This window comes from Streptosporangiales bacterium (assembly GCA_009379955.1).
GTDB lineage: Bacteria > Actinomycetota > Actinomycetes > Streptosporangiales > WHST01 > WHST01.
Window position 1 is genome coordinate 1 of record WHST01000035.1, and the last position, 53,286, is coordinate 53,286.

Genomic DNA, 53,286 nt, shown 5'->3' on the forward strand with positions numbered 1-53,286 from the left:
AGCCCGCCGAGCATCTCCGCAGCGAACGCCACCAGCCGCGGCCTGACCTGGTCCATCTCCTCCGGGGTCACGGATCAGAACACGACCACATCACGAGCCGGATCAGCGGTAGCGACACACGTAACAAAGTACTACTAGTGGCAGCGTCCTAATGGCGGCGTCGAGCGCCTTCGAACCCGGGGCGTCGCGATGGCTCGCCAACGTCGACAAGGTCCGTCAGGTCGTCCGGCAGGAGCTCGTCGCCAGGCAGCTGGCGTACCACCTCGGTGACGGGTCCGCCCGAGTGCTCGACGTCGGCTGCGGGCAGGGCACCCAGGCGATCCGCCTCGCCCGCGCGGGGCACCGGGTCACCGGGCTCGACACCAGTGACCGCATGCTCGACGCGTGCCGCACGGCGTTGGCCGAGGAGGAGGACGACGACACCCGCGCGCGGGTCGAGCTCGTCCAGGGCGACGGCGGCACCGCGCTCGACCTCTTCGGGCCGGCGTCGTTCGACGCGGTCCTGTGCCACGGCGTCCTGATGTACCTCCCCGACCCCACTCCCCTGCTGCGGAGCCTCGTGACCACCCTCGCCCCCGGTGGGGCGCTCTCGGTGCTCGCGAGGAACGGGGACGCGCTCGCGCTCCGCCCGGCGCTGCTGGGCAACTGGGAGCAGGCGCGCGACGCGTTCACGTCGCCGGCGATGTACGTCAACCGGCTCGGCATCGAGGCCAGGGCGGACCGGCTGGAGGACCTCGTCGCCATGGTGCGCTCGCTCGATCTCGAGGTCGAGGCCTGGTACGGCGTGCGCGCCCTCAGCGACGCCCTGGCCGACACCGCGGCGCCGCCGTCGAACATCGCCCTGGTCCTCGAGTGCGAGGAACAGGCGGGCCGCACCGACCCGTACCGCGGGATCGCCGCACTCCTCCACCTCATCGGACGCGTCCCGGAGCGCTCGTGACCGGTGACGCCGCCGGCCTGCGCGCGGCGCTCGTCAGGGAGCTGCCCGCGGCGGTCCGCACCGACACGACCACGCGGGGTGCGTACGCCGGTGACGCGTCGCTGTACCGCCACGTGCCCGCGGCCGTGCTGCTCCCGCGCAGCACCGACGACGTCGTCCACGCGCTCGCCCTCGCTCGCGAGCACGGCGTGCCCGTCACCTCTCGCGGCGGCGGCACGTCCATCGCCGGCAACTCCGTCGGTCCCGGGCTCGTCGTCGACTTCTCCCGGCACCTGGACCGCGTCGTCCGGGTCGACCCCGACACCGCGACCGCCGTCGCCGAGCCGGGCGCGATCTGCGACGCGGTGAGCGCGGCGGGCGCGCCGTACGGCCTCGTCTTCCCGCCTGACCCGTCCACCCACGCCCGCTGCACGATCGGCGGGATGGTCGGCAACAACTCCTGCGGCGCCCACTCCGCGGCGTGGGGCACGACCGCCGACCACGTGCGGGAGCTCGAGGTGCTGCTGCCCGACGGTCGCATCGTCACCCTGCGACGCGGTGGCACGGGCGACGCTGCACTCGACGAGGCACTGCGCGGGCTGCGCGACGCCCACCTGGAGACGTTGCGCACCGAGCTCGGCAGGTTCCGCCGACAGGTGTCCGGGTACGCGCTGCACCGACTGCTCCCGGAGAACGACTTCGACACGGCGAGGGCGTTCGTCGGCAGCGAGGGCACGTGCGGTGTCGTGCTGTCGGCGACCGTCGGCCTGGTGCCGACGCCTGCCGTGACGGCCCTGCTGGTGCTCGGCTTCCCCGACGTCATCGCGGCGGCGGAGGTGGCGCCCGACCTGCCGGCCCTCGGCGCGTTGACCGCTGAGGGCCTCGACGCCGAGCTCGTCGAGACGGTGCGCAGGAGCCCGGGACGAGGCAGGGTCGGCGACGGCCTGCCGGAGGGTCGCGGCTGGCTGATGTGCGAGGTCGGCGGCGCCACGCCGGCCGAGGCCAGGGCGACCGCGCAGCGGATCGCGTCCACGGTCCCCGGGGCCACCCACCTGATCACCGACGACCCCGCGACCACCAGGGCGCTGTGGCGGGTGCGCGAGGACGGTTCCGGGCTGGCGACCAGGGCGGCGAGCGGCACCGAGGCGTGGCCGGGCTGGGAGGACGCCGCCGTCCCGCCGCACAACCTTGCGGCGTACCTCACGGACTTCCGCGACCTCATGCACAAGCACGGCCGCACCGGGGTCCTCTACGGGCACTTCGGCGAGGGCTGCGCCCACGTACGGGTCGACTGGCCGTTGCACGAGCCCGGCGGCATCGCGGGCTACCGGAGCTTCGTCGAGGACGCCGCCGATCTCGTCGCCTCGCACGGCGGCAGCGTGTCGGGCGAGCACGGCGACGGGCGGGCGCGCTCGGAGCTGCTGTCCCGGATGTACTCGCGCGACGCAATGGCGGCGTTCGGCGCGTTCAAGCACGCGTTCGACCCGACCGGCATGCTCAACCCGGGCATCGTCGTCGACCCCGCACCGCTCGACGCCGACCTGCGGTTCGGACCGCCGAAGCGACCGGCGGCGTTCGTCCCCGTGCAGGCGCTGCACGCCGACGGCGGGTCGTTCACCGGCGCCGTGCGCCGCTGCGTCGGCGTGGGCAAGTGCCGGGTGCCGTCGGGCACCGCGATGTGCCCGTCGTACCAGGCCACGAGGGACGAGGTGCACTCCACGCGCGGCCGCGCCCGGTTGCTGGCGGAGATGCTCGAGGGCGACGTCATCCGCGACGGCTGGCGGTCGACCGAGGTGCGCGACGCGCTCGACCTGTGCCTGAGCTGCAAGGCGTGCAAGAGCGACTGCCCCGTCGACGTCGACATGGCCACGTACAAGGCCGAGTTCCTCTACCACCACCACGCCGGCCGGCTCCGTCCGCGCACCCATTACTCCCTGGGCTGGCTCCCGGTCTGGCTGCGGCTCGCCCAGGGCGCCCCCGGCGTGAGCGGCCTCGTCGGCCGCACGCCCGCACTCGCGACGCTCGCCCGCGCGGTCGCGGGCATCGACCAGCAGCGCGACATCCCGCGGCTGCCGGCGACGACCCTGCGCCGTGCCTTCCGCCGCCGCGGCTCACGGGGCAGCGGACGTGCGGGCACGATCGTGCTCTGGCCGGACAGCTTCACCAACCTGCTCGAGCCCCGCGTCGGCGCCGCCGCGGTCGAGGTGCTCGAGGCACTCGGCTACCGCGTCGTCCTGCCCCGCGGCCCGGTGTGCTGCGGCCTCACCTGGTACTCGACCGGCCAGCTCGACATCGCGCGCAGGATCGTCCGCCGGTCACTCGCCACGCTCACCCCGTATCTCGACGCCGGCTACCCGATCCTCGGGCTCGAACCGTCCTGCACGTCGACGCTGCGCGACGACGCCAGGGAGCTCCTCCCCGGCGACCCCCTGGCCGACCGTGTCGCCGCCTCGTTGACGACGCTCCCCGAACTGCTCGCCGACCGCGACGACCTTCCGTTCGCCGACCTCGACGTCGACGCCGTCGTCCAGGTGCACTGCCACCAGACCTCGACCCGCGGCGCGGCCGGCGACCTCTCGCTGCTCCGCAGCGTCGGCGTCCGTCCCGACCAGGCCGGCCCCGGCTGCTGCGGCCTCGCCGGCGACTTCGGCTTCGCCGACGGGCACTACGAGGTCTCGCAGGCCTGCGCCGAGCAGTCCCTGTACCCGAAGGTCCGCTCCGCCTCCACCGACACTCTCGTCGTCGCCGATGGCCTCTCGTGCCGCACCCAACTCGCCCAGGGCACCGGTCGCACCGCGCTGCACACGGCCGAGGTCCTCCGCCGCGCGCTGCACCGAGGCTGAACGTACGCCGCGACGATCACGAGCAACCCGAGGAGCACCGCCCACCCGGTGAAGGCCAGGACGCCGAGCACTGCGACGAACGCCACGGCCGCCGCGACCCGTACCGGCCCCCGGAGGATCCGTGCGGCAGCCGCGGTGCACCCGAGATAGACGACGAGGAACAACGTCGTCGGAAGAGCCACCAGCTGAGCGGTGGTGACGATGCCGGTCGCCACGCCGCCGAGCAGCAGCATCCCCGCTGCCGCCACACCGAGCTGCAGCCTGCGCGAGTCGACCGGGCCGGTGCGCTCCGGTCGCCTGGCCCGTAGCTCGGCGACGAGCGCGGCCGCCCCGGAGAGGTACGCGTTGGTGGCGGCGAGCGTCAGCACGACCGCCGCGACCGTGGCCACGTAGGGCCCGGCCGCACCGACGGCGACGCGCAGCAGGTCGGCGAGCGGCACGGCACTGCCTGCGTCCGGCCCGAGCACGCCGACGGTCGCCGCGGCAAGCGCGAGGTAGACGGTCAGGGTCACGGCGAAGGCCACGCCGATGATCCACGGCAGCTGCCGGCGCGGGTCCCGCAGGCGCGAGGTCAGAGGCGCGACGGCCTCCCACCCGACGAACGACAGCATCAATGCCGCGCTCGCGCTGCCCACCGACGTCCACCCGTGCGGTGCGAAAGGGAGCCAGTTCGCCGCCCGCGCCGACGACGCCGAGCCGGCGACGGCCACGACGACGAGCCCGACCAGCAGGGCGACGAGCACGACCTGGACGGCTGTGCCGGTGCGTGCCCCGCCGAGCGTGAGCACGACGACGACGGCGAGCAGGGCCGCCGCCGCGAGCACGCTCGTCGTCCTGCCGCCCCCGACGAGGGCGGCGACGTACGTACCGCCGATCAGGCAGACGACCGGGGCGCCGAGCACGACCCCGAGGAGGAAGGCCCAGCCGACCGCACGCCCCGCGCGCTCCCCGAGGCCGGCGGTCGCGTAGCCCGCGACCCCGTCGCGACCGTGGAGCCGCGTGCCGAGGCAGGCGAAGACCCAGGCGAGCAGGCCGGAGACCACGAGCATGCCGAGCCACGCGAGGATCGACGCCGGTCCCGCCAGGTCGGCGGCGAGGCCGGGCAGCAGCAACAGGCTCGGGCCGAGCAGGGCGCCGATGTACAGCGCCGCGCCGCGGCTGTTGGACAGGGCCGGAGGAGGAGTCGCGTTCATGCCTCGAGCGTGCCCGGGATCGGCCGGCACGCGCTGGCAAATGTGGCCCACCAGAGGCCGATCCGCGCAACATCGTGCGGCCGTCTCTCCCGTTACCATGGCTGACATGCCGGAGAAGATCCGAGACAAGACAGATCGCGCCATCCTGAGCCACCTTCAGCAGGACGGCCGCGTCGCCAACGTCGACCTCGCCGAGGCGGTGTCGCTCTCCCCGTCGTCCTGCCTGCGGCGTACCAAGGCGCTCGAAGCCGACGGGCTCATCGCCGGCTACCGCGCCGAGCTCGACCGCGGGCGACTCGGCCTGGGACTCACCGTCTTCATCTCGCTGCGGGTCGAGCAGCACTCCAGGGAGACCTCGCAACACATCGAGACGGCGCTGGCCGAGATCCCGGCCGTCGTGTCGTGCCACGTCGTCTCCGGGGAGGCCGACTTCCTCGTGGAGGCGGTCGTGCCGAGCCTCGTGGAGTACGAGCGGCTGCTGCTCGACCAGATCCTGGCCATCGAGTCCGTGCGGGACGCGCGTAGCACGTTCGCCATCCGTACCGTGCTCGACCGCGGACCGCTGCCCCTCGACCAGCTCACCGGCGACGCGCGCTGACCTGACAGGCCATCCACAGATCCCTCTCGACCCACCGTCGACGTCGGCGACATGCCCTAGAGTCGCACACATGTTCGAGCCGAGGGTCGATGCTGATCCGGCCGGCGCCGTGGAGGCGTCGGCCCGGATGCTCGCGGGCGTGCCGGCGCGGCGGTCGGTGCCGCCGGCCGAGCTGGTCACGCGCGCGCCGTCGCCCTCTGTAGTGAGCGCGCTGGTCGAGGCCTGCGGGGGCGACCTCGACCACGACGGTCTGCTCGATGCGGTCGCCGTGGCGCAGCGGTGCGTCGGCTGGTTGCTGGGGTTGCAGCACGACCTGGTGGCCCGGCTCCTCGAGTCGCCGTTGCCCGGCACTCCGGGAGACTCGCCCGAGTACACGCAGGAGGAGTTGCAGTGCGAGCTGCTGACCACGCCGCACCAGGCCGGCACCCTGGTGACGGTCGCCGGTGACCTCGCGACCCGGCTGACGGGCACCCGCGAGCTGCTCGCCGCCGGTCGGCTGAGCATCGAGCGGGTGCGGTTCCTGTCCCGGCACACCGTGCACCTCGACGACTCCCAGTGCGCAGCGGTCGAGGTGCTGATCCTGCCCGACGCACCGGAGCAGACCGAGCCGGAGTTCCGCCGCGCGGTGCGCAAGGCGGTGCTCGAAGTCGATCCCGCCGACGCCGAGCGGCGACACGCCCGCGCGGTCGACGCCCGCACCGTGACGAGGATCCCCCTGCCCGACGGCATGGTCGGGCTGTGGCTCGAGCTGCCGGCCGAGTCGGCGCAGCTGGTGTGGTCGGCGGCCGAGAAATGGTCCAGACCGGACGGCCTCTACGACCGCCGTACCGCCGACCAGCGCCGCGCCGACGCGCTCGTCGCGATCTGCACGGCCGCGCTGTCCGGTCACCTGCGCATCCGGACCGGCCTGCCGGTCGCAGACGTGCAGGTCACCGTCTCCCTCGACACCCTCCTCGGCGATATGGAGGCCCCGGGCGACCTCGCCGGCTACGGCCCCGTGACCCCGTCGGTCGCCCGGGCCATCGCGGAGCGGGCCGGCGCCCGCTTCACCCGCCTCGTCGTCCATCCCGACACCGGCGCGATGCTCTGCGTCGACCCGGTGACCTACGGCTCGCGCGACGAGCTCGTCACCCATGCCCACGATCCACCGCCGCCGATCGAGCACTCGCGCGCATGCGCGGGTGCCCGGTCCGTCGATGGCCGGCATCCCGATCCCTACCGGCCCACGGTGCGCCAGCAGCGGGCGGTCCGGGCGCGCGACCCCGTCTGCACGTTCCCCGGATGCTCCCGCCCCGCAGCGCGCTGCGAGATCGACCACGTCACGCCGTACGGTGACGGCGGTCCGACATGCCTGTGCAACCTGCGTCCCGGTTGCAAACGACACCATCAGGCCAAGACGGCAAAGGTCTGGCGACTGGAGCACGATCTCGACGGGTCCTGCACGTGGATCGGCCCGACCGGCCGCGGTTACCGTTCCGCGCCGTACGACCACCGCCCCGGCTGACGCGGCCGCGGGGCGCGGTTGCCTCGATCAGCTGGTCGTCGGCAGACTCGTCCGGTGACCGAGCCGAGGACGTTCGAGGACCTGTTGGCCGAGGGCGACGCCGTCCCCGTCGAGGGGTGGGACTTCTCCTGGTTCGAGGGACGGGCGAGCGAGGATCGGCCGTCGTGGGGGTACGCCCGACTGCTCGGCGAACGGATGGCCGAGGCGTCCGCCGGTCTGGACGTCCAGACCGGCGGTGGCGAAGTGCTCGCCGGCATCTCGACGGCACCGCCGGTCCTGCGGGCGACCGAGGCGTGGCCGCCCAACCTGGAGGTGGCCAGGCACAACCTGGCACCGCTCGGTGGGGAGGTAGTCGCCGCGCCGGAGAACGGCGAGCTGCCGTTCGACGACGAGACGTTCGACCTCGTCGTGAGCCGGCATCCCGTCGTCGCGGTCTGGCCGGAGATCGCGCGCGTCCTCGCCCCCGGCGGAACGTATCTCTCGCAACAGGTCGGACAGGGGTCGGTGCACGAGCTCACCGACTTCATGATGGGGCCGCAGCCGATCGGTGACGAACGCAGCCCGCGGCGCGCGGCCGCGGACGCCGAGGCGGCCGGGTTGGTGGTGGCGGACCTCAGGGACGAGACGCTGCGGATGGAGTTCCACGACATCGCCGCAGTCGTGGTCTTCCTGCGGAAGGTCATCTGGATCGTCCCCGACTTCACGGTCGACGGGTACCGCGACCGGCTCGCGGAGCTGCACGAGACCATCGGGCGTGACGGGCCGTTCGTCGCGCACTCCCGCCGCTTCCTTATCGAGGCGCGCAAGCCCGCCGCACGACGTTAGGGTCGTAGGCGGGCGACGATGGGCGCAGTCCAGACGGGCGACGTGGAGGGAGCCGCATGCAACCGTGGTCGGGGCAGTGGGCCGGCGAGATGCACGAGCACGTCCTCGACAGCACGTTGCTGCGCGACAACCCGCTGGGTGACCCGCACGAACGCCCATTGTGGGTCTACACGCCGCCCGGATACACCGAGGAGACCGACCGCAGGTACCCGACCGTGTACGTCATCCAGGGCTACACCGGGCATCTTGGCATGTGGCGCAACCGTTCCGCGTTCCGCCGCCCTTTCCCCGAGCTCGCCGACGAGGTCTTCGCCGACGGCGTCGCGCCGCCGGGAATCGTCGTCTATGTCGACGCGTGGACCGCGTACGGCGGCAGCCAGTTCGTCGACTCCCCTGGCACCGGGCGCTACCACAGCTACCTGTGCGACGAGGTCGTGCCGTACGTCGACGCGCGGTACCGCACGCTCCCGGCACCCGAGCATCGCGGCGTCCTGGGCAAGTCGTCCGGCGGGTTCGGCGCGATGATCACGCCGATGCTGCGACCCGACCTGTTCGGCGGTCTCGCGACCCACGCCGGCGACGCGCTGTACGAGTACCTCTACCTACCGGAGTTCAGCAAGTGCGTGCGCCTGCTGCGTGACCACGACGGCGACATCCAGCGCTGGTGGGACGACTTCCGCGGACGCACGGCCTTCACGAAGCAGGGCGACGACACGCTCCTCATGACCCTCGGCTGCACCGCCGCGTTCTCCGCTGCCGACGACGGCACGCCGCTGCTGCCGTTCGACACCCGCACCGGCGTGCTCGATCCCGACCTGTGGCAGCGCTGGCTCGACTGGGACCCGGTCCGCATGGTGCCGAGGCACGCCGACGCGCTCCGGTCGATGCGCGGGATCTGGATCGATGGCGGCACCCGCGACGAGTGGAACCTCGACATCGGCGCCGAAGCGTTCCGGCAGGCGCTGCTCGACAACGGTGTCGACGAGGGTCGCATCGCCTTCGAGCTGTACGACGCGGGGCACGGCGGGATCGAGTACCGCTATCCGCTGTCCCTCGGCTTCCTCACCACCGCACTCTCCCCGGAAGGCTCCCGATGAACGTCACCCGCACCAAGATCGCCGTCGCCCAGTTCGCCGCGGGACCCGACAAGGCGGAGAACCTCGCGACGATCAGGCGGCTCCTCGTCGACGAGCTCCGGTCGCTGGAGAGCGTGAGCGAGGAGTCACCGGTCGACCTCGTCGTGCTGCCCGAGGCGGCCATGCGGGAGTTCGGTCCGCCGGGCGACCCGCTGGCGCCGCACGCCGAGCCTCTCGACGGTCCCTTCGTCGCCGAGCTCGGCAAGCTCGCTCGCGGCGCCGACACCAACCTCGTCGCCGGCATCTTCGAGCGCGGCGACGACGAGCGCGTCTTCAACACCCTCGTCGTCCTCGGCCGCGACGGGGAGCTCACGGCCACCTACCGCAAGGTCCACCTGTACGACGCGTTCGCGTACCAGGAGTCCGACCGGCTCATCCCGGGCATCGCCGAGCCGCCGGTGCTCGACGACCTGATCCCCGGTCTCAATCTCGGCCTGATGACCTGCTACGACCTGCGCTTCCCCGAGCTGTCCCGCTCGCTGGTCGACCGGGGCGCCGACGTGCTGCTCGTCCCGGCGGCGTGGGTCCGCGGCCCGCTGAAGGAGATGCACTGGAGCACCCTCGTCCGCGCGCGTGCCATCGAGAACACGTCGTACGTCGTGGCGTCCGGGCAGTGCGGATCGGTGTGTGCAGGCAACAGCATGGTGGTCGACCCCCAGGGGATCACCGTCGGTTCGCTCGGCGAGCAGGAGGGCGTCTTCACCGCCGAGATCGACCACGCACGGATCCGCGACGTGCGCACGACGAACCCGTCGCTGGCCAACCGCCGCTATCCGCAACCGCGGCTGGCCGGCTGACCGATCGACCACCGATCGAGGCATGCCCTACCCCTCTTGAGTTGACCTTGCCCGCGGCGTAGCGTCGCGCACACAGGGGCCCGAGACGGCCGAGCCAACGGGATGCGCCCGCGGCCGGCATCGTCCACTCACGCCGCATGTGCGCACGCCCGCCTGCGCCTCGGCCGCCGACGACGCCCTGCCCGTACACCGGGATCCGGGGAAGGCCGCACGTTCCGTCGGAGAGAGGCGATCATGGCGAGCACCAACAAGGCCGTCGAGTACAGGGGTCCTGGCAAGGTCGAGGTCAGCGCAATCGACTACCCGAGCCTGACCTTGCGTGACGGCCCCGGCGTCAACCCCGCCAACATCGGGCGCGAGTGCCCGCACGGGGCGATCCTCAAGGTCGTCTCGACGAATATCTGCGGCTCCGACCAGCACATGGTGCGCGGGCGCACGACCGCTCCGGAGGGGCTCGTGCTCGGCCACGAGATCACCGGCGAGGTGGTCGAGGCGGGCCGCGACGTCGAGTTCGTCAAGAACGGTGACCTGTGCTCGGTGCCGTTCAACATCGCCTGCGGACGCTGCCGCAACTGCAAGGAGGGGCACACCGGCGTGTGCCTCAACGTGAACCCGGAGCGTCCGGGATCGGCGTACGGCTACGTCGACATGGGCGGCTGGGTCGGCGGTCAGGCCGAGTACGTGATGGTGCCGTACGCGGACTGGAACCTGTTGCCGTTCCCCGACAAGGACCAGGCGATGGAGAAGATCCTCGACCTGACGATGCTGTCGGACATCTTCCCCACCGGCTACCACGGCTGCCACACCGCAGGCGTCACGACGGGCTCGACCGTGTACGTGGCGGGCGCCGGGCCGGTCGGCCTCGCCGCCGCGCACTCCGCGCAGCTGCTCGGGGCCGCGGTCGTCGTCGTCGGTGACATGAACGCCGAACGCCTCGCCCAGGCGCGCAGCTTCGGCTGCGAGACGGTCGACCTGACCCGGGACGCGTCGCTGCCCGACCAGCTCGAGCAGGTCCTCGGCATCCCGGTGGTCGACGCCGCCGTCGACGCCGTCGGCTTCGAGGCGCGTGGACACGGCAGCGACGCCGACCACGAGGCGCCGGCCACCGTCCTCAACTCGATCATGGAGGTCACGAAGGCGGCCGGGCGGCTCGGCATCCCCGGCCTCTACGTCACCGGCGACCCTGGCGCCGTCGACGAGGACGCGAAGGTCGGCAGCCTGTCGATCAGGATCGGCCTGGGCTGGGCGAAGTCGCACTCGTTCACGACCGGACAGTGCCCCGTCATGCGGTACCACCGCGGGCTGATGATGGCGATCCTGCACGACAGGGCGCAGATCGCGAAGGCCGTCAACGCCACGGTGCTGCCGCTCGACCAGGCCGAGCAGGGCTACGCCGACTTCGACCAGGGAGCGGCGAGGAAGTTCGTGCTCGACCCGCACGGACTGCTCGGGGGCAAGGCGGCCTGATCTCGCGGACGCCGCCGTGCCGCGCGCTCGATAGGGTCGAGGCATGGAATATCGACACCTCGGGCGCAGCGGGCTGCGCATCAGCGAGATCGCGTACGGCAACTGGATCACCCACGGCTCACAGGTCGAGGAGGACGCGGCCGTCGCGTGCGTCAACGCGGCACTCGACGTCGGCATCACGACGTTCGACACCGCCGACGTCTACGCGAACACGCGCGCGGAGGCCGTCCTCGGCCGCGCCCTCAAGGGGCAGCGCCGCGAGAGCCTGGAGATCTTCACCAAGGTGTACTTCCCGACCGGCGAGGGTCAGAACGACCTCGGCCTGTCGCGCAAGCACATCATGGAGTCGATCAACGGTTCGCTGACGCGCCTCGGCACCGACTACGTCGATCTCTACCAGGCACACCGCTACGACACGCACACGCCGCTCGAGGAGACGATGGAGGCGTTCGCCGACGTCGTGCACCAGGGCAAGGCGCACTACATCGGCGTCTCCGAGTGGCGCGCCGACCAGCTGCGCGCCGCCGCCGAGCTGGCGCGGGAGCTGCGCATCCAGCTCGTCTCCAACCAGCCGCAGTACTCCATGCTGTGGCGGGTCATCGAGCCCGAGGTCATCCCCACGAGCAAGGAGCTCGGCATCGGGCAGATCGTGTTCTCGCCACTCGCGCAGGGCGTGCTCACCGGCAAGTACAAGCCGGGCAAGGACTACCCCGAGGGATCGAGGGCGAGCGACGACGAGGCCTCGTACTTCATGCAGCGACTGCTGACCGACGACATCCTCGAACGGGTGCAGACGCTGCAGCCGCTGGCCGACGAGGCCGGCCTGTCGATGGCGCAGCTGGCGCTGGCCTGGGTGCTGCAGAACGACGCCATCTCGGCCGCGATCATCGGCGCCACGCGTCCGGAGCAGGTGCACGACAACGTCGTGGCCTCGGGTGTGAAGCTCGACGCCGACCTGCTGGCGAAGATCGACGACGTGATCAGCCCGCTCGTCGAGAACGACCCGGCGAAGACACAGAGCCCCGACCGCATCCGGTTGCGCGAGAGGCGCTGAGGACGCACGACCACGGACGAGGGCGGTCGGGAGTCAGGCCTCGAGACTCATCGGGCCGTAGACCTCACGGCCGTCCTCGACGAGTGTGACCTGCCGCACACCCGCGCCGGAGAGCGCGTGCCAGTTCTCGCCGAGCCACGACTCGGCGTCGGACTGCGAGGGAAAGCGTTCGACCACGTCGCTCGCGCCGACGGTGACCACACCTCCGTCGGCGCCTTCATACCGCCACTGCCAGGACATCCGGTCAGCGTACCCGCGCGTGCGTGCCCGACACGACGGCGACACCTCGGGGTGCTTGGATAGCCACGACCGATCGGTTCGAATCACCCACGCGTCGCGCACGAAGGAAAGGCAGCGATGACCCTCACCGTCAGGCTCGGGACCCCGGTACGCACCGCGCTCGCGGCGGTGCTCGCCGTTCCCCTCCTCCTCTTCGGTGCGTCGGCGCAGGCGGCGCCGACGGACGCCACGCGGGGCCTCTTCGGCACCCAGGACCCGGCGTTCGACGGCGCGTTCCGGCAGAGCCTCTCGATCCTCGCGCTGCAGGCCGCGGGTCACCCGGTGCCCCGTCCGGCGATCGACTGGCTGGTGACCCAGCAGTGCGACGACGGTGGCTGGAGTCCGTACCGCGCGGACCCGGCGAAGCCGTGCGTCGCCAAGTCGGAGGACAGCAACTCGACCGCGATGGCCGTCCAGGCGCTCGCGAGCGTCGGTGGACTCTCCGAAGAGGTGTCCGAGGGTGTCGGCTGGCTCACGACCAACCAGAACACCGACGGGGGCATCGGCTATAACGCCGGTGGCGCGTCCGACACCAACTCCACCGCGCTGTTCGTCCAGGCGCTGACGGCGGCCGACGAGGATCCCTCCGCCACCGAGAACGCGGGCAAGACCCCGATCGACGCGCTGCTCGGCCTCCAGCTCGGCTGCGACGCTCCCGCGGAGGGTCGCGGGTCGTTCGCCTTCCAGGCGGCGAAGACCCGCTCGGAGCTCGAGGCCAACGACATCGCCGCAGCCGCCGCGTTGTTCGCGCTGTCCGGTCAGGTCCTGCCGGTCGCCCAACCGGGCGAGGGCCGGCCGCGGCAGCTCAGCTGCGGCAGTGGCGCGGAGCCCGAGCCTGCACCTGACGCCGCCGGCCCGGCCGCCGCCGCGTACCTCGCCGGCGTGCTCGACGACAACAAGGGCACCGTGCCCGCGCAGCAGGGCGGCGGCAGCGACCTGGGCACCACCGCGAGCGCGGCCATCGGGCTCGCCGCGTTCGGCGCGACGGACGACGCGAACCACGCGATGGCGGCGCTCGTCAAGGGCGCGTCCACCTACACCAAGGGCCCCGACGGCAAGGATGCGCCGGCCGCGCTTGCCAACATCGTGCTCGCCGCCACCGCCACCGGCCAGGACCCGGCGAAGATCGCAGACAACGCGGTCGAGCGGCTCGCGGCCACCGGCCCGGAGGCCACGACCCCGACGCAGTCGGCGAGCCTCCTGCCGTCCCCGCTGGCGACCCGCGCCGCGAGCCAGGGCGGAGACAGCGGCGGCACCGGCAGCTGGGTGGCCCTCGCGGTCATCGGCGGCATCGTCCTCGTCGGCACGATCGTCCTCGTCGGCCGGCGCCGCGAGAACGCCGAGTAGGTCGATGCGGCGCGCCGCCGTCCGCACGCGCTTCGCTGTCGCCGCCGGCGCGGTCACGCTCGGCTGCCTCGCACCGCTCGCCGGTACGGCGCACGCCGATACGTACCGGTACTGGTCGTACTGGCACGGCGACGGCACGACCTGGACGTACGCGACGACCGGTCCGGCCACGCACCGGCCGGACGACGGTGCGGTCGAGGGCTGGCGCTTCACCGCCGCAGCCGAGGCGAAGGCCGCACGCCCGCGGACGACGCCGGCGTTCGACCGGATCTGCGCCGGGATCAGGATCAAGGCCGGGTACAAGCGGGTCGGGCTGGTGCTCGACCACGGCACCGCCGCGGACGCACCCGACGGCACGCGACCACCGCGCACCGAGCCGACGACGAGGTGTGCCGTGGTGCCCGACGACGCGACCGGCGCGGACGTCCTCGCGCAGGCCGGCCGTGTCCGGTACGCCACGAGCGGACTCGTCTGTGCCGTCGGCGGCTACCCGGCCCGCGGTTGCGGAGAGGCGGTGGGCGGGCAGTCGAGTGGACCGTCGACCTCGACCACGGCGTCACCCGCTCCCTCGGCCGCCCCGTCTCGTGCCGGCGATACGACCGGTGCGGGCACGACCACCGCGGTGGCCGGCGGCGTGGGTGTCGTGCTCGTCGCGGCCCTGGCCGGCGCGACCGCCGTGCGCAGGCGTCGCGAGAAGGGCTGACCGGGCGGACGGGTGCGGTCGCGGTCCATCAGGCGCCAGGCCGGCTGGAAGAACGGGAGCAGCGTGGCGACGAGGTAGGCCGTGCCGAACGCGACCAGCGCCCAGGTGATGCCCACGCCGGACGCGAGCCACCCGCCGAGTAGCCCGCCGACGGGGATGCCGGCCCAGGCGAGCGACCCGACCGCGCCGAGGACGCGCGCCCGCATCCGTTCGGGGATGCGCTCGAACTCCGCCGCACCGAGCAGCGGGTTGATCGCGCCGATGGACAGGCTCGTCACGGCGACGACCGTCACGATGACGACGAGGGAGTCGGTCCAGGCCAGCAGGAAGAAGCGCGGCGCCCCTGCGACGAGGAAGCAGATCGCGAACGTGATCCGCCGCGGCAGGCGGTGCGCGATCACGCTGAAGATCAGGTTGCCGACGAGCGCCCCCAGGCCCGCCGCGCCGCCGACGAGGCCGATGATCGTCGCGGAGCCGAAGACCGTCTTCGCCCACACCGGCAGCAGCACGGCGGTGTACGCCTGGTCCACGAGGTTCGTCGCGAGGACCATGAGGCCGATCGCCCGCAGCAGCGGGTCGTGGACGAGGAACCGCAGGCCCTCGCGCATGTCATCGACGTAGCCGCGGACGCCCGACCCGCCCTCGGGTCGGGCCGCCCTGGCGTGCGCCGGCCGCGGCACCCGTACGAGCGCGAGGATCAGGACACCGGCGACCCCGAACGTCGCGGCGTCGACGAGGAGCGCGTTGCCGGCGCCGATCGTCGCCGCGAGCACCCCGCCGAGCGGCAGGCCGACCAGGCTGCCGGCCCTCGACACACCGTCGAGCAGGCCCGCGCCGCGCTCGAGCGGGAGCCCGGCCGCGGTGACGATGTCGGGGATGAGCACGTGCTTGGCGTTCTCGCCCGGGCCGCGGACCGCGCCCAGTAGGGCGACGAGACCGCACAGCGCCCAGAACGGCAACCCGCCGGTGTCGTAGAGCACGACGGTCACGCCCAGGATCACGACGCTCGCGGCGTCGCACAGGATGCTGACCCGGCGTCCGCCGAACCGGTCGACCAGCGGCGCCGCGAGCGCCTGCAGCAGGACGTACGGCAGCATCTCGGCGAACGCGATGACACCGGTCTGCGCGGCGCTGCCGGTCGTGACGAGGACCAGCCAGGGCAGCGCCACCACCGACACGCGGGTGCCGGCCGCGGAGATGCCCGAGGCGACGAGGAGGCCGACCAGGCCGGCGCGAGGACCCGGGCCCACGGCTCAGGCCTCCTCGTCTCCGTCGCCGTCACCGTCGCCGGGTCCGGACTCCTGGTCGGCGGCCGGCCTGATCGTGCGGGGCATGAGCTGGTACTGCAGTGACACCGGCCGGCCGTCTGTCGGCACCCGCGTGGCGTCGTACCGCGGGTACCGGCGGATGACGTCCTGGATCTCCTCGACGAGCCGCGTGGCATCGTCGGGGGTCAGGGCCAGCAGCACGTCGGACATGTTGCCCACCTGCTGCCACTCGACCGGCATCGACGGACTCTCGGCGACGTGGGCCCTGATGGTCTCGATGTACTTGTCCGCGACGCCGCGCAGGTACTCCTCCGCGAGCGCGTCGGTCTCGCCCTCGTCGTCGGCGTCGGACGTGAGCATGGACCGGTCGAACCAGGTGGACCGGTGCGCAGACTTCCACCAGCGCTCCCGCGTCTTGCCCCTGCCCTCGTCCTCGACGACGAACCCGTACTCGGCCAGTTGGCGCAGGTGGTAGCTCGTCGCCGCGGAGCTCAGCCCGAGTCGCTGGGCGAGCTTCGTCGCGGTGGACGGCCCCTCGTGCCGGAGCAGGCCGAGCAGCTGGTTGCGCAGCGGGTGTGCGATGCCCCGCAGCGACCTGGCGTCGAGCAGGACGTCCCGCTCGGGGTCGAACCCGCGCGGGTACGTCCGTTCCTCGCCGGCCGCCGGCTCGCCGTCGCCGCTCATGCGGCGTGCAGCTTCGCCGTCGCCAGTCGGGTGCGCGCCTTGACGAAGCGCCGCTCGGCCTTGCGGACCTTCATGACGCGCTCGACGCGACGCACGCTGTCGGCCTCCTCGCGCAGCCGGGCGATCCTCTCCTGCACCACGATGTCGTAGCTCATCATCCTGCTCACCTCCGATGCCGAGAATACTGTGCAAAGGAACCTTTGCCAAGAGATCTTTGCATAGATTTCTCGGCATACGCTCGACGCTCCCGTACGTCGGGGAGACGGACGGAGCGTCGAGGTGTTGGTGGGCAGGACTCTCAGCGGGTGGAGGGCGTGACGAACGGCGGCTTCACCACGCGGGCGCGCGCGGTACGGCCGCGCACGTCGAGGGTGACCTCGTCGCCGTCGCCGACGCCGCGGTCGAGCAGCGCGAGCGCGATGCCCTGCTTGCGGGTCGGCGAGAACGTGCCGCTCGTGACGACGCCGACCGGCTCACCGTCCCTGGCCACGGTCATCTCCGGCCGCGGGATCGCGCGGTCGATCGCCTCGAGCCCGCGCACGACACGGCGCGCGCCCTCCTCGCGCTCGCGGGTGAGGACGTCCCGGCCCCAGAACGCCGGCTTCCGCCAGCCGACGGCCCAGCCGGCGCGCGCCTGGACCGGGGTGATGTCGAGGGTGAGCTCGTGCCCGTGCAGCGGGTAGCCCATCTCGGTGCGCAGCGTGTCGCGCGCCCCGAGCCCGGCCGGCTGCACACCGTGCGTGGCACCGGCGGCGACCAGCGCCTCCCAGACGCGGACCGTGTCGGCGGCGGTCGGCAGCAGCTCGTACCCGTGCTCGCCGGTGTAGCCGGTGCGGCAGACGACGACCCTGGTGCCGTTCCACTCCGCATCGGCGAAGGACATGTAGTCGTGCTCGTACGGCAGGCCGACGTCCTTCAGCAGCTCGGCGCTGCGCGGCCCCTGCACGGCGAGCACGCCGTACGCCTCGTGCAGGTTCTCGACCTCGACACCGGCCGGTGCCGCCGCCGCGAGCCGCCGGACGACCTCGGCGGTGTTCGCGGCGTTCGGCACGAGGAAGACCTCGTCGGGGCCGCGCAGGTAGGCGATGAGGTCGTCGACGACCCCGCCGGTCGGGTCGTCGCAGCACAGCGTGTACTGCGCCTGCCCGGGACCGATCCGGCCCAGGTCGTTCGACAGCGTGGCGTTGACGTAGTCGGCGGCGCCGGGACCGCGGACGACGGCCTTGCCGAGGTGGCTGACGTCGAACAGGCCGACCGCCTCGCGCACGGCGGTGTGCTCCTTGACCACGCCACCGCCGGTGTACTCCAGTGGCATCTCCCAGCCGCCGAACTCGGCGAACTTCGCGCCGTTCGCGGCGTGCCAGTCGTGCAGGGGAGAACGGATCAGGGCGGCGTCGTCGGTCATGGACGTGACGCTAGCAGCGGCGGCCCTGCGCTCAGCCGCAGTCCCAGTGGTAGGCGATGTCCCAGGTGTCTCCGTGGGCGAGGCGGTGGGGGTTGCCGAAGAGGTGCCCGACGCCCGCGCCGGCCCACATCACGCCGAGGTCCTCGTCGGTGTCGAGCTGGACGAGCAGCGGCCAAGGCGCGTGCTTCGCCGCGGGTCGTACTGGACGAAGCTCGGGTAGCCGCCGATCCGGCCGCCCTGCGGGTTGAGCGGCTCCCAGACGTCGGCCCGGTCACGGCCGGTGAACCGCTCGATCTCGCTCCAGGGCAGGTCACGCTGCAGTCGCGTCGTTTCCACGCTCTCCCAGTCCGGCATGTCGAGGGCGGGCGTGAACGCCATCGCCACGGGTCCCGGCCGGTCGAGCGGCGTGTGCGCCTCCGGCGGGGTGGGGGTCGGCGCACCGGGCTCGACGACGGACGGACCGCTCGGGCCGGGGAAGTAGCGCACGTCGAAGCCGTCGCGCACCCGCGGGTTCCCCAGCAGCTGACCGAGCACCTCGTCGGCGCCGACGAACCACTGGAGCAGGCCCGCCCTCGGGAACCCCGGCAGGGCCGGGACCTGCTCGAAGTTCAGCTGCAGGACGAAGGTCATCGGCACGCCACGGACGTCGACCGGCCACGGCGCACCATGCGGCAGGTACGGGTGCCCGCCGACGTGACAGTCACCGACGCCCGGCGCGCCGTCGGCGGCGCCGAAGGTCACGGCCGGCTTGGCGTACGGGGCGAGCTGGTACCTGAACGGTTCGAGCTCGCCGGGCAGCGGCAACGGCTCCTGCGTCATCGACCGGCCGATCCGTTCGTCGTGCTCGGGAGCACCCACGCGGCCGTGTCCCGCGGCAGGTGTCCGCCGGTGTCGAGGGCGCCGCTGGTCGCGAGCACCTCGCCGTCGGGGAGGGGCACCGGAGAGTCCCCGGCGTTGACCACGCAGACCAGGCCGCCCCGCGTGAACGCGAGCACGCCCGGCGGCGCGTCGAGCCAGCCGATCGTCTCGTTCTGCTCGATCACCTCGCGTCCGAGCACACTCGAGGCGAGCAGGCCGCGGCGCAGGCGCAGCGCCGACCGGGTGAACGCGAGCGTCGACGCCTCGTCGGAATCCTGCGCCTCGACCGACGTGTCGCCCCAGCCCGCCGGCTGCGGCAGCCACGGCGCGGCGGTGGCGCCCGCCGGGGAGAACCCGTACGACGCACCGTCGCGGGTCCACGGCAGCGGGACGCGGCAGCCGTCCCGCGTGCGCCCGCTGCGGAACCAGGCGGGGTCCTGCCGCGCGCCGGGCGGCACGTCGACCTCGGGCAGGCCGAGCTCCTGGCCCTGGTACAGGTACACCGTGCCCGGCAGCGCGAGCATCAGCAGCAGCGCCGCCCGCGCGCGGGCGTGCCCCCGCGACCCGCCGCCGTACCTCGTCGCCGAGCGCACGACGTCGTGGTTCTCCGTCACCCAGGTGACCGGCCCGCCGTTGACCGTCGACGCGGCCAGCAGGTCGTCGATCGTCGACCGGAGGGCCGCGGGATCCCAGGGCGTGTGGATGAACGCGAACGCGAAGCCGAGGTGCAGCTCGTCGGGGCGCACGTAGCGCGCGGCGCGGTCGGCGGGCAGGTTGATCTCGCCGACGAGGCAGCGGGGCGGGTCGTAGGTGTCGGCGATCCGCCGCCACCGCCGGTACACGTCGTGCACCTCTTCCCTGTCGCACGCCAGCGGGTTGCTGCGCAGCAGCAGCGGTCGCTGGACGGACGGGTCGGGCAGGTCGGGCAGGTCGGCGGCCTTGAACAGACCGTGCGCGACGTCGATGCGCACACCGTCGAACCCCCGGTCGAACCAGAACCGCAGGACCCCGTCGAAGAGCTCGGCGGTCGCCGGGTGGTCCCAGTTCCAGTCCGGCTGCTCGGGGGCGTACATGTGCAGGTACCACTCCCCCGGCATGCCGTCGGGCCCGACCACCCGCGTCCATGCCGGTCCGCCGAAGACGCTCGTCCAGTTGTTCGGCGGCTCGCCTCCGTCCTCGCCCCGTCCGGGCCTGAAGTGGAAGCGCTCCCGCTCCGGCGAGCCCGGGCCCGCCGCGAGCGCCGCGCGGAAGAGCGGGTGCTCGCTGGAGCAGTGGTTGGGCACCAGGTCGACGAGCATCCGCAGGCCGTGGTCGTGCGCGACCGCGAGCAGCCGGTCGACGTCACCGAGGGTGCCGAACAGCGGGTCGACGTCGACGTAGTCGCTCACGTCGTACCCGTGGTCGGCCTGCGGTGACGTCTGGAACGGCGTCAACCACACGGCGTCGACGCCGAGGCCCACGACGTGGCCGAACCGCTCCGCGATGCCGGCGAGATCGCCGACGCCGTCACCGTCGGCGTCGGCGAAGCTGCGCGGGTACACCTGGTAGACGACCGCGTCGCGCCACCAGTCCGTGCTGTCGACCATGCACCAGACCCTAATGGGGTGGGCCGGGCCTACTTCACGCCTCCGGTCGTCAGGCCGGCGATGATCCGGCGCTGGAAGATGAGCACGGCCACGACGAGCGGCACGGTCACGAGCACACCGGCCGCCATCTGCGTGCCGAACGGCTGGTCGAACCCGTACGCGCCGGTGAACTTCGAGATCGCCACGGTCGCGGTCTGCATCTCCTTCTCGTTCACCATCGACAGCGCGATGATGAACTCGTTCCACGCCGCGATGAAGGTGATGATCGCGGTGGTGAACACGCCCGGTGCGGCGAGCGGGATGATGATCTTGCGGAACGCCTGGCCCGGGGTGCAGCCGTCGATCATCGCCGCCTGCTCGAGGTCGAACGGCAGCTGCCGGAAGAACGCGGTGAGGTTGAACACCGCGAGCGGCAACGCGAACGACAGGCTGGGCAGGATCATCGCCTGGTAGGTGTTGATCCAGCTCTCGCCCCAGATCGAGCCGAGGAACGCGCCAACGGGTCCCAGGTTCCCCCAGTCCGTGAACGCCTTGAGCAGCGGCACGATGAGCGAGATGCCGGGGAACATCGACGTGGCGATGATGACCGCCAGCACCACGTTCTTGAACCTGAAGTCCAGGCGCGCGAGCGCGTACGCCGCGAACGTGCCGATGATCAGGGTGAGGATCGTCGCCGTGCCGGCGACGATGAGGCTGTTCAGCAACGACCGGCCGAAGCCGACGTCGGGCTTGAACACCGCGACGAAGTTCTCGATCGAGATCGGCCACGGGATCGGCAGGTTGCTGAACTGGTCGTCGGGACGCCGGAAGGCCGAGACCACCATCCAGTAGAACGGGACGAGGCAGTAGACGATGATCACGGCGACGCCGATCATCGGCCAGACGTTGCGCTCCCTCTTGACCTTCACCGGCTGGGTGGCCGGGGCGCTGGGCGCGCGTTCTGCGACGGTCGTCATGATGCCGCACCTCCGGTTGCCGTCGTCGCGGTCGGCGCCTTCGCCCGCGGGGTCTTCTTCCGCTGCGACTTGGCCGCGCCGATGACGTCGGCGCCGAGCAGCCTGACGAACAGGAACGCGATGACCGCGACATAGAGGAACAGGATCGTCGCGTAGGCGGCCGCCGGTCCGTATCTCGTCTGGTTCGCCTCGTCGAACGCGAGCATCGAGAGCACTTCGACCGAGTCCTTGCGCGGACCGATGAGCACGTACGGCAGGTCGAACATGCGCAACGAGTCGAGCAGCCGGAACAGAACGGCGACGAGCAGGGCGGGCTTGGCGAGCGGCAAGGTGATGCGGAACAGCTGGGTCCAGCCGCTCGCACCGTCGACCTTCGCCGCCTCGTAGACCTCGCCGGGGATCGTCTGGAGCCCGGCGAGCACGAGCAGGCCGATGAACGGCGCCGTCTTCCAGGTGTCGGCGAGGATGATGGCGACCTTGGCCTGCCACCCCTCCGTGGTCCACAGGATCTCGGTCCGCAGCAACGCGTTCGCGGCGCCGTCGGGCTGGAAGATCCACTTCCACAGCAGTGCGGAGACGGCGGTCGGGATCGCCCACGGCACCAGGATGCTCGCTCGCAGGATGCCCCGGCCGCGGAAGGCCCGGTGCATCACCAGTGCCATCGCGACGCCGATGAAGGTCTCGAAGAGCACCGTCGTGACCGTGAAGAACGTCGTGTTGTAGAGGGCGTTGACGAACCTGTCCGCCCCGGCACCGGCGAACATCGCCGCGTAGTTGCCGAGGCCGACGAACTGGTCGCCCTCGATGACGAAGCCCTGCGCGTCGAGGCCCTCGCCCTCCCGGTACAGGGAGGTGTAGAGAGCGGAGATGATCGGGTAGAGGACGACGAGACCGAGCACGGCCATCGTCGGTGAGACCAGGATCGCGGCGAGCCGGCCGGCGCCCTCCTCACGGTTCTTCGGTCTCTTCCCCGCCTTCCGCACTGCTCCTGCGGCAACTGCCATGTCACACCCTCCCCATGGCAACACAGCCGCGGGAGCCGGATGGCGTGTACACGCCATCCGGCTCGCCGCGGAGGTGTCTACTCCGTGATCAGCTTCTCGAGCTCGGCCTGCAGGTCCTTCAGCGCCTGGTCCGACGTCTTCTCGCCGTTCATCGCGCCGTATGCCGCCTCCTGGAGAGCGACGGTGACATCGCCGTACTTGACCGCCTGGGGACGCGGCTTCGCCGTCTCGATGGACTCCTTGAGGGTCGGCAGGTGCGGGAACTTCTTGACCAGCGCCGGGTCGTCGTACAACCCGCTCCTCGTCGGCGCCTGCGACGTGGCGACGAGGTTGGCCCGCTGGCGTTCCTCACTGGTGAGGAACGTGATGAAGTCGAGCGCCGTGGCCTTGTTCTCCGCGAACGCGCTCACCGCGAGGTTGTGACCGCCGAGCGTCGAGACGCCAGGACCGTCTTGGCCGGGGATCGGGGCCATCGCGAACTTGCCGCCCTTCACCTTCGACGCGCTCTCCTTGTTCATCAGCGCGTTGGCGTACGGCCAGTTGCGCATGAAGACGAGGTCGCCGCTCTGGAACGCCCGTCGTGACGGTTCCTCCTGGTACGTCACGGACGCCTTCGGGAACTCCTTGCTCTTGATGCCGTTGACGAGGAAGTCGAGTCCCGCCTTCGCCTCTGGCGTGTTCACGTCGGGCTTGCCACTGTCGTCGAGGACCGCGCCGCCCGCGGAGTTGATGGCCTCGGAGAAGTTGCAGGTGAGGCCCTCGTACTTGTCGAACTGGCCGGCGTAACAGCTCATGCCCTTGCCCTCGGGGAGCGCGAGCACCTTGTCGCAGGCCGCCTTCATCTCGTCCCAGGTCTTGGGCGGCTCGGCGACCTTGGCCTTCTTCAGCAGGTCGCTGCGGTAGTACAGCAGCGCGCCGTCGGAGAAGTTCGGCACCGCGTACATGTTGCCGCGGTACGTCGCGCTCGTGATCGTGGGCTTGAGGAACGCCTCGGTGTCCACCTCGTCCTTGGGGATCGGCAGCACCCAGCGGTTGGCCGCGAACTCCGCGGTCCAGACCACGTCGAGGCTGAGGATGCCGTACTCCTTCGACTTCGTCTGTGCGTTCTGCACCATCTGCTGACGCTGCGCGTCAGCGGACTCGGGCAGCTCGACGATGCGGACCTTCTCGTCGGGATGACTCTTGTTCCAGGCGTCGACCTGGTTCTGCTGGTTGCCCGAGGTGTCCTTGCCGGTGGCGTAGGTCACGGGTCCGCGGCCGCTGAAAGCGTCCTTGTCCGTGCTACCGCCGCCGCCGTCGTCACCGCCACCACCGCCGCCGCCACACGCCGCGAGCATGGCGACCGCGACCAGTGCGACGCCTCCGCGCGCTAGATACCGCCCTACCATTCGTGCCCCTTCCGACCTCTTCGTCGAAACGCGCCGGGGTCTCGCCCGTACCGGCCTCTCACCGGCGGCGCCGTGGATGGTGCCCTGACCTTGCCGCATGGAAAGTACCAAGGGAAGTACTCGTGATGGCTCCGTTACCCGCGAAATGGCGCGCGCGGCGTTTCGCGGACACACGCGACAGGCGAGAATCCGCTGCGTAGCCGTACGATCGGGCTCGGCAACGCCTCGAAAGGAGCCCCGTGACCGCATCAGTGCTCAGCAGGAAGTCGCCCGCTTCGGCCCGCGCCGACGCCGTGGTGGTCGGCCTCGTCCCGTCCGGCGACGACCCGGGCCCGACCCTCGCCCCCGGCGCCGAGGACCTCGTCAAGGCGTCCCGGCGGGCGAAGCGAGGGCTCGTGGAGAGCCTCGCGGTGGTGCGGGCAGGCACCAAGGTCGGCGCCGTCACCCGCATCCCCGCGCCGGCCGGGTTGGCGGCCGACACGGTGGTCGCGGTGGGGCTCGGGGCCTGGTCGGACGACTCCGCGGGCCTCGACACACTGCGCGCGGCCGCCGCGACCGCCGTCCGCAGTCTCGCCGGCACCGGGACCGTCGTCGTCGCCCTCCCGGCGGCGACACCGGAGCAGGTCGCCGCCGTGACCCTCGGAGCCGAGCTTGGCGCGTACACCTTCGACCGGTACCGCACCACGCCGAGGGCGGAGGCGGCGCCCGTCGGCCAGGTCACGGTGACGAGCGACCGGGCCGGCGACCGTGCCACGAAGGCGGCGTTCGCCCGCGCGCAGCAGGTCGCGGCCGGCGTCCGCCTGGCCCGCGATCTCGTCAACACCGCGCCGTCCGACCAGAGCCCCGCCGGGCTCGCCGACGCCGCGGTGCGCACGGGCAAGGACCACGGCCTCAAGGTGCAGGTGCTCGACGAGAAGGCGCTGGCCAAGGGCGGCTACGGCGGTCTCGTCGGCGTCGGTCAGGGATCCGTGAACCCGCCGCGGCTGATCCGGGTGGCGTACACGCACCCCCGCGCGAAGAAGACCCTCGCGCTGTGCGGCAAGGGCATCACGTTCGACTCAGGCGGTCTTTCCCTCAAGACGAACGACGGCATGGCCGCGATGAAGTGCGATATGGGCGGCGCGGCCGCGGTGCTCGGCACGCTGGTCGCGGTGAGCCGGATCAAGCCGAAGGTCAACGTCGTCGGCTACCTCGCGTGCGCGGAGAACATGCCGAGCGGCTCGGCCCAGCGGCCGTCCGACGTGCTCACGACGTACGGCGGGACGACGGTGGAGGTGCTCAACACCGACGCCGAGGGTCGCCTCGTCCTCGCCGACGCCCTCGCCCGCGCCGTCGAGGACGAGCCCGACATCCTCGTCGACATCGCGACGCTGACCGGCGCCCAGATGGTCGCGCTCGGCCACCGGTACTTCGCCGTGCTCGGCGACGACGAGACCCGCGCCGCGGTCGTGGCGGCGGCCGATCGCGCCGGCGAGCCGGCCTGGCCGATGCCCCTCCCCCCGGACGGCCGTGAGCACCTCTCCTCCGACGTCGCCGACATCGCCAACGTCGCCCGCCACCGGCACGCCGGCATGCTCCTCGCCGGTGTCTTCCTCAAGGCGTTCGTGCCCGACGGCCAGGCGTGGGTCCACCTCGACATCGCCGGTCCCGCCTTCAGTGACAAGGCCGACGGCTACACGAGCAAGGGCGGCACGGGAGTCACGGTCCGCACCATGGTGGAGCTGGCCGAGAGCCTGGCCGGCTGAGCCTGCGCCTCGGGCCTCAGCGGTCCTCGAGGCGGCGGCGGTCGGCGAGGCGTTGCTCCTGGGCGCGGCGGGCGTTCCACTCGCGCATGCGCTGGGGATAGCCGACGACGGCGGCGTCGTAGCTCGGGATGCCGAGGCGGTTGGCGAAGTCGTGGGCGTAACGGGGACCAGGGACGCGCCGGCGGGTCCACTCGCCGTCGACGGCGACCAGGACGAGCGTCGTCTCGGTCACCGCGGTCTTGGGCTCGACGAAGCCCTCGACGCCCCGCCGCGACCGCGCGAACTCCTCGAGGTGCGCGAGGTCGGCCCGGTCGGCCTCACGCAGCCGCCCGGACTTCGCCTTCTTGCGGCGCAACCATCGGGCCACGACCACGCTCCTCTCGACGGACGCCACGGGAGCGTCTCACCCTAGGGTGAACGATCGGGCATGGCCCGGGTTCCCGCTCCACCGGCGCGGGAGTCCGGCTGTCCGGGGAGCGGCCAGCTGCTCCCCTGCGCGATCGGCTGGAAGTATCGAAGCAGATCGTCGCTCATCGCGGCGCCGAGATCCCAGTGTTCGGTCACCTCGGTGCACACGTCGTTCGCGGACCGTTCGGTGAAGCCCGCGGCCTCACCCTCGGCGACCCTGCGCGCCGTCCGCAGGACGGAGGCGAGGCTGCGGGTCGGCGCCTTGCTCCTGCGCTCGTGCAGGGGACGGTCGAGCTCGGCCCACAACGCGTCGACCAGGTCGCCGAGCTCGACGGGCTCGCCGGCGTTCGCCTCGTCCGACGGGAAGCGCCACCACGGGTGGCGCTCGTACAGGTCGCCGGGCACGTGCGCGGCCGGCACCGGGCCGAAGCGGCGGCCGAACGAGCGCATCGCGTCGTCGAGCGCCCGCATGCCGGCGACGGGGAAGAGCCCGGCGAGGCGTTCGTCCTGCAACTCGTCGGCGACGAGCTGCGCTCCCGACCGCACCGCGCACAGCAGGTGCCAGCGCGGGTAGTCGAGCAGCCGCGTGGTGTCGACGAGGTCGGCGAACATCACCTCGACCGCCCGCCTGCCGCCGTTCGCGAGCGCGGCGATCCAGTCCTCCCGCCAGGCGGTGCCGTCGATCCCGTCGAGCACGCCCGCGCCGAAGACCCGGCACAGGCCGGCGAGACCGGGCCGCAGCTCGCCCCGCCACAGGTGCCTGGACACGCCGTGCAGCAGCGGCCGCGACAGTGCCGCATCGGCACCGAACATGCCCGGACCCCAGCCGTACCGGCTCACCATCGTCGGACGGGTGGACGACCGCCAGTCCGAGATCGGCGCCCCGAGCTCGTCCTCCCACGCCCGCAGCACCTCGGTCAGCGCGCCGTTGTCGACGGCCTCGAGCTCCGCGTCGACGACGAGCACCGCGCATCCGCCCGACGTCACCTCGCGGTCGTCGTCGCCGCGGCGGCGCAGCAGCTCGACCGAGAGCGCCGCGCGATGCCCCCCGCGGCCGAACGCGCCGCGGACGGTGGCCGCCGTGACGACGCGACCGGCGACCGGCGCGTGGGCGAGGTCGGGGTCGGTCACGACCAGGTGGTCGCCGCGGACCTCGGCGCCGAGCGAGGCGTCGGCCCAGAGGACCGCGCCGTCGGCTCCGAGCGCCTGGACCATCGCGGTCGCGGTCCGCGGCTCGAACAGGTCGCCGAACGCGGACAGCGTGCCGCGGACCATCCGCTCCGCGAGCTCGGCCGAGGCGCCCGCGCCGCCGTCACCCGGCATCGGCAGCTCGATGCGCCAGACCCCGCGGCCGGGGTACCAGCGCGGGTGCATCGGCAGGCCGGCGCGGTTGGCCGCCGACTCCGCGGGCGGGTCGAGCACCCACCACCAGTGCGAGTTGGGGAACCTCGGCGCGGTGCGGCCGACCGCGACGCCGAAGTGGCACGTCGGCGCGGTGAGCAGGGCGTCGATCCTGGCGATCTCGGCGCGGTCGACGAACTCCGCCGCCGCCCGGTCGCGGTACGTCGTGACGAGCAGCTCGAGCGCGGACCTCATCGACCTGGCCCGCGTCCAGTCGGCGTCGTCCGCGACGGTCTGCGCCACCTGCGTCGCGTCGTCGACGTAGTCGGCGACCCAGGACGGCAGGACGTGGTCGAGCAGGTCACCGACCCTCGCCTCGAACGCGGGGAAGTCGGCGATCCGCAGCTCCGGGACGCCGTACATCCGGACGAGTCCCGTCATCGCCGGGTGCAGGTCGCCCCGCTTGAGCGCCGCGAGCGTGCCCTCGATCACGGCCGCGGGCGTGCCCGCCATCTCCGGTCCCGCGGCGACCGGGCTGACCAGGCGCTCGCGGAGACCGACCAGGAGGTCGCCGGTGGTGGGGCAGGCGGCGTCGTACGTGAAGTGCGCGCCCGACCGCGCCACGACCTCGGCGAAGTCGGCCTCCGAGCGGCCCTCCTCCAGGAGCTCGGCGAGCTCCGCGGCGATCGCGCCCGGGTCGACGTCGGCGACCTCGACGAGCCGGCCGAGGCCGTGCTCGACCTCCTCGAGCACCCGGCTCGTGGTCGCACAACCCTTGGCATAGAGCATCACCAGGAGGGAGTGCAGGCGCGGACAGGCCGACAGCCCGGTGGCGACCCGCGCGGCCGGGACCGGAGCCGAGGTCAGGGCCGGCACCTCGGCGGCCCTCGCGGACGCGGGCACGTGGGCCGCGGCCTCGGCCAGCCGGTCGCGCAGCCGGGTCAGGAAGAGCTCGGCGCTGCCGTACTCGGTGTACGGCGTGAACCGGGCGCCGGACTCCACGATGACGCTGACGTAGTCGTACTCCGACCCGGCCGACTCGCAGAGCTCGTCGAGCTCGGTGGCCACGGCCGCCACGTCGTCGCAGGCCTCATCGGCGTGACCGGTGAGGAACTCGATCGGGTCGGGCCGCTCGGTGCGCCAGTCGTCGGCGAGCGTGCCGAGGAGCCGTCGCACGAGCGGATAGGCAGTAGTCATCGAGCTACTCATCGTCACCACCACACCAGACGCTACTCCTCCCGGCCGCGCGAGGGGTAGACCGCGAGGTCACGGCGCGGCGTCAGGTGCTGCCCTTCGGCAGGGTCCAGAGGCTCTCGTGGTGCTTGATCGGCTGGAAGTACCCGAGCACCTGGTGCGACAGCGCCGCGTCCGCGCTCCAGCCCTCCAGGACCAGCCCGCACACCGTCTCGGCGTCGCGCGCACCGAAGCCGACGAGCGTGCCGTCGAGGACGCGCTCGCACCCGCGCAGGATCGTCGTGAGCGTCGACGTCTCCGCACCGGTGGGCCGGTCGGTGCGGTCGAGCTCCGAGCGCAGGCCGACGACGAGCTGCCGCAGGTCCGCCTGTTCATCACCGGCAGGAGTGCCCGCCGGGTAACGCCACCACTTGTGGATCCGGTGGAGCCGGCCGGGCACCGCGGACAGCGGGACCGGCCCGAACAGGTGGCCGAACGCGCGCATCGCCACGTCGAGCGTGCGTACCCGGTGCGGGTCGACGAGCCCGGCGAGCCGCTCGCCCCCGAGCTCCTCGTCGACGAACTGGATGCCCGACCTCGTGGCGCACAGGACGTACCACTCCCGCGCGCTGAGCTCCCTGGTCCAGTGCACGAGCCGCCCGACGAACTCCGCCCATCCGTCGGCGCCCACGTAGCGCAGGGCCGCGATCCAGTCGTCCTCCCACGGACGCCCGTCGAGGTGGTCGAACAGCTCGTCCGCGTACACCCGTGCGAGGCCGGTCAGCCCGAGCTGCAGGTCGCCGTCCCAGAGGTGGCGGGAGATCCCGGTCAGCAGCGGGTGCGCCCGGGGCGGATCGTGCGCGAACGTCTCGCCCTCCCAGCCGTACCGCCCGATCAGCGTGGGTGCCACGGCCGAGCACCAGTCGAGGAGAGGCGCGCCGAGCTCGTACTCCCAGCCGCGCAGGGCCTCCGCGAGCGTGCCGTCGCCGTCGGACGCCGGGGACCGGTCAACCACCAGCACGGCCCATCCCCAGGAGTCGTCGCCGGCGGAGGCCCCGCCGACCGGTCCCACCAGCTCGGCCGACCAACAGGCGTCGACGTCGCCGACCGTCCCGCGGATCGTCGCCGAGGTGATCACGCGCTCGCCGTCGGGGGCGGCCGCGAGTCGCGCGTCGTCGACCACGAGGCGGTCGCCGATGACCCGCGCGGACAGCGACCTGCCCGCCCACCGCGCGCTGCCGCCGTCGCCGAGCACCTGGACCGCGACGGTGGCGTCCCGCGGCGCGAAGACACCGGCGAGCCCGACCAGCCCGGCGCGGATCATCCGCGCCGACAGGTGCGCCGGCGCGTTCGGCTGGGCGGCGTCGTCCTCGCGGACGTCGACGCGCGCCTGCCAGGTGCCCCACCCGCGGTACCACCGCAGGTGCGTGGGCAGGCCGACGTGCCCGACGGCACCCTGCGCCTCCTGGCGCCACCACCAGTGGGAGTCGGGGAGCTCGGGCTCGGACGAGCCGGCGACCCGGCCGAACCGCGCGACGGGCGACCTCAGCAGGCCGTCGATCACCGCCACCTGGTGCGGGTCGACGAACGCCGCCGCGTCGGAGCCGGCGAACTCCGTCACGAGCAGCTCGATCGCCGACCGCATCCACCGCGCCCTGGTCCAGGTCGCGTCGTCGACCACGCACTGGGCGACGTGGCAGGCACGGTCGACGTACCGCTCCACCCACTGGGGCAGGACCTTGTCGAGACGGTCGGCAAACCTCGACCGGAAGCCGGCGAACTCCCCCGTCCGCAGGGCCGGGGTCGCGTAGCGGCGGACGAGTCCCGTCATCGCCCGGCCGAACGCCCCGTGCGACAGCGCGTCGAGCGTCTCCGTGGTGACGGCGCCCGGGTCGACCATCGGCCGCGGCAGCCCGGCGCCGAGCTCGGCCACCTGCTCGCGCAGGTCGCGCCAGAACTGCTCGACCGTCCCGGCCCTGGAGTAGTACGCACCGGCGTCGCTGAGGAAGTGCGTGTGCTCCGACCGGGACCAGCCGGACGAGAGCAGCCGGTCGATCTCGGCGAGCAGGGACGCGGGCTCGATCCCCTCGAGCTCCACGAGATCGCGCGTCTCGAGCCCCAGGTGGTCGACGACGTCGACGTCGTCGCTGTGGTCACGCCAGCCCGACCACAGGGACCTGAGCAGGCGGCGCAGGAGGGGGAAGTCGACGGCCTCCGGCTCGGGCACCGGCGCACGCGCCCTCGGCGGGGACGACGGGCCGGCGGGCGGCGGCGCGGCCAGGCGGTCGCGCAGCGTCCGGACGAACGACTCGGCCGAGGGGAACTCGCCGTAGGGACTGAAGTGCGCTCCCGACTCGATGACGACCTGGATGTAGTGGAACTCCGAGGTCGACGCCGCCAGCAGGTCGTCGAGCTCGCCGACGAGCGTCTCGGCGTGGGCACGGTCACCGGCGGCCTGGGCGCGCGCGCCCGCGACGAGGAAGCCGACCGCGTCCTCGTTCGCCGCGCGCCAGCTCCCCGTCATGGTTCCCAGCAGCCGCCGGAGCGCGGGATACTGCGCGGCTGCCGCCGCCGACCTGCCCTCTGCCACGCGCCGAACCTACTGGCCTGCGGCGATGATCGGCACCCTCACGGCGTTCCGTGTGTCCGTGGGTGGTCACCGCCGCGCAGCTGGTCGAGGGCGTGGACGAGGATCGGTTCGAGCACGGCGAGCCCGTCGCGGACACCGCCGCGCGAGCCCGGCAGGTTGACCACCAGCGTGCGACCTGCCACTCCCGCGACGCCGCGGGACAGGATCGCCGTCGGCACGTGCGCCAGACCCCGCGCGCGAATGGCCTCGGCGATGCCCGGCACCTGGTGGTCGACGACACGCTCGGTCATCTCGGGAGTGCGGTCGGTCGGCGAGATCCCCGTCCCCCCGGTTGTGACGACGATCTCACAGCCGTCCGCGATCGCGTCACGCAGCGCGACCTCCACCGGCTCGCCGTCGGGCACGACGACGGGGCCTGACACGGCGAACCCGAGGCCGGACAGGGCCTCCGCGATCAACGGTCCCGTCGTGTCCTCGTAGACGCCCGCGCTCGCCCTGTTGGAAACGGTCACCACTCGTGCGCTTCCGGTCACGTCGCTCATGGGGTGCGAGCGTACGGGGAGGTCGGGGCGTTCGTACCGGACGTACCGGGCTATCGCCCCGTTTCCGGACGGTGCCCGGCAGGTGACAAGATGGCATCCGGGTAGGTCGCCACGTTGGCACCCTGTAGGTCGACACGTTGGCATCCTGTAGGTCGGCACAGAGGCATGAGCGAAGGAGCGTCAGGTGACGGACGCGGGCACGAACTCGTACGACCTCGTCGTTCTCGGTGGTGGCAGCGGCGGGTACGCGGCGGCGTTCCGCGCGGCCGAGCTCGGCATGACGGTCGCGGTCGTCGAGAAGGACAAGTTCGGCGGCACGTGCCTGCACCGCGGCTGCATCCCGACCAAGGCGCTGCTCCATGCGGCCGAGGTCGCCGACCAGGTCCAGCACAGTGCCGACTTCGGCGTCACCGCCACGTTCGGCGGCATCGACATCGAGCAGGTCAACGCGTACAAGGACAAGGTGGTCGGCGGCCTGTACAAAGGCCTCACCGGCCTGGCCAAGGCGCACAAGGTCGCGCTGATCGAGGGCGAGGGACGGGTCGAGAGCCCGACCACCGTGCGGGTCGGCGACCAGGTCCTCACCGGCAGGCACCTGCTGCTCGGCACGGGCTCGGTGCCCAAGAGCCTCCCCGGCCTGGAGATCGACGGGCAGCGGATCATCACCAGCGACCACGCGCTGCGGATGAACTGGATCCCGAAGTCGGCCGTCATCCTCGGCGGCGGCGTGATCGGCGTCGAGTTCGCGAGCGTCTGGCGGTCGTTCGGCGCCGACGTGACGATCGTCGAGATGCTGCCCCACCTGCTCCCCCCCGAGGACCTCTCCAGCCAGAAGCTCATCGAGCGGGCGTTCCGCCGGCGCAAGATCACCGCCGAGCTCGGCGCGAGGTTCGAGGGCGTCAAGACCACGGAGACCGGCGTCACCGTGTCGCTCGAGGGCGGCAAGACGATCGACGCCGAGGTCCTCCTCGTCGCGGTCGGCCGCGGGCCCGTGTCGTCCGGTCTCGGCTACGAGGAGATCGGCGTGCGCGTCGACCGCGGCTTCGTGCAGGTCGACGAGTACTGCCAGACCAGCGTGCCCGGCGTCTCGGCCGTCGGCGACCTCATCCCGACCCTGCAGCTCGCGCACGTCGGCTTCGCCGAGGGCATCCTCGTCGCCGAGCGCCTCGGCGGGCTCGACCCGGTGCCGATCGACTACGCCGGCGTCCCCCGCATCACGTACTCCAACCCGGAGGTCGCCTCGGTCGGCCTCACCGAGCAGCAGGCCGTGGAGAGGTACGGCGCCGACGCCGTCACCACGTTCGACTACAACCTCGCCGGCAACGGCAAGAGCCAGATCCTCAAGACCTCGGGAGCGGTCAAGCTCGTCCAGCAGAAGGACGGCCCTGTGGTGGGCATCCACATGGTGGGCGAGCGGATGGGCGAGCTCTCCGCGGAGGCCCAGCTCATCTACAACTGGGAGGCGTTGCCGGCCGACGTCGCTCAGCTCATCCACCCGCACCCGACCCAGTCGGAGGCGATCGGCGAGGCACACCTCGCCCTCGCCGGCAAACCGCTTCACGTTCACGGCTAGCGGCCCCCGCTAGGCACGACAGCAACGGCGCATTAAAGGAAAGGGACGACGCATGTCGGTCTCCGTCACGATGCCGCAGCTCGGTGAGAGCGTGACCGAAGGCACGGTCACGCGCTGGCTGAAGCAAGAAGGCGAGCAGGTCCAGGCGGACGAACCGCTGCTCGAGGTCTCCACCGACAAGGTCGACACCGAGATCCCCGCCCCCACCTCGGGCACGTTGCTGCAGATCAAGGTCGGCGAGGACGAGACCGTCCAGGTCGGCGCCGAGCTGGCGACGATCGGCGAGGCGAGCGAGTCCGGCGGCGGCGCGCCGCAGTCCGACGGCCAGGCGCAGGCACCCCAGCAGCAGGCGCCTCCCCCGCAGCAGGAGGAGCCGGCACCACAGCAGCCGGCTGAGCCGGCGGCGCAGGAGCCGCAGCAGTCGGCGCCGCCGCAGCAGTCCGGTGGTGGCGGCGGCTCGGCGGCGGGCACGCCGGTGACCATGCCGCAGCTCGGCGAGAGCGTGACCGAGGGCACGGTCACCCGCTGGCTGAAGCAGGAGGGCGACCAGGTACAGGCCGACGAGCCGCTGCTCGAGGTCTCCACCGACAAGGTCGACACCGAGATCCCCGCCCCCACGTCCGGCACGCTGCTGCAGATCAAGGTCGGCGAGGACGAGACCGTCCAGGTCGGCGCCGAGCTCGCCACCATCGGCGACGCCGGCGCGCAGGCGTCCGCGCCGGCACCGCAGCACGCGGCCCCGCAGCAGCAGCAGCAGGAGCCGCCCGCACCCGCCGCCCCGGCGCAACAGGCACCGACGCCGCCGGAGCCGCAGGCTCCCCCGCGGCAGCAGGCTCCCCCACCGCCGCCGGCCGCTCCCACACCGCAGGCCACTCCCGCGCCGCCGGCGGCACCCGCACCACAGCAGGGGCCGGGGGGCGGCGAGGGTCCGTACCTCACGCCGCTGGTCCGCAAGCTCGCCGCCGAGCACGGCGTCGACGTCTCGGCACTGCAGGGCAGCGGTGTCGGCGGGCGCATCCGCAAGCAGGACGTCCTCGACGCCGCGAAGCGGCAGCAGTCCGCGCCGCGGCAGCAGGCACCGGCGGCCCCCGCGGCGGGTGCCCCGGCGCACGCGGCTCCGTCCGAGGCCGCCGACCGGCTGCGCGGCACGACGGAGAAGATGTCGCGCCTGCGGTCGATCCTCGCCAAGCGCATGGTCGAGTCGCTGCAGATCGCGGCGCAGCTGACCACCGTCGTCGAGGCCGACGTCACGAAGATCGCGCGGCTCCGCAACCGCGCGAAGGCCGACTTCCAGGCACGCGAGGGCGTGAAGCTGTCGTTCATGCCGTTCTTCGCGCTCGCGACGGTCGAGGCCCTGAAGCAGCACCCGAAGCTCAACGCGAGCATCGACGCCGATACCAACGAGGTCACGTACTACGACGCCGAGCACCTCGGCATCGCGATCGACACCGAGCGCGGCCTGGTCGCCGCCGTGGCGCACCACGCCGGCGACCTCAACCTCGCCGGGCTGGCCAGGAAGATCACCGACCTCGCCGAGCGCACCAGGGCCAACAAGGTGTCCCCCGACGAGCTCGGCGGCGCCACGTTCACGCTGAGCAACACCGGGAGCCGCGGGGCGCTCTTCGACACCCCGATCATCGTGCAGCCGCAGATGGGCATCCTCGGCACGGGCACGGTCGTGAAGCGCGCGGTCGTGATCGACGACGAGGACCTCGGCGAGACCATCGCCGTCCGGCACATGGTCTACCTCGCGCTCACCTACGACCACCGCCTGGTCGACGGCGCCGACGCCGCCCGCTTCCTGACCACGATCAAGGAGCGCCTCGAGGAGGGCAACTTCGAGGCCGACCTCGGCCTCGACTGACTGCCTAACCGAGGCGCAGGCGGCCCGTCCCGTCGAACCCGACAGCGACCGGGTCGCCGACGACCTCGATGTCCTTTGCCTCGCCCGCGCTGCGCTCCGACAGCCACAGCTCGTCGAGGCGGAGCGTGCTCTCGACGACGGCGGCGCGTACGTCGCCCATCCGCTCCGGCTTGAGCGCCTGCCAGACCGCCTCGAACACGGCGCGGTCGTCCGGCAGCGTCATCGGCACGGCGGCCCGGACCGGGCTGCCGCTGGTGAGGCAGTTGACGTAGGTCGCGTCGCGGTCGACGGAGTCGGCGAGCCGCTGCGTAGTGAAGTCGGCGAGGCCTACGCCGGTGGCGTTGCCGTGCGACGCCTCGGTCAGGTCGAGCACGGCGAGGTACGCGATCCGCGGGCGGGCGGGCTCGGGGAGTCCCTGGACCCGGAGCCGGCCGATGATGTTGGTGTCCATGCCGGTGCCGCTGATGTCCTTGCCCATCTCGAGGACGACGCAGAGGTCGAGGTCGTCGACGGGCAGGTACGGCATGCGCTCCCTCGCGACGTCGAGCAGCGCCGCTTCGCGCACGCGGATGTCGGCGGCGGGGATCCCCTCGACGAGTGCGGGCTGCTCGTGGGCGTTCTCGACCACGGCGATCGCGCCGAGCACCGGGAGCCGTGCCAGGACGACGTCGGCGATCGACTCGACCGCCTGCTCCATGCTGCCCCAGCCGAGCCGGTGCACCATGCTCGCGCCGCGCGCCCGGCCCATGCCGACCGAGAGCATCTTCATGACGCCGCTCTCGTACGTGCCGTGGAACGACGTATGCGGCTTGACCCGGTTGACGACAAGGACGGCGTCTGCCTCGGCCGCCTCGCGGGCGGCGAGCACCGGGAGGTCGGCGACCGGCGCGGTCGTATGACCGATGTCCACGACGTCGGCCGAGCACGAGATCTCGGTGCCGACGGAGGCCTCGATCACGCCGAGGCTGTCGAGCAGGTCGCGCTGGCCCGCGGCCGTGCCACCACCGTGGCTGCCCATCGCGGTGAAGAGGAACGGCCGGTGGCCCGCGGCGCGGAGGGCGTCGACGGCGGCACGGTAGACCTCCGCCGCCCGCGCCATGCCCCTGCTGCCGGCGGTGATCGCGACCCGCGCCCCCTGCGGCACGTTCCCGCTCGCGAGCAACCGGTCGACCTCCGCCCGCACCGTCGCCGGGAGGTCGTCGACCGCGTCGGCCGAGAAGCGCTGCCGTACCCGCACCATCCGCAACACGTCGGTCGTCATCGCACCATTCTGCTACGGGTGCTCGGGCCGAGAGACTCTTTCGTTACGAACGCTTCCTGCCGCGCAGCCCGAACACGATCCCGGCGACGCCCACGACGAGCATGACGACGCCGATGGCGGCCCACTTCGGGTCACCGGTCATCGTGCTGCCCTGGAGGATGTCGACTCCCTGGAGCGTGAAGACGCCCCCGGCCAGCGCGACGAGCACCCCGAGCACGAATGCGACGGTGCGCATGCCGCCTCCCCTTCGCCGTTGCGACCCGACGCGTGCCACTCACCCGGCCCGGCGGACGTCGGCGACCAGCCAGGCGTCGCCCACCCTACGCAGGCTCAGTCGCCAGCTCACCGCACCACGCCCCGGCTCGCGACGGACGACCCGGCCCGCGGCGTCGACCACGTCGTACGCCGGGAGCCGGTCGGTGACGAGCAGCGTCGCCGCGGTGGGCGAGACGGCGTGCGCGCGCACGGTCAGCAGCCGCAGCCGGAGGTCGCCGACCCGCAGGCCGGCACGCACGTACCTGCGCAGCGTCGCGGTGTCGGACGCGAGCGCGCGCGAGCCGGGGACGTAGACGTCGCGCAACAGGGCGACGTCGCCGTCGCCGTACGCGACGGACCTGCGCCGGTCGAGCTCCGCCACCCTCGCGCGCCAGGACGCCGCAGGGTCGGGAGCCGGCGTACGCGTCGCGGTGGTGCTCGCCGCCGGCGACTCGCTCGGCGCCGTGCGCGCCGGAGGCTCACGCCCGGCACCCTCCCAGAGCAGCGCGCCGGCCAGGACGAGCAGCGGCACCAGTGCCACGGCGAGCAGTCGGCTCCTGCCGCGCACGAGGTCGGCGCCGGTCGAGGCCACGCGCTGCCACCGCGGCACCGCACCGGTCGAGGCGACCGGACGCCGCAGCGCGCCGGGCCGGAACGGGTCGGGAGACATGGGTACGGTGGGAGACACGGGTCCGGTGGGAGGCACTGGCCCGATGGGAGGCGTGGCGCCGGGGTTCACCGCGCCGGGGTGCACCATGCCGGGATGCGCCGCGCCGATGCGTACCGGCTCGGCCCGGCACGCCCCGAGCACCTTCGCCGCGAGCGCCGCCGCCGTGCCCCCGGTGGCCGCCTCGCGCAGCACCGCGACGAGGGCGTGCGGCGGGTACGGCCCGACCAGGCCGGACCCGAGCTCGGCGAGCGCACGCACGTCGCCCTCGCGGTCGGCGCCGGGCGACATCCGAGACGGCCCGCACAGCCGCGGGCGCCCGCCGGCGTCGAGCTCGATCGCGGCGGCCGTCACCGCTCCGTGCACCGCGCCCGCAGCGTGCCACCGGGCCAGCTCGCCCGCCACGGAGGCGATCACGGTCACCACCTCGCCCGGGCGCAGGGAGGAGCGCGCGGCGAGCAGCGTGTCGAGCCTGATCTCGGACATCGGGTCATCGTGCCCGTTCCGGCGCAGGCGCCGCAGAACTCGTCCACAGGCTCCCGGCGGGGGACGTCAGCGTGACACGTGGGCGAGGACGCCGAACGCGGTCGCGGCGCCGGTCAGCGTCAGCATGGTCCAGGCGACGAGACGGAACCGGCGGCGGTGCGCGGGCAGCTCGCCGGGCAGGGCGAAGACGCGCGCGGGCCACATCCGCCACGACACCACGCAGAACACGGCGGTGGCCGCCACGAGCGCGACGGCGGACGCGACGACCGACGCCCACCACAGCGCACCGTCACCCGGCGCCAGGAGCACGAGCCCGACACCGGACGCGGCGAGCACGCCGATCAGCCCGACGACCTTCCAGCGCGCGCCGGAGCCGAGGATGACGAGCAGCTCCTCCGCCCGTCCGCCGAGGACCCGCTCGACCCGCGGCTGCACGACCGCGAGGCTGTACGCCATCGCGCCGAACCACACCGCGGCGGCGAAGACGTGGGCGGCCGTGACGACGAGGGTGAGGAACGTCATCGGGCGACGACGGCGTCCTGTTGCGCGAGGGTACGCGCGTCGGCCAGCAGCCGTTGCGTCTCGAGCGCGTCGTGTGGATCGACCGGCATCGGCTCGCGGTCCCGCAGCGCCCGGGCGACGCCGGCGTAGAACTCCTGCCAGGCGCCGCGTTCCGGCGTCACCCACTCCCACTGGTCACCGCATTCGAGCCAACCCCAGCGGTCGTCGATCTCCGCGCCGTACGCCGCATGCATCGGACGGATGCCGGCGCGCAGCTGGTCCTCCTGCCGGTCGATCCGGTCGGCGACGAACGCGGCATCGGTGCCGAGGACCCGCAGCCGCGGGCCGGGCGCGCCGAACACCGCACCGACGGAGAGGTGGGCGTGCACGCCGTTCTCGTGCCGCAGCACCAGGAACACGGCATCGTCGGAGACGCCGCCGCGCACGGCGCGGACGTCCGCGTGCACCACCTCCGCGGCACCGAACAGCTGGCACGCCTGGTCGACGACGTGGCTGCCGAGGTCGAGCAGCGAGCCACCGCCCCGCTCCGGCGGCACGGTGTCGCGCCACCGGTCGGAGCGCACGGCGGGCTGCCAGCGCTCGAACCGCGACTCGTAACGCACGACCTCGCCCAGCGATCCGGCGTCGAGCAGCCGCCGCAGTGTGAGGTGGTCGGAGTCCCAGCGGCGGTTGTGGAAGACGGTCACCGCGACACCGCGGTCCGACGCGGCGGAGAGCAGCTCCTCGGCCTCGCGCGGGTCGGTCGCGAACGGCTTGTCGACGACGACGGGCACGTCACGGCGGACGGCCTCGAGCGCGAGCGGCACGTGCGACTCCGTGGGTGTCGCGACCACGACGAGGTCGACGTCGGACGCGCGACGCCAGAGCTCGTCGACCCTGTCGAAGACGATCACCCCGGGCAACGCCACCCGCGCCTGCCGCTGCCGTTCCCTGTTACCCGTCACCACCGACGTGATGCGCATGCCCTCCTGCGCCTGCACGAGCGGCGCGTGGAAGACGCTCCCGGCGAGGCCGTACCCCACGATCGCGACGCGAATCTCCCGCATACCGGCTCACGGTAGCGGTGCGGACCCGGCAGGATGAAGACATGACACCGCCGGATCGCAAGCCCATCGAGTGCTGGCTGACCGACATGGACGGCGTTCTCGTGCACGAGGGCGTCCCCGTCGCCGGTGCCCAGGAGTTCATCGGGCGGCTCCAGGCGTCCGGCAGGCGTTACCTGGTGCTCACCAACAACTCGATCTACACGCCGCGAGACCTCCGTGCCCGCCTGCTCGTCGCCGGCATCGACGTGCCCGTCGACCGCATCTGGACGTCCGCGCTCGCGACCGCGTCGTTCCTCGACACGCAACGCCCCGGCGGCACCGCCCACGTCGTCGGGGAGGCCGGCCTGACGACCGCACTGCACGAGATCGGCTACGTCCTCACCGACAACGAGCCCGACTACGTCGTGCTCGGCGAGACCAGGACGTACAGCTTCGAGGGGATCACCCGGGCGATCAGGCTGATCGACCGCGGCTCGCGGTTCATCGCCACCAACCCCGACGCGACCGGGCCGAGCAACGAGGGCGCGCTGCCCGCCACCGGCGCCGTCGCGGCGCTGATCACCAAGGCGACGGGCGTGCAGCCGTACTTCGTCGGCAAGCCCAACCCGCTGATGATGCGCAGTGCGCTCAACGCGGTCGAGGGTCACAGCGAGTCGACCGCCATGATCGGCGACCGGATGGACACCGACATCATCGCCGGCATGGAGGCGGGGCTCGAGACGATCCTCGTCCTGACCGGCGTGACCACCAGGAGCGACGTCGAGCGGCACCCGTTCCGTCCCCACCGGGTCGTCGAGTCCATCGCCGATCTCCTCGACGAGATCTGACCGGGATATGCAGACGTATGGCACGATTCCATCGCATCTCAACACCGGTGAGTGACCGTCGGCGAGCGCAAATCAAACGCTCGGAAGATCAGACGGAGAGTGCCCGTCCCGCCACGGGCGGCAGGGTTTAGGGTCGGTCGTCGTGACGAGTTTTCAGGTCGGACCCGACGCCTTTCTCCTCGACGGCAGGCCCTTCCGCGTCATCAGCGGCGCCATGCACTACTTCCGCACCCTTCCCGAGCAGCACGGCCGGCGACTCGAGCTGTTGCGCGGCATGGGCCTGAACACGATCGAGACCTACGTCGCCTGGAACGTCCACGAACCGCTGCCCGGCAGGTACGTCTGGAACGGACTGGCCGACCTGGAGGGGTTCCTCGACGCCGTCGCGGACCTCGGCATGTACGCCATCGTCCGTCCCGGCCCCTACATCTGCGCCGAGTGGGACAACGGCGGCCTGCCCGCGTGGCTGCTCCGCGACCGCTCGGCACGCGTCCGCTGCTACGACACCAACTACCTCGCCGCCGTCGACAGGTGGTTCGACCAGCTGGTCCCCCGGCTCGCCGCGCGCCAGATCCACCGCGGTGGCAACGTGATCATGGTGCAGGTCGAGAACGAGTACGGCCACTACGGCACCGACCGCCCGTACCTCGAGCACCTCGCCGGCGGCCTGCGCGGCCGCGGCATCGAGGTGCCGCTGTTCACCAGTGACGGTCCGACCGACGCCGGTCTCGCGGGCGGCTCGCTGCCCGGGGTGCTGGCGACCGTGAACTTCGGCAGCGGCGCCAAGGACGCGTTCACCACCCTGCGCCGGCACCAGCCCGATGCTCCCCTGATGTGCATGGAGTACTGGAACGGCTGGTTCGACCACTGGGGTGAGCGGCACCACGTGCGGACGGCGGACGACACGGCGCAGAACCTCGGCGAGATCCTCGACCACGGCGCGTCGGTCAACATCTACATGGCCCACGGCGGCACGAGCTTCGGGTTCTGGGCCGGGTCCAACCGCACGGAGTCGGGCGAGCTCGAGCCCACCGTCACGTCGTACGACTACGACGCCCCGCTCGACGAGGCCGGCCGCCCGACCGACAAGTACTGGGCGTACCGCAAGGTGATCGGTAAGCACGTCGAGCTGCCGCCGGAGCCGGTCGTGCGCGGCCACGCCGTCATCCCCGCCACCGACCTCCCCGTCGACGGTCACCTCGACCTGCGGGCCGGCATCGACCGCATCGCCAGGGCCGCGCGCAGCGCGCCCGTCCCCCTCACGTTCGAGGAGCTCGGTATCTCCGGCGGGCTGATGCGCTACCGGTGCACCGTGACCGGTCCGCGGCCGCTCGCACCGCTGCGGTTCGAGGGGCTCGGCGACATCGCGCACGTCTGGGTCGACGACGAGTTCCGCGGCGTGATGTCGGGCACCGAGTCGCTCGATCTCGCCGTGCCGGACGACGGCGCGCGCCTCGAGGTCATCGTGAGCGCGTACGGGCGCACGAACTTCGGCATCGGCATCGGTGACCGTAAGGGCATCGTCGGCGGCGTCGTGCACGGCACGTCGTACCTGCACGGCTGGGAGTCGACGCCGGTGCCGCTCGACGCCCTGCCGATGCTCGACTTCACCGCGCCGCCGTCTCCTGGCGGCACGCGCGACCCGGCGTTCTGGCGTGCCGCCCTCGTCGTCGACACCGCGGCCGACGGCTACCTCGCGATGCCGGGCTGGGACTACGGCGTCGTCTGGGTCAACGGGTTCTGCCTCGGCCGGTACGACGGCGCCAGCGGCCCACAGCAGACGCTGTACCTCCCGTGGCCGCTGCTGCGTCCGGGCAAGAACGAGGTCGCCGTGCTCGAGCTCGGCGAGCCGAGTGGCCGCAAGGCCCCCGTCGTCGCCCTGCGCGACGCCCCCGACCTAGGCCCACCCGAGCGCTGACCTTCGCGTCCGTTCGGGTCGTTCGGGCGCGGGCTAGGCTGGCTCCCGTGACCTCCACGTTGACCTACGTCCACCTCGGGTTCGGCGACGGCGCGGTGCCGTACGAACGCGCGTGGGACGTCCAGCGGCAGACCCACGAGGCCGTGGCCGACGGCACGCGCGACGACACCTGCCTGCTCCTCGAGCACCCGGCCGTCTACACGGCGGGCAAGCGCACCGAACCGTTCGAGCGTCCGACCGACGGCACGCCGGTGGTCGACGTCGACCGCGGCGGCAAGATCACCTGGCACGGCCCCGGCCAGCTGGTCGGCTACCCGATCGTGCGGCTGCGCGACCCGATCGACGTCGTGGCGTATGTCCGCGACGTCGAGGAGATGCTGATCCGCGCCTGCGCCGACGTCGGCGTCGACACCACCCGGGTCGAGGGGCGCAGCGGCGTCTGGCTGCCCGCCGACTCCACGCGCCCGGAGCGCAAGGTCGGCGCGATCGGCATCCGCGTCTCGCGTGGCGTCACCATGCACGGGTTCGCGCTCAACTGCGACTGCGACCTCACCGCGTACGACCGGATCGTGCCGTGCGGCCTCACCGACGTCGGCGTCACGACGCTGTCGGCGGAGGCCGGCCGGCGGGTGGGCGTCGACGAGATGCTGCCCGTCGTCGAGCGGCACCTGGCCGAGGTCCTCGGCTACCGGGCACACGCCCGCGCACCGCAGGGCGAAGTCGCCGACGTGGTTAGGCTGACGGTATGACCGTGCATCCCGCCGCTCCCCTCTGCTCCGCGCCTCGCTCACGTCCGGCACACACGCGGCTGGCGGCAGGCGTCCTCGCTGCGATGCTCACGCCGGAGAGCGGCTCATGACCACCGCCTCCAACGGCCGCGCCCCGAACGGACGCAAGCTGCTCCGCCTCGAGGTGCGCAACGCGCGTACTCCCATCGAACGCAAGCCGCCGTGGATCAAGGTGCGGGTCAACACCGGGCCCGAGTACAAGGAGCTCAAGCGCCTCGTCAAGGACGAGGGCCTCCACACCGTGTGCGAGGAGGCGGGCTGTCCCAACATCTTCGAGTGCTGGGAGGACCGCGAGGCCACGTTCCTCGTCGGCGGCAACGAGTGCACCAGGCGGTGCGACTTCTGCCAGATCGACACCGGCAAGCCGGCGCCGCTCGACCGCGACGAACCGCGCCGGGTCGCCGAGTCCGTGACGACGATGGGCCTGCGCTACGCCACCATCACCGGCGTCTGCCGCGACGACCAGCCCGACCTCGGCGCGTGGCTCTACGCCGAGACCGTCCGCCAGATCCACGAGCAGATCCCCGGCTGCGGCGTCGAGCTGCTCATCCCCGACTTCAACGCCGAGGCCGAGCCGCTCGCCGAGGTCTTCGGATCGACGCCCGAGGTGCTCGCGCACAACGTCGAGACCGTCCCGCGGATCTTCCGCAGGATCCGGCCCGGCTTCCGCTTCGAGCGCTCGCTCGACGTGATCACGCAGGCACGCGACGCCGGGCTCGTCACGAAGTCCAACCTCATCCTCGGCATGGGCGAGGAGCGCGTCGAGGTCACCGAGACGATGCGCCTGCTGCACGACGCCGGCTGCGAGCTGCTCACCATCACCCAGTACCTCCGGCCGTCCGAGCGCCACCACCCGGTCGAGCGCTGGGTCGAGCCGGCGGAGTTCGAGGAGATGGGCGTCGAGGCGTACGAGATGGGCTTCGCCGGCGTGATGAGCGGACCGCTGGTCCGCTCGTCGTACCGCGCCGGTCGCCTGTACCGCCAGGCACTCGAGGCGCGGGCGATCGCCCCGGCGCGATAGCGCCCCGTATCCTCGACGCATGGCCAAGAACCCCGACCAGCCGAAGCGGCTCCAGCAGATCAAGCGGTCCGCGCAGTTCCTCTGGGAGAAGAACAGGCGCGGCTACCTGTGGATCGCCCTCGGGCTCGTCGGCCCCGTCGTCGTCGCGCTGGCGATCGGGTACGCCCTCGACTACCTGCTCTACGCGATCTTCCTCGGCGTGCTCTCCGGCCTGACGGTCGCGATGTTCATCTTCGGCCAGCTCGTCCAGAAGGCCGCGTACAGCAACATCGAGGGCCAGACGGGCGCGGCCGCCGCCGTGCTCGAGGGGCTGCGCGGCGACTGGCAGGTGACGGCCGCCGTCGCGATCAACAAGGACCAGGACGTCATCCACCGCGCCGTCGGACGCCCCGGCGTCGTCCTCGTCGCCGAGGGCTCGTCCCCGCGGCTCGCCCGCCTGCTCGCGGCCGAGAAGAAGAAGATCGCCAGGGTCGCGTTCGACACCCCGATCTACGACCTCAGGTGCGGCACCGGCGACGACGAGGTGCCGCTCAAGAAGCTCCAGTCGCGCATCCTGAAGCTCCCCCGCAACCTCGACAAGAAAGAGGTGTCGGAGGTCAAGCGGCGGATGCGCGCACTCGGCAACAGCCCGCTGCCGATGCCCAAGGGCCCGCTGCCCAAGGGCGCCAGGCAGAAGATGCCGAAGATGCCCAAGGCCCAGCGCTGACGGCCCGGATTCCCTGTCGTAGCAACGTTCTGTAGTCAATTCGACTACGTAAAGTAGTTTGATCACGGATCCATATGTTTGTGGCGTTGAGGATGCGCGCGCGAGTGTGAACGCGTAGAGTCACGTCCTGTGCACGCACCGCGAACACTGGTTCCACACCAGGGATCAGCCGGGGCGTCGCACGTGCCCTCGTCGCAGTCGCCTCTACGGCGCACGCGAACTCTGTAGCACCACCGCTCCCCCGATCGCTGCGCCATGCCGCGGTCGGGTCGCCACGCCCGGCACGGGCCGTACGTCGGGAAGGGAGGACCGGGTTGGGATCCGTCCGCGACATCGCCGCGGCCGTCCGTCCGGAGCTCGCCTCGTACACCAGGGAGCTGCTCGCCACGGACGGCGACGCCTGGCACCTGGAGTCCCACGAGGTCTGGTGCACCGCGATCCCGCGGCACCGCGCGCTCGCGCCCCAGGGGTGGAAGATCCACGTCTCGGCGACGCCCGCGTCGGTCCACGAGGTGCTCGACGGTGCGGTGCCGGTGCTGCGCCGGCATGCGGTGGCGTTCAAGGTCGCGCGTGACCTCGACGCGGTCCGCTGGCTGACCGGTCGCGACTGCGACCGCGCGCTCGCGGGCAAGGTGCTCACCGTCTATCCCGCCGACGACGCCGCCTTCGTCGCGGTCGCGACCGACCTCCACGACGCCGTCGGCGCGCTGCCGGGACCCCGGATCCTCTCCGACCGCCCCTACGCACCCGGCAGCTCGATCCACTACCGGTACGGCGGCTTCCGCGGCGACGGGCAGCTCGACGACGACGGCGTCTACCGCCACCTGCTGACCGCGCCGGACGGCAGCACCACGATCGACCGGCGCGAGGCCTGGTTCTCCGCGCCGTCCTGGGCGCCAGATCCTTTGCTAGCACAGCCGTTGCTAACACAGCCTTTGCTAGCACAGCCGTTGCAGGCAACCGCGTCACCGGCACAGTCGGACGCCGGCGCGGCCGTGCTCCTCGGCGACCGGTACGTCGTTCGCGGCGCCCTGCGACACTCCGCGAAGGGCGGCGTCTACCTGGCCCGCGACGAGCGCACCGGCGCCGACGTCGTGGTCAAGCACGCCAGGACCCACGCCGAGGTCGACAGCGCGGGACACGACGCGCGCGACCTGTTGCGCAACGAGGCGCGCGCCCTCGAGGCGCTCGCCGGCGTCGCTCCGGTGCCGCGCTCGCTCGGTCTCTTCGAGCAGGACGGCGACGTCTTCCTCGCCCAGGAACGCCTGGCCGGACGTCCGCTGCGGTCCTGGGTGCACGAGCTCGCCGCCGCGCGTCCCGGCGTCCCACAGGTGTCCGCCTGGCCGGTCGCCCGCGCCCTGACCGCCGCGGTCGCGGCAGTCCACGGTGCGGGCCTCGTGCTGCGCGACCTCAGTCCGACCAACGTTCTCGTCGACGACGACGGCACCGTCCACCTCGTCGACCTCGAGCTCGCCACCCCGGTCGGCGGCGTCGCGCGCCGCTCGGGCACGCCCGCCTACCAGGCGCCGGAGCACCACACCGGCGACGACCGCGTCACGGCGACGGTGGCCGAGGACCTCTACAGCCTCGGCTGCCTGCTGTTCCTGATCGCCACCGGCTGCGACCCGCTGCTGCCCGCCGACGACGGCGCCGGCCGGCGTCCGCTCGGCGACCGGCTGGCCGGCTGGCTCGACCTCGTCGCCGCGCACGGCGACTCCGCGGCAGCCGCCCGGCCGGCGATCCGCGGCCTCCTCGCCGCCGACCCGGCGTGCCGCTGGTCACTCGCCGACGTCGAGTCGTTCCTCGCCGCCCAGCCCGATCAGGTGGCGCCCGCCGTCCCGGTCACGGCTGCCGGCGTCACCCCGCCCGACCCCGCCCGGCTGCTGTCCGACGGCCTCGCGTACCTCCTCGACACGATGACCCCGGAACGCACGCGCCTGTGGCCGACCGGGTCGTTCGGCGGCCAGACCGACGCCGGCAACGTCCAGCACGGCGCGGCCGGCGTGCTCGTCACGCTCGCCGCCGCGATGCCGCACGCGACCGACGCGGCGACGACCCGCGCCGTCGCCACCGCCGCGTCGTGGCTCACCCGCCAGGTGCCGCCACGGCCTCCGCGCCATCCGCTGCCCGGCCTGTACTTCGGTCGCGCCGGCGTCGCGTGGGCGCTCGCCGACGCGGGCAGCGCACTCGGCGACGACGCGCTCGTCGACGCCGCCGTGCACCGCCTCCTGCGGCTGCCCGCGGCCTGGCCCAACCCCGACGTCGCGCACGGTCTCGCCGGCGCGTGCCTCGCCCACGTCCACCTCGCGCGCCGCACCGGCGACGAGCGTCTCGCCCGGCGGGCCGACGCCTACGCCGACGCGCTGGCGGCCGCGGCCGACGAGGACGAGCTCGGCCCGTACTGGCGCATCCCCGCGGACTCCGACTCGGTGCTGGCCGGCAAGGTCCACCACGGGTTCGCGCACGGCGCCGCCGGCATCGGCTACGCCCTGCTGGCCAACGGCCGCGACGCCGACGTCCGGCTCGCCGTCCGCACCGGCGACGCCCTGTGCCGCGCGGCGCAGGTCGACGGCGACGGCGCCGCCTGGTGGCCGGTCGGACAGCGGGAACCCACCCGGTTGCCGCACTGGTGCAGCGGCTCCTCGGGCATCGGCACCTTCCTGCTGCGCCTGTACGCGAGCACCGGCGAGCGACGCTTCGCCGACCACGCGATCGCCGCGGCCACCGCCGTGCACCGCTCGCGCTGGCAGTCGTCCCCCGCCGCCTGTCACGGGCTCGCGGGTGACGGCCAGTTCCTGCTCGACGCGGCCGACGTCCTCGTCGACCCGACCTACCACGCCCTGGCCGCCGACCTCGCCACCTGTCTCGCCGCACGGCACTGCGTCCGCGACGGCCGCGTGCTCGTGCCGGACGAGGGCGGCAGGGACGTCGTCGCCGACCACCAGGTCGGCGTCGCCGGCGTGGTCGCGTTCCTGACCCGCCTGCTGCACGGCGGTCCGCGGCCGTTCATGGTCGACGGGGAGGCCCGCCCGTGCTGACCAGGACGAGCTTCCGCTTCTCGCCCGCGGGCACGCGCGCCGCCTGCCTGGTCGCACGCGAGCCGGGCGAGTGGCGGGTCGAGTCGTGGTCGCTCGATCCCGTCGAGCCGGCGTTCACCAGCACCGAGCTCGCCGTCCGCGGACCCGCGAGCCAGGTGCTGCCACTCGACGGCGGCGCCGTCCTGTGCTGCCAGCCGGCGCCGAACGACGAGCGCCGTCACGAGATCACCCTCGTCCGGCCGGACGGCTCCGCGCGACGGATCGCCGCGCACCGCGCACTCGGCCTGCGGCTGCTCGACCACCCCCACGCCGGCGCCCTCGCGGTCGCCGTGAGCACCGACGGCGAGGCCGAGCTGTCGTCGAGCGTCTGGCTCGTGCGCGACGACGCACCCGCGCTCACCCACGCACTCACCGTCCCCGGCCTGCTCGCGGGCGGGAGCTGGCTCGACCATGGCGCGACGCGACTGGCGTTCACGCAGGCGCGCCTGGGACACCTCACCACCCTCGTCGCCGACCTGTCCTCCGCATCGGTCGCGCCGCTCTGGCCGGATCTCTCCGGCGTACGGCTGCTGCTCGCCTCGCCAGGCGGTCGTCTGCTGCTCGCCGCCGACGACGAGCAGGCGATCGGCTGGGCGACCGAGGAGGGCGAGCTCCGCTGGTCGGCCGCGCTCGACGGCCGTCGTGCCGCACTCCCGCTCGCGGTCGACGTCTCGGGCACGCGGGTCGCCGTCCGCGTCGAGGATGGCGCACGCTCCGGGATCGCCGTGTACACGCCGCACGACGACGCACTCGCCGACCTGTCACTGCCCGCCGGCACCGTCGGCGGCACCGCGTCGTGGCGCGCCGACTCGGTGCGCTTCCCGTTCGCGCCGCCCGGGCACCCCGCCGGCATCGCCGAGGTGCGCGTCGGCGACTCCCGGACGTTCCGCATGCCTGGCGCGTCCGCCGCGACCGACCGCCTCGCACCGCGCGTGGAGAGCTTCACCGGGCCCGACGGCGCCGTCGAGGCGATCGTCCACGGCGACTGGCGGCACGCTCCGGCCGTCGTCGTCGCCTTGCACGGCGGTCCCGAGGCCTGCTGGCGGATCGACGGCGACCCGTTCCTCGCCTCGCTCGCGGCCGACGGCGCCGCGGTCGTCGCGGTGAACCCCCGCGGCAGCCGCGGCTACCCCGGTGCCGGCGAGGCCGTCCGCGACGCGTGGGGCGGACCCGACCTCCGCGACGTCCTCACCGTCGCCACGGCGCTGACCGGCAGGCGCGGCAGGCCCGTGCGCCTCTTCGGCGCGAGCTACGGCGCGTTCCTCGCGCTGCTCGCGCTCGCGACCCGGCCGGAGCTGTGGGAGCGCGCCGCGGTCGTCGCGCCGTTCCTGTCCGGCGAACGGCTCTTCGCCGACGCGGGACCCCGCGTGCGCGCGCTGCTCGACCGGCTCGGCGGGCGGACGGTCTACACCGACGACCTCGGTCCGCGCGACGTCCTGCTGCTCGCCGACCGCATCGCCACGCCGCTGCTCCTGATGCACGGCACGGACGACGACGTGATCCCGGTGCACCACTCCCGCGAGCTGCACGCGCGGCTGCGCGAGCGCGGCGCCGACGTCACGTACCTCGAGCTCACCGACTCCGGCCACGACCCGCTCGCGGGTCCCCGTGCCGGAGCCGCCGCCGAGCGGCTGCGCGGCTTCCTCACCGAGGGAGTGCCGAGCGCCCCGGCCGTCGACCGCCACCACGGTCCGCGTGGTGGTACGCACCTAGCACTCGGAAGGAGGTGAACCAATGAAGGAGCTCACGTTGGATGTAGCGGCGCTCGAGCGCCTGCCCGAGGTGGAGTCCGTCGAGCTCGGCGGATGCCACGGTTGCGGGCTGGCGACCTGTGTCGTCAGCTGCCTGAGCACGGGCGGCGTCCACGTCGGAGTCGGTATCGGTATCGGCGTCGACCTCTGACGAGCAGTACCAGCACAAGCGCTACCGCAGTAAAGGGGTCGGCCGCGCCAGAAGGCGCGGCCGACGGAGGGACGTGGTGCGAGGGCGGTCACGACCGCTCTCGCACCCGTCCGTTACCTCAAAGTGTGCGCCTGGAGAAGCCCAAGCTGATGGCCACGACCCCCGTCACGTCGACGAATGGCACGGACAGGTTGCTGCTCGTCACGTTGCGTGCCCAACCCGGCTGGCTGGCGGTCACCGTCCTCGCCGGCCTGGTCTCGGCCGGTGGCCAGCTGCTCCTCCCGTACGCGATGGGCGGAGCGCTCGACGCCGCGCTCGCGGGCGGTGCGGGACTCGCCGGTGGCGTCGCCCTGCTCGGCGTGGTGATCGTCACCGTGACGGCCGGCGACGTCCTGGCCCAGATCGCCGGCACCGCGGGCGTGGCCGGCACGACGGCGTGGATCCGCCGCCGGGTGCTCGCGAACCTGCTCGGCCTCGGCCTCCCCGGCCGCAACGTCTACCCGCCGGGCGACGCCGTCACCCGCCTCACCGCGGGCTCGGCGCTGGCCGGCCGGGTCGTCCCCCTCGTCCTCTCGGCGGTCACCACGGCCGCGACCGCGCTCGCGGCGCTCGTCCTGCTCGGCCTGCTCGACTGGACGCTGCCGATCACGCTCGTCGCCGGCCTGCTGGTCGGCGTCCTGCTGCTGCGCCCGTTCACCCGGCAGGCGACGACGGCGTTCGAGGAGTACCAGACGGCGCAGGGCGACATCGCCAGCCGCCTCGTCGACGCGCTCGGCGGGCTCCGGACGATCCGCGCCTCGGGCACCGCCGACCGCGAGGTCGACCGGGTACTCGGCCCGCTGCCGACCCTGCGCGACTCGGGGCTGCGCACCTGGACGCTCCAGCGGCGGCTCGCGTGGACGTTCGGGCTGCTGATCCGCGTCCTGCAGGTGGCGGTGCTCGCCGCTGCCGGCTGGGCCGTGAGCCAGGGCCGGCTGACGCCCGGCGAGCTGATCACGGCGGTCGGGTACTCGACCATCGCCCTGCAGGCCGTCGAGCAGATCGACCTGTTCGTCGAGCTCGTCCAGGTGCGGGCGGGCGCGACCCGCGTGCGACCGCTCATGCACCGGCCACATACCGTCGCGCCGGAGGTGCGCCTGCCCGACGGCGGCGGGGAGATCGAGCTGCGCGACGTCACTGTGCGCCTCGACGACCGCGTCGTCCTCGACGACTGCGACCTGCACGTCCCCGCCGGGTCGACGACCGCCGTCGTCGGTCGAAGCGGCTCGGGCAAGTCGGTCCTCGTCGGCCTGCTCGGACGCCTCGTCGAGCCGACAGCGGGCGAGGTGCTCGTCGACGGCTGCCCGGTCTCGGCCGTCGCGGACACCGACCTCAGGCAGGCCGTGGCGTACGCGTTCGAGCGTCCGGTGCTCGTCGGCGAGACCGTCGGCGAGGCGATCGGCTACGGGCTCCCCCGGGCGGCCGCCAGGTTCGACCACACCACGGTGACGACCGCCGCGCGCACCGCGCTCGCCGACCGCGTCGTGCGCCGGCTCCCGCTCGCGTACGACAACCCGTTGCGCGACACCCCGATGTCGGGTGGCGAACGCCAGCGGGTGGGGCTGGCCCGCGCGGTCGCAGCGCGGCCGCGCATCCTCGTCCTCGACGACGCGACGTCGAGCCTCGACACCGCGACCGAGGTCGAGCTCCAGGCCAACCTCGTCCGGGCGCTACCCGAGCGCACCCGCGTCGTCGTGACCCACCGCGCGCGGACGGCCGCGCACGCCGACCAGGTCGCGTGGCTCGACGACGGGCGGGTCCGCGCGGTCGGCACCCACGCCGAGCTGTGGCGCGACCGCGCGTACCGCGCGCTGTTCACCGGCGACGAGCCAGGGGCGGCGCCGTGATCGTCGCGGGGATGCGGCTCCTGCTGCAGGGACTGCGCGGTCAGCGGGCGTCGCTCGCCTGGCTGGTGTTCTGGTCCCTGGTCGAGGCGGTCCCCGCGCTGCTGACGGGCAAGTTCCTCGCCCTCGCGCTCGACGACGGGTTCCTCGTCGGCCGGCCCGTCACCGGCGTCACCTGGCTCGGTGCGCTGCTCGCCACGATGGCCGTCGCCGCGGTCGGGACGGCGATGGTCTACCCGCGGCTCGCGGCCGTGGTCGAGCCGCTGCGCGACGCACTGGTCAGGCAGGTCGTCGACGCGAGCCTGCACACCGACGGCCACGAGGCCAACCCCGCGGCCGTCTCGCGACTGACCGGGCAGGTCGAGACGACACGTCGCCTGGTCTCGGCGCTGCTGCGTACGGCACGGCAGTTCGGCCTCGCCCTGGTCGCGACCATCATCGGTGTCACCGTGCTCGCGCCCGCGCTGCTCCTGGTCGTGGCGCCGCCGCTCGTCGTCTCGCTCGCCATCTTCGTGGTCATGCTGCCGCGCCTGGTCGACCGGCACCGCGACGTCGTCCTCGCCGACGAGGCGGTGGCGCGCGACACCACGAACGTCCTGCAGGGCCTGCGCGACGTGCTCGCGTGCCAGGCGTCGCGACGGGCCCGTACGGACGTCGGGGCGTCCATCGACCGGCAGGCGTCGGCGAGCCGCGCGCTCGCGCGGACGTCGTCCATGCGCATCATCGTGGTCGCCGTCGGCGTCCAGCTGCCCCTCGTCGCACTCATCGCGTCCGGACCGTTCCTCGTCCGCAACGGCTGGGTGACGCCGGGCGGCCTCGTCGCCGCCGCGGGCTACCTCACCGTGACCCTGGCGCCCGCCATGCAGGCGCTCGTCCAGGTCGCGGGCGCGTGGGGGCTGCAGCTCGCGGTCGTGCTCGCACGCCTCGCCGAGACCGTGCGGCGTCCCGACCTCGCGCCCGACGTCCGTGCCACCACCGTCGGCCGGGGCCACCGCTCGCCCTCCAGCCACACCATCGTGGCGCGCGGGCTGACGTTCGCGTACGGACCCGACGCCGAGCCGCTCATCGCCGGGCTCGACCTGACGATCCGCGGCGAGGAGCACCTCGCCGTCGTCGGGCCGAGCGGCATCGGCAAGTCCACGCTCGCGGACCTGTTGTCCGGGCTGCTGCCGCCGCAGGAGGGCACCGTCCACCTCGGTGGCGTCGACCTCACGGCCTGGGACCCCGCGGCGCTGCGGCACACCGTCGCGCTGATCCCGCAGGAGGCGTACGTCTTCCGCGGCACGCTGCGCGAGAACGTCGCCTACCTCGCTCCCGACGTCCCCGACTGGCGGCTCGGCCAGATCGCCGACGAGCTCGGCGCCGACGGGCTGGTGCGCCGCATCGGCGGCTGGGACGCCCTGACCCGACCGGCCGACCTCGGCACCGGCGAGCGCCAGCTCGTCGCACTCGTCCGCGCGTACGCGAGCCACGCCGCCGTCGTGGTGCTGGACGAGGCGACCTGCCACCTCGACCCGGCCGCCGAGGAGCGCGTGGAACGCGCCTTCGCCCGCCGGCCGGGCACGCTGATCGTGATCGCGCACCGGATCAGCTCCGCGATGCGCGCCGACCGCATCCTCGTCCTCGACGGCGACGCCGTGCAGTCCGGCAGCCACGACGACCTGCTCACCAGATCCCCGCTCTACAAGGAACTGGTCGGCTACTGGGGCGCCCCGGCGGAGACCCCGACCCCTCCCCTGCTGATCACGTTAACCTCGATTGTTCACGTGGGGTGGTGGTGTGGCCGTGGTGGGGTGTTGTGGGGTGTGGTTGAGGTGTTTGCGGGGTGGGGGGTAGGGCGGTGGCCCGGTTGTCGCCTGGGGTGGGCGCCGGTTCCA

At 72.9% G+C, this 53,286-nt stretch carries 41 protein-coding genes and 1 pseudogene; 22 read left to right on the top strand and 20 right to left on the bottom strand.

Annotation, left to right across the window (positions count from 1 at the left end; genetic code table 11):
• Nucleotides 1-151: 151 nt before the first annotated feature.
• Nucleotides 152-940 (top strand): methyltransferase domain-containing protein, encoded by a 789-nt coding sequence (locus GEV10_12755; GenBank protein MQA79326.1) that lies wholly within the window; start codon nucleotides 152-154, stop codon nucleotides 938-940.
• A 41-nt stretch (nucleotides 941-981) separates the two neighbouring features.
• Complete coding sequence (locus GEV10_12760; protein ID MQA79327.1) at nucleotides 982-3,762, top strand: FAD-binding protein; 2,781 nt, start codon at nucleotides 982-984, stop codon at nucleotides 3,760-3,762.
• A 35-nt stretch (nucleotides 3,763-3,797) separates the two neighbouring features.
• Here the strand turns inward: GEV10_12760 and GEV10_12765 are convergent.
• Nucleotides 3,798-4,955: pseudogene (locus GEV10_12765) on the bottom strand (amino acid permease).
• A 106-nt stretch (nucleotides 4,956-5,061) separates the two neighbouring features.
• Here GEV10_12765 and GEV10_12770 point away from each other — a divergent pair.
• From GEV10_12770 to GEV10_12800, 7 genes are all read left to right on the top strand, one after another.
• Entirely contained in the window at nucleotides 5,062-5,553 is a 492-nt protein-coding gene (locus tag GEV10_12770) for a winged helix-turn-helix transcriptional regulator (GenBank protein MQA79328.1), read from the top strand.
• A 70-nt stretch (nucleotides 5,554-5,623) separates the two neighbouring features.
• On the top strand, nucleotides 5,624-7,057 hold the full coding sequence (locus GEV10_12775) for a DUF222 domain-containing protein (GenBank protein MQA79329.1): 1,434 nt from the start codon (nucleotides 5,624-5,626) through the stop codon (nucleotides 7,055-7,057).
• A gap of 54 nt (nucleotides 7,058-7,111) precedes the next feature.
• Nucleotides 7,112-7,882, top strand: a complete 771-nt coding sequence (locus tag GEV10_12780; protein MQA79330.1) for a methyltransferase domain-containing protein — start codon at nucleotides 7,112-7,114, stop codon at nucleotides 7,880-7,882.
• A gap of 56 nt (nucleotides 7,883-7,938) precedes the next feature.
• On the top strand, nucleotides 7,939-8,979 hold the full coding sequence (locus tag GEV10_12785) for an enterochelin esterase (protein MQA79331.1): 1,041 nt from the start codon (nucleotides 7,939-7,941) through the stop codon (nucleotides 8,977-8,979).
• Entirely contained in the window at nucleotides 8,976-9,815 is an 840-nt protein-coding gene (locus GEV10_12790; protein ID MQA79332.1) for a hydrolase, read from the top strand. The genes GEV10_12785 and GEV10_12790 overlap by 4 nt, the downstream gene beginning before the upstream one ends.
• A 234-nt stretch (nucleotides 9,816-10,049) precedes the next feature.
• Nucleotides 10,050-11,282, top strand: coding sequence for a formaldehyde dehydrogenase, glutathione-independent (gene fdhA / locus GEV10_12795; protein ID MQA79333.1), 1,233 nt, complete (start codon nucleotides 10,050-10,052; stop codon nucleotides 11,280-11,282).
• 43 nt (nucleotides 11,283-11,325) lie between these two features.
• On the top strand, nucleotides 11,326-12,336 hold the full coding sequence (locus GEV10_12800) for an aldo/keto reductase (GenBank protein ID MQA79334.1): 1,011 nt from the start codon (nucleotides 11,326-11,328) through the stop codon (nucleotides 12,334-12,336).
• A 33-nt stretch (nucleotides 12,337-12,369) separates the two neighbouring features.
• Here GEV10_12800 and GEV10_12805 read toward each other — a convergent pair whose 3' ends face one another.
• Nucleotides 12,370-12,576, bottom strand: a complete 207-nt coding sequence (locus tag GEV10_12805) for a hypothetical protein (protein MQA79335.1) — start codon at nucleotides 12,574-12,576, stop codon at nucleotides 12,370-12,372.
• 117 nt (nucleotides 12,577-12,693) lie between these two features.
• On the opposite strand from GEV10_12805, the gene GEV10_12810 reads away from it, so the two are divergent.
• Nucleotides 12,694-13,962, top strand: coding sequence for a hypothetical protein (locus GEV10_12810; GenBank protein ID MQA79336.1), 1,269 nt, complete (start codon nucleotides 12,694-12,696; stop codon nucleotides 13,960-13,962).
• A gap of 486 nt (nucleotides 13,963-14,448) precedes the next feature.
• On the opposite strand, the gene GEV10_12815 is transcribed toward GEV10_12810, so the two are convergent.
• The 9 genes from GEV10_12815 to GEV10_12855 form a co-directional block, all read right to left on the bottom strand.
• Nucleotides 14,449-15,915: an MFS transporter gene (locus tag GEV10_12815; GenBank protein MQA79337.1), complete on the bottom strand. Its 1,467-nt coding sequence runs from the start codon at nucleotides 15,913-15,915 to the stop codon at nucleotides 14,449-14,451.
• A gap of 3 nt (nucleotides 15,916-15,918) precedes the next feature.
• A complete protein-coding gene (locus GEV10_12820) occupies nucleotides 15,919-16,851 on the bottom strand; it encodes a helix-turn-helix domain-containing protein (protein ID MQA79338.1) in 933 nt (310 codons plus the stop codon).
• A 64-nt stretch (nucleotides 16,852-16,915) separates the two neighbouring features.
• Nucleotides 16,916-18,022 (bottom strand): glycine cleavage system aminomethyltransferase GcvT, encoded by a 1,107-nt coding sequence (gene gcvT / locus GEV10_12825; protein MQA79339.1) that lies wholly within the window; start codon nucleotides 18,020-18,022, stop codon nucleotides 16,916-16,918.
• Between the two features lie 31 nt (nucleotides 18,023-18,053).
• A complete protein-coding gene (locus GEV10_12830) occupies nucleotides 18,054-18,281 on the bottom strand; it encodes a DUF1963 domain-containing protein (GenBank protein MQA79340.1) in 228 nt (75 codons plus the stop codon).
• Nucleotides 18,152-18,880 carry a DUF1963 domain-containing protein gene (locus GEV10_12835; GenBank protein ID MQA79341.1) on the bottom strand — a complete coding sequence of 243 codons (729 nt, stop codon included), beginning with the start codon at nucleotides 18,878-18,880 and terminating at the stop codon, nucleotides 18,152-18,154. The genes GEV10_12830 and GEV10_12835 overlap by 130 nt, the downstream gene beginning before the upstream one ends.
• On the bottom strand, nucleotides 18,838-20,466 hold the full coding sequence (locus tag GEV10_12840) for an alpha-amylase (protein ID MQA79342.1): 1,629 nt from the start codon (nucleotides 20,464-20,466) through the stop codon (nucleotides 18,838-18,840). Before GEV10_12840 ends, GEV10_12835 begins: the two co-directional genes overlap by 43 nt.
• 29 nt (nucleotides 20,467-20,495) lie before the next feature.
• Nucleotides 20,496-21,341, bottom strand: a complete 846-nt coding sequence (locus tag GEV10_12845; protein ID MQA79343.1) for an ABC transporter permease subunit — start codon at nucleotides 21,339-21,341, stop codon at nucleotides 20,496-20,498.
• 77 nt (nucleotides 21,342-21,418) lie between these two features.
• Nucleotides 21,419-22,426 carry an ABC transporter permease subunit gene (locus tag GEV10_12850; protein MQA79344.1) on the bottom strand — a complete coding sequence of 336 codons (1,008 nt, stop codon included), beginning with the start codon at nucleotides 22,424-22,426 and terminating at the stop codon, nucleotides 21,419-21,421.
• 77 nt (nucleotides 22,427-22,503) lie between these two features.
• On the bottom strand, nucleotides 22,504-23,814 hold the full coding sequence (locus GEV10_12855; GenBank protein ID MQA79345.1) for an extracellular solute-binding protein: 1,311 nt from the start codon (nucleotides 23,812-23,814) through the stop codon (nucleotides 22,504-22,506).
• 239 nt (nucleotides 23,815-24,053) lie between these two features.
• Between GEV10_12855 and GEV10_12860 the strand changes: the two genes are divergently transcribed.
• Complete coding sequence (locus tag GEV10_12860) at nucleotides 24,054-25,559, top strand: leucyl aminopeptidase (GenBank protein ID MQA79346.1); 1,506 nt, start codon at nucleotides 24,054-24,056, stop codon at nucleotides 25,557-25,559.
• 16 nt (nucleotides 25,560-25,575) lie between these two features.
• Here GEV10_12860 and GEV10_12865 read toward each other — a convergent pair whose 3' ends face one another.
• The 4 genes from GEV10_12865 to GEV10_12880 form a co-directional block, all read right to left on the bottom strand.
• On the bottom strand, nucleotides 25,576-25,926 hold the full coding sequence (locus tag GEV10_12865) for a hypothetical protein (protein ID MQA79347.1): 351 nt from the start codon (nucleotides 25,924-25,926) through the stop codon (nucleotides 25,576-25,578).
• Nucleotides 25,927-25,967: 41 nt separating this feature from the next.
• Nucleotides 25,968-28,505, bottom strand: coding sequence for a hypothetical protein (locus GEV10_12870; protein MQA79348.1), 2,538 nt, complete (start codon nucleotides 28,503-28,505; stop codon nucleotides 25,968-25,970).
• Between the two features lie 82 nt (nucleotides 28,506-28,587).
• On the bottom strand, nucleotides 28,588-31,071 hold the full coding sequence (locus tag GEV10_12875) for a hypothetical protein (protein MQA79349.1): 2,484 nt from the start codon (nucleotides 31,069-31,071) through the stop codon (nucleotides 28,588-28,590).
• Nucleotides 31,072-31,109: 38 nt separating this feature from the next.
• Entirely contained in the window at nucleotides 31,110-31,613 is a 504-nt protein-coding gene (locus tag GEV10_12880) for a MogA/MoaB family molybdenum cofactor biosynthesis protein (GenBank protein ID MQA79350.1), read from the bottom strand.
• Between the two features lie 184 nt (nucleotides 31,614-31,797).
• Here GEV10_12880 and lpdA point away from each other — a divergent pair, with 184 nt between their 5' ends.
• Nucleotides 31,798-33,186 (top strand): dihydrolipoyl dehydrogenase, encoded by a 1,389-nt coding sequence (lpdA, locus tag GEV10_12885; protein ID MQA79351.1) that lies wholly within the window; start codon nucleotides 31,798-31,800, stop codon nucleotides 33,184-33,186.
• Between the two features lie 52 nt (nucleotides 33,187-33,238).
• Complete coding sequence (gene sucB / locus GEV10_12890) at nucleotides 33,239-35,050, top strand: 2-oxoglutarate dehydrogenase, E2 component, dihydrolipoamide succinyltransferase (protein MQA79352.1); 1,812 nt, start codon at nucleotides 33,239-33,241, stop codon at nucleotides 35,048-35,050.
• A gap of 4 nt (nucleotides 35,051-35,054) precedes the next feature.
• Here sucB and GEV10_12895 read toward each other — a convergent pair whose 3' ends face one another.
• The 5 genes from GEV10_12895 to GEV10_12915 form a co-directional block, all read right to left on the bottom strand.
• Entirely contained in the window at nucleotides 35,055-36,311 is a 1,257-nt protein-coding gene (locus GEV10_12895; protein MQA79353.1) for a DUF362 domain-containing protein, read from the bottom strand.
• Nucleotides 36,312-36,354: 43 nt separating this feature from the next.
• On the bottom strand, nucleotides 36,355-36,546 hold the full coding sequence (locus tag GEV10_12900; GenBank protein ID MQA79354.1) for a hypothetical protein: 192 nt from the start codon (nucleotides 36,544-36,546) through the stop codon (nucleotides 36,355-36,357).
• 39 nt (nucleotides 36,547-36,585) lie between these two features.
• Nucleotides 36,586-37,719: a hypothetical protein gene (locus tag GEV10_12905; protein ID MQA79355.1), complete on the bottom strand. Its 1,134-nt coding sequence runs from the start codon at nucleotides 37,717-37,719 to the stop codon at nucleotides 36,586-36,588.
• 66 nt (nucleotides 37,720-37,785) lie between these two features.
• A complete protein-coding gene (locus GEV10_12910) occupies nucleotides 37,786-38,241 on the bottom strand; it encodes a hypothetical protein (GenBank protein ID MQA79356.1) in 456 nt (151 codons plus the stop codon).
• The gene (locus GEV10_12915; protein MQA79357.1) at nucleotides 38,238-39,287 is read right to left on the bottom strand and encodes an oxidoreductase; all 1,050 of its coding nucleotides are present in this window, start codon (nucleotides 39,285-39,287) and stop codon (nucleotides 38,238-38,240) included. The genes GEV10_12910 and GEV10_12915 overlap by 4 nt, the downstream gene beginning before the upstream one ends.
• A 41-nt stretch (nucleotides 39,288-39,328) precedes the next feature.
• Between GEV10_12915 and GEV10_12920 the strand changes: the two genes are divergently transcribed.
• The 9 genes from GEV10_12920 to GEV10_12960 all read left to right on the top strand — a co-directional run.
• The gene (locus tag GEV10_12920; GenBank protein MQA79358.1) at nucleotides 39,329-40,114 is read left to right on the top strand and encodes an HAD-IIA family hydrolase; all 786 of its coding nucleotides are present in this window, start codon (nucleotides 39,329-39,331) and stop codon (nucleotides 40,112-40,114) included.
• 142 nt (nucleotides 40,115-40,256) lie between these two features.
• Nucleotides 40,257-42,032, top strand: coding sequence for a beta-galactosidase (locus tag GEV10_12925; GenBank protein MQA79359.1), 1,776 nt, complete (start codon nucleotides 40,257-40,259; stop codon nucleotides 42,030-42,032).
• A 59-nt stretch (nucleotides 42,033-42,091) separates the two neighbouring features.
• Nucleotides 42,092-42,781, top strand: coding sequence for a lipoyl(octanoyl) transferase LipB (gene lipB / locus GEV10_12930; protein ID MQA79360.1), 690 nt, complete (start codon nucleotides 42,092-42,094; stop codon nucleotides 42,779-42,781).
• Nucleotides 42,782-42,887: 106 nt separating this feature from the next.
• On the top strand, nucleotides 42,888-43,841 hold the full coding sequence (gene lipA / locus GEV10_12935; protein MQA79361.1) for a lipoyl synthase: 954 nt from the start codon (nucleotides 42,888-42,890) through the stop codon (nucleotides 43,839-43,841).
• Between the two features lie 19 nt (nucleotides 43,842-43,860).
• Complete coding sequence (locus GEV10_12940) at nucleotides 43,861-44,547, top strand: DUF4191 family protein (GenBank protein MQA79362.1); 687 nt, start codon at nucleotides 43,861-43,863, stop codon at nucleotides 44,545-44,547.
• Between the two features lie 314 nt (nucleotides 44,548-44,861).
• Nucleotides 44,862-47,585: a protein kinase gene (locus GEV10_12945; GenBank protein MQA79363.1), complete on the top strand. Its 2,724-nt coding sequence runs from the start codon at nucleotides 44,862-44,864 to the stop codon at nucleotides 47,583-47,585.
• Nucleotides 47,579-49,354 (top strand): prolyl oligopeptidase family serine peptidase, encoded by a 1,776-nt coding sequence (locus tag GEV10_12950; GenBank protein MQA79364.1) that lies wholly within the window; start codon nucleotides 47,579-47,581, stop codon nucleotides 49,352-49,354. Before GEV10_12945 ends, GEV10_12950 begins: the two co-directional genes overlap by 7 nt.
• A 75-nt stretch (nucleotides 49,355-49,429) precedes the next feature.
• Nucleotides 49,430-51,412, top strand: a complete 1,983-nt coding sequence (locus GEV10_12955) for an ATP-binding cassette domain-containing protein (GenBank protein MQA79365.1) — start codon at nucleotides 49,430-49,432, stop codon at nucleotides 51,410-51,412.
• Nucleotides 51,413-51,423: 11 nt separating this feature from the next.
• On the top strand, nucleotides 51,424-53,286 hold a 1,863-nt coding region (locus GEV10_12960), incomplete at its 3' end, for an ATP-binding cassette domain-containing protein (protein ID MQA79366.1).

Bases quoted from the DNA above. Each gene is read 5' to 3' on its own strand.
- GEV10_12755 (MQA79326.1), top strand. From the start codon at position 152: ATGGCGGCGTCGAGCGCCTTCGAACCCGGGGCGTCGCGATGGCTCGCC.
- GEV10_12770 (MQA79328.1), top strand. From the start codon at position 5,062: ATGCCGGAGAAGATCCGAGACAAGACAGATCGCGCCATCCTGAGCCAC.
- GEV10_12775 (MQA79329.1), top strand. From the start codon at position 5,624: ATGTTCGAGCCGAGGGTCGATGCTGATCCGGCCGGCGCCGTGGAGGCG.
- GEV10_12785 (MQA79331.1), top strand. From the start codon at position 7,939: ATGCAACCGTGGTCGGGGCAGTGGGCCGGCGAGATGCACGAGCACGTC.
- GEV10_12790 (MQA79332.1), top strand. From the start codon at position 8,976: ATGAACGTCACCCGCACCAAGATCGCCGTCGCCCAGTTCGCCGCGGGA.
- fdhA (MQA79333.1), top strand. From the start codon at position 10,050: ATGGCGAGCACCAACAAGGCCGTCGAGTACAGGGGTCCTGGCAAGGTC.
- GEV10_12800 (MQA79334.1), top strand. From the start codon at position 11,326: ATGGAATATCGACACCTCGGGCGCAGCGGGCTGCGCATCAGCGAGATC.
- GEV10_12805 (MQA79335.1), bottom strand. From the start codon at position 12,576: ATGTCCTGGCAGTGGCGGTATGAAGGCGCCGACGGAGGTGTGGTCACC.
- GEV10_12810 (MQA79336.1), top strand. From the start codon at position 12,694: ATGACCCTCACCGTCAGGCTCGGGACCCCGGTACGCACCGCGCTCGCG.
- GEV10_12820 (MQA79338.1), bottom strand. From the start codon at position 16,851: ATGCCGAGAAATCTATGCAAAGATCTCTTGGCAAAGGTTCCTTTGCAC.
- gcvT (MQA79339.1), bottom strand. From the start codon at position 18,022: ATGACCGACGACGCCGCCCTGATCCGTTCTCCCCTGCACGACTGGCAC.
- GEV10_12840 (MQA79342.1), bottom strand. From the start codon at position 20,466: ATGGTCGACAGCACGGACTGGTGGCGCGACGCGGTCGTCTACCAGGTG.
- GEV10_12845 (MQA79343.1), bottom strand. From the start codon at position 21,341: ATGATCGGCGTCGCCGTGATCATCGTCTACTGCCTCGTCCCGTTCTAC.
- GEV10_12850 (MQA79344.1), bottom strand. From the start codon at position 22,426: ATGGCAGTTGCCGCAGGAGCAGTGCGGAAGGCGGGGAAGAGACCGAAG.
- GEV10_12855 (MQA79345.1), bottom strand. From the start codon at position 23,814: ATGGTAGGGCGGTATCTAGCGCGCGGAGGCGTCGCACTGGTCGCGGTC.
- GEV10_12870 (MQA79348.1), bottom strand. From the start codon at position 28,505: ATGACTACTGCCTATCCGCTCGTGCGACGGCTCCTCGGCACGCTCGCC.
- GEV10_12880 (MQA79350.1), bottom strand. From the start codon at position 31,613: ATGAGCGACGTGACCGGAAGCGCACGAGTGGTGACCGTTTCCAACAGG.
- sucB (MQA79352.1), top strand. From the start codon at position 33,239: ATGTCGGTCTCCGTCACGATGCCGCAGCTCGGTGAGAGCGTGACCGAA.
- GEV10_12895 (MQA79353.1), bottom strand. From the start codon at position 36,311: ATGACGACCGACGTGTTGCGGATGGTGCGGGTACGGCAGCGCTTCTCG.
- GEV10_12900 (MQA79354.1), bottom strand. From the start codon at position 36,546: ATGCGCACCGTCGCATTCGTGCTCGGGGTGCTCGTCGCGCTGGCCGGG.
- GEV10_12905 (MQA79355.1), bottom strand. From the start codon at position 37,719: ATGTCCGAGATCAGGCTCGACACGCTGCTCGCCGCGCGCTCCTCCCTG.
- GEV10_12910 (MQA79356.1), bottom strand. From the start codon at position 38,241: ATGACGTTCCTCACCCTCGTCGTCACGGCCGCCCACGTCTTCGCCGCC.
- GEV10_12915 (MQA79357.1), bottom strand. From the start codon at position 39,287: ATGCGGGAGATTCGCGTCGCGATCGTGGGGTACGGCCTCGCCGGGAGC.
- GEV10_12920 (MQA79358.1), top strand. From the start codon at position 39,329: ATGACACCGCCGGATCGCAAGCCCATCGAGTGCTGGCTGACCGACATG.
- lipA (MQA79361.1), top strand. From the start codon at position 42,888: ATGACCACCGCCTCCAACGGCCGCGCCCCGAACGGACGCAAGCTGCTC.
- GEV10_12940 (MQA79362.1), top strand. From the start codon at position 43,861: ATGGCCAAGAACCCCGACCAGCCGAAGCGGCTCCAGCAGATCAAGCGG.
- GEV10_12955 (MQA79365.1), top strand. From the start codon at position 49,430: ATGCCACGGTTGCGGGCTGGCGACCTGTGTCGTCAGCTGCCTGAGCAC.